This is a genomic window from Candidatus Epulonipiscium viviparus (assembly GCF_000171335.1).
Taxonomy (GTDB): Bacteria; Bacillota; Clostridia; order Lachnospirales; family Cellulosilyticaceae; genus Epulonipiscioides; species Epulonipiscioides viviparus.
The window spans coordinates 1-42762 of sequence record NZ_ABEQ01000013.3 but is presented as its reverse complement, the minus strand read 5'-3'; the positions used below and the strand labels follow the sequence as shown (position 1 = coordinate 42762).

Sequence of the window (42762 nt, the reverse complement as noted above, 5' to 3'; positions counted from 1 at the left end):
GTGGGTTCTTTCATTAGATCAATAATTTTTCCTTCGTTTGAAATAATGATAGGTCGAGATGGAAAACCAATATTTTGCCTGCAAACAAGTCCTTTTTCAGAATTTGTCAATTCAACCATAAGACCATTCGGATAACAATATAACACCTCCATAGCTTGTTTAAAAAGATTTAGATCATATCTAGAGCTTGCCTCCATATTCATCATTTCGATGCGTTGATTAATATCTGTAACTTTATCTATTAAATTGCTATAATTATTAGCTATGTGTAATATTTGAGAATGAGGATGGAGGTTAGTTCCTGTTACTTTATAAGAACCTGTTCCATCAATTTTTTCGTGTATGTGTAAAATGGGAACATATACCATTGGTGAAAAGGTAGCATTATTTTTAATTAAGTCTAGAGCTATTTCTAGGTGAGGTTTTTGAGCATCTTTCAGTTTGCCTATATCATGTAAAAGGGCACTTGATGTAATATTTTCAATATCTTGAAAACGTATGCGTCTATTTTTTGATATAGATATGCAATATATAGCCACTTCTAATGAATGAAGTGATAATTGCTCAATTTCATCTTTACTGGGTTCTTTATATAAAATGGCATTCTCATTTAAGTTAATATTTTCAATAATCATACGTATAGTTTGTGTCAGTAAACGTTCATTGATAATACCATTTTTTTTAATGCTAGAGTAAAAACTACTCAAATTATTTAATATTTCTAATTTAATTGGATCTTCAAAAATTAATTCTATAACAACTTCATCAGAGAATTTTTCTTCAATATAAATATAAGTGATACCTAAATTTCTAATTCGGGTAATAATTGATGCTGTTAATTCTCTACCTTGAGGCATAAATATAAGACCTTTGTTGGTTCGAATTGGATATGCAAGTTTTTTGCCAATATGCTTCTGTGAAGCTATAACTAATCTCATCTTATTTTCTTTCTCCCTTCTCAAAAACATTTTACAATAAATTTTATACTAGAATTATTAATTTTATGCAAAAACAACCTTATAATCAAATAGGTTAGTGTTAGGTTATATAGTAATACTTGTACTCAAAATTGTCAATCCTTATATAAAATTTTTGTATTGGATGAATATACATTAAAGAAATATTTCTAAATAAAGATTTTGTGAATTTTTTTATGTCTATATTATATATTGAAACGAAATTAATTATTTTGTAAAATGTTGTTGTGCATTTTTTTACAAAAATATAAAATTATATTTATTGAACATAATTTTTATACAACTTATAATATTCAAAAACATAATTGTAACACTTGTAATGTTTTTTGAATAGGTTTATAATGCTTGATATAAAATAAATTAATRGGAGATGGCAAAAAAATGCTCGATTATGGATTCTTTTTGGATTTAGCAATTATTTTATTGGCAGCTAAGATTTTTGGGATCTTATCTAGAAAGTTACAATTACCACAAGTAGCTGGCATATTAGTTGCTGGTTTAATTATTGGACCAAATATGCTCGGCTGGGTGAAAGAAACAGAATTTTTATTACAAATGGGTGAGCTTGGCGTTATCATGCTAATGTTTGTTGCAGGTCTTGAGACAGATTTAAAAGAACTGAAGAATACTGGTCTTGCGGCACTTTGTATAGCGGCATTCGGAGTTGTAGTGCCTCTAACTGGTGGCTACTTACTTTATTCTGTATATGATGGTTTTGCCGCAATCGGTAGTCACGAATTTTTAAAAGCAATATTTATTGGAGTCATTCTTACCGCAACTTCTGTAAGTATTACTGTTGAAACTTTACGAGAGATGGGCAAGCTTAAAGGAAAAGTTGGAACAGCGATTTTGAGTGCTGCAATTATTGATGATGTTATCGGTATTATTTTACTTACTTTTGTAATAGGATTTACAAATCCAGAAAGCAGCGGAGTGGCTGTAATCGGAAATACAGTGGCATTTTTCGTGGTGGCGATTGTTCTTGGTGCTATCATTCATTATATATTTAAAGTTATTGATCATCACGATCCACATAGAAGACGTCTTCCAATCTATGGATTTGCAGTATGTTTGCTCTTTGCTTATATAGCTGAACACTATTTTGGAATTGCCGATATCACTGGCGCGTACGTCGCAGGTATCGTGTTATATAACTTGTCATCTTCAGAATATATTATCGAAAAAATAGATACAAACTCTTATATGTTATTTAGTCCGATTTTCTTTACAAGCATTGGGCTTAAAACAGAACTTACAGGTTTTACTGTACCAGTACTTTTATTTACAATTGCATTTGTTATTATTGCATTAGCAAGCAAGGTGGTAGGCTGTGGCTATGGTGCAAAACTAATGGGCTTCAAAAAACATGATGCAATAAAAATTGGTGTCGGCATGATGGCGCGTGGCGAAGTCGCACTGATCGTCGCCCAAAAAGGTTTAAGCGCTGGGCTAATGGATCCAGTACTATTTTCCGCAGTTATTATGCTAGTTATTCTTTCTTCTATTGCAACACCAATTATTTTGAAAGTCTTATATGCTAAAGATGAAAAAAATGAATCATTGGCAAATGAGACAGAGATTAATGAAATTCCAACAGATGTTGCAACAGTATAGAATCAATATGTACTCTCCTTCGGGGGAGTTTTTTTATTGCACGAAATTTTATAATGTATTAAAAACTCATCTCCAGGACACACTAGCAAAAAAAGAAAGGATTTTAGTACTTATGACTGATTATATAAACGGACTTTTAGAATTTATAACTGCAGGATCATCGATGTTTTTGGCGGCAAATGAGGTTAAAAAAATTTTGCAGGACCAGGGTTTTGAAGATCTAGATGCTGCTGCTAATATTAGMAAGGGTGGGYTATACTACAAGTTAGTAAACGACTCTGCAATTTTTGCGTTTAAAATTGGCTCTAGTGATTTAAAATACAAAATAATAGGAACGCATTTAGATGCGCCAGGGTTTAGAATTAAGTCTAATCCAATAACTTCGTCGCAAGGTTATGTAGAATTGAACACAGAAGTATACGGAGGACCGATTATCAATACCTGGTTTGATAGGCCTCTTTCTATTTCGGGAAGGGTATGTGTAAAAAGTGATAATGTTTTAARACCGTCGACAATATTATTGGATGCAAAAGAACCGCTTATGGTGATTCCTAATTTGGCCATACATCAAAATCGTGAAGTAAATGATGGAGTGAAGTTGAATCCGCAAAAGGAAACTTTGCCAATCATCACATATACCAACGAAGAAGTGAACCAAAATTTGTTATTCGACTATATTGCAGCCAAATTGTCTATTGCATCCGAAGATATATTGGATCTAGATTTATTTTTGTATCCAGTGGAAACAGGTTGCTTGGTAGGGCTAGATAAAAAATTTATTTCGAGTCCACGTTTAGATGATTTATCTATGACATATAGTGGATTGATGGCGTTTATAGAAAGCGATCCAGCRGCAGGAGTTAATGTGCTTGCTTGCTATGATAATGAAGAAGTGGGTAGCAGAAGTATAGCAGGAGCAAACTCTCCAAATTTATTATTTATGCTAGAGAAAATAGCATTAGGCTTGGGTAAGAATCGTGCCGAATTTATAGCCGCGTTGGATGATTCGTTTATAATTTCTGCAGATGTTGCGCATTTGTCGCATCCAAACTATCCAGAAAAGCTAGAGCCTACAAATAAAGTAACGCCAGGCGGAGGTGTTGCAATAAAAATTAGTTCCAATTGTAGTTATACAACGAACGCAAATACGTCTGCCGTATTTAAAGCAATATGCCAAAACGAAGATGTTCCGTATCAAACTTTTATGAATAGGTCAGATACAAAAGGTGGGTCAACAATCGGGCCAATTACTTCTTCGCAAACTGGAATACGCAGTGTAGATCTAGGAACTCCAATGCTAAGCATGCATTCTGCTAGAGAACTTATGGCAGCAGAAGATTTGACCCACACTATTAAAATTTTTAGAGCTTTTTACCGATTATAAAAAAAATAATGTTTTTTTGGAAATATATGTTATAATGGTTTTGGTAAAAAAATCTAAGCAGGAGCTGATATGGATACAATTATTTTAAGCAAAACTGACAATCTTGAACTAGCAATCAATATCTTAAAAAATGGAGGGCTTGTTGTATCTCCTACCGAAACTGTATATGGACTGTGTGCCAATGCGTTAGATGAAAATGCAGTAGAAAATATTTTTAAAGCAAAAGGAAGACCCGCAGATAATCCGCTAATTGTCCATATTGCTTCGTTGGCAATGCTAGATCAATTAGTAGCAGAAATTTCGGCAAATGCTCAAAAACTTATAGACGCTTTTTGGCCCGGACCTCTCACACTTATATTTAAATCGCAAAATATTATACCAAACAAAACTCGTGCAAACTTACAAACAGTAGCAATTCGCTTTCCGGAAAATAAAATAATTATAGAATTAATTAAAAAATCTAAATTGCCTCTTGCCGCACCAAGTGCAAATACCTCTGGTAAGCCCAGTCCAACCAATATTGATAGAGTTATAGAAGACTTGTTTGGAAAAGTAGATTGCATTATTGATGGCGGTAACTGTAAAATAGGATTAGAATCGACTGTTGTGGATGTTTCGGGAGACAATGCGAGAATATTGAGACCTGGATTTATAACTGCGGCAATGCTCGAGAAAATTGTACCTAGTGTTAGTGCTCCTGCTAGTGCGTTTCCGATTGCTCCAGGGATGAAATATAAACATTATGCTCCTTCTGCAAATGTTGCAATTGTAGATGGCAACGATTTACAAGAGATAGCTAAGAAAATATGTTGTTTGATAAAAAAAGATAGACATAAGCGAGCAGGTGTTTTAATTGTAGATGAAATGATTTCATTTTTTGAAGATATTCCTGTAGTAAGTCTGGGAAGTATTACCAATTTAGAAAGTATTGCTAGTAATTTATTCGAAAAACTTAGACAATTAGATGACTTAAAATTGGAGCAAGTCTATACAATTTATTTACATGACAAAAACCTTGGTCTAAGTATAATGAATAGACTTCTCAAGGCGTCTAACAACCAGATTATTTATTAAATGGAGGAATAATATATGATAGCCATTGGTTCAGACCATGGAGGATTTGCATTAAAGCAAGAGATAATAGCTCATCTTAAGGAAAGAGGTATAGACTTTGCAGATGTTGGTTGCTATGACGAACAGTCGACAGATTATCCCGACTATGCAAAAAAGGTTGCCGATATGGTTCTTAGCAAGGAGGCTGAAACAGGAATACTAATTTGCGGTACTGGTATAGGTATTTCGATAACGGCAAATAAGATAAAAGGAATTCGCTGCGCTTTATGCCACGATATATTTAGTGCAAAAGCAACCCGAGAACATAACGATGCAAATGTTTTGGCGTTTGGTGGGCGTATAATAGGCCCTGGATTGGCATTAGCAATAGTAGATGAATTTTTGAATACACCATTTTCGAATGACCCACGCCACATAAGACGAATATCCAAAATTGAAAATTAGATCAATCAAATATTAGAATGGAGGAAAATATGAGTAATCTTGTTATTATAGACCACCCACTTGTGATGCACAAGCTTTCTATATTGAGAGATGTGAACACAGGAAAGAAAGAATTTAGAGAAATTGTTCGCGAGCTTGCGCAGTTTATGTGTTTTGAAGCTACTAAAAATTTGCCGTTAGAAGACTATGAAATTACAACACCAATTACAAAAATGATAGCTAAGCGTATATCTGGAAAAAATCTTAGCGTAATACCAATTCTTCGCGCAGGATTGGGGATGGTAGATGGTGTATTAGATCTAATTCCAACTGCAAAGGTGGGCCATATCGGACTATATCGTGATCCAGAAACGCTAACGCCGGTTGAGTATTATTGCAAGCTGCCAACTCAAATCGAAGAAAGGCATATATTTGTATTAGACCCTATGCTAGCAACAGGCGGTTCGGCTATTTCTGCTATTTCATTTCTAAAGGATAAAGGATGTAACAATATCAATTTTATGTGTATCTTAGCCGCGCCAGAAGGAGTGGAAAAATTACAGTTGGCTCATCCTGATATCAATATATATGTATGTGCTGTTGATGAAAAGCTCAATGACCACGGATATATAGTACCAGGATTAGGTGACGCTGGAGATCGCTTGTTTGGAACCAARTAAATAAAAAACGGAGCAGGCATCCCCTGCTTCTGCTTTGTAAGGAGAAATTTTTATGAGACCGTCTTGGGATCAATATTTTATGGACATTGCTCATTTGGTAAAAACTCGATCTACATGTACACGACGCCAGGTAGGCGCTGTTGTTGTAAAGGATAAGCAAATATTATCGACMGGATATAATGGTGCTCCCACAAGCTGTACGCATTGTATTGAGTTAGGCTGCATGAGAACTAAGTTAAATATTCCATCTGGAGAACGTCATGAATTGTGTCGAGCATTACATGCCGAACAAAATGCAATAACGCAAGCTGCAAAGAATGGCACCGCTGTTGCGGGCGCTGTAATTTATGTAACGGCTCAGCCGTGCAGTATGTGTGCAAAAGTACTTATAAACTCAGGGATAGCCAAAATTATATACCAAGGAAATTATCCAGATCCATTGGCAATAGAGCTATTAAATGAAGCTAAAATCCACATGGAGCAATTTGGGACTATTGAAAATGAAAGCAACAGGGGATTGGAAAAATAAGGAGATGGAAATAATGGATAAGATTGGCTTATATATAACAGCGTTTGTTATGGCTTTCAGTATTTCATTAATATGTACACCTATTGCAAAGAAAATAGCAATCAAATTAGGGGCAGTGGCATATCCGCGAAAGAGAGATATGCATGAAATTCCAATTCCTCGTATGGGTGGGATAGCGATAGTAGTTGGGTTTATATTAACTTTGGTTTTGATATTGCCCGATCCAGAAATGGATGTATTAGAATCGAGACATACAGCCGGAATTTTAATAGGCGGATTAATTATTTTTGCCTTAGGAATTTTAGACGATATCTTTGAATTAAAATCGAAAATTAAATTATTAGTTCAGGTACTAGCCGCGATGGTTGCGGTATACTTTGGAATTAGAATACAATTTGTTTCTGTGCCATTTAACGATCTGATTAACTTGGAGTGGTTATCAATCCCGGTTACAATATTTTGGATTGTAGGAATCACAAACGCAGTAAATCTGATAGATGGGCTTGATGGATTGGCGGCAGGAGTATCGTCTATTGCGTCTATTTGCCTAATGATCTTGTCGATTCATAGTGGGCATCCAACCGCAGTAATACTTACAGTGATTTTGTCAGCGTCATGCTTGGGATTTTTGCCTTATAATTTTAATCCCGCTTCTGTATTTATGGGAGATACAGGTTCAACATTTTTGGGATATATGCTATCACTGATTTCGATACTGGGATTATTAAAAAGTTATACACTAGGAACAGTTTTTGTTGCAGTATTGATAYTAGGGTTGCCGATATTTGATACGTCGTTTGCAATCATTAGACGTTTTTTGAGTGGCCGCCCAATTATGTCACCAGATAGAGGACATCTACATCATCGACTAGTGGATAAAGGATATACACAAAAACAAGCCGTCGTAACATTGTATGGAGTTAGCGGAATATTTGGTCTTTCTGCAATGGGGGTCATGCTAAATGATATTCGTTTTGTATTGGCTGTGTTTATAATTATGGGCATATTATTTTATTATAATGTGAAAATGCACACACTACCGAGCTCTAAAAACGAAAAAGAAGAGCAAAAATAAATGGATATAAGAGGGAACGCTCTCCCTCCTTTTCCTAAATATATTTGATCAGGCTCTTTGGTAAGTTCATATTTAAAGTTTCTAATTCATGCATAAATCGCAAAATATCAGTTGCTGATATATCTGCGTTCAACAAATCTAATATTCTATAGTATAAAAGTTTTAATAAAATTGGTTTGTGTTGGTTCCAATGATTTTGTGATTTGAGCTTCAAAAGTTGAATTTCGGAGGTTACCTTCCATAAAATATTTTTAACCTTTTCGATTATATCGTCATATACAAAGCTTACCGAGTTTAGTTCCGTGAAAGTATTTGCAAAAGTGAGGAGCAACTCATCTAATATATACGCATCGTCAGTTTGGAAATGCTCAACTATATCGTGGGATAGTCTATATTTATAGTATTTTATGAAATTTTCAAAATCTCCAGCATTATCCTCTGGTTCAATATAAAATAAAATTCTAAAAAATAGGTTCCATTGAAATTCTTCGTTTAAAACTCGCTGAATATGAGAACCAATTATTATACTAAAATCATCATTGTTAAAATCTATTTCGCGTTCAAATAAAATTATGCTATTGAAATTGATATCGTCATTATCGATTTCGTTTAAACGGTTTAGAGCCTTCATTAGTAAATTCCTATATGTTTCTTCTGTTTGCATATCAATTTCTCTAAATACATATTTAACAAGCGTATCACAAGATTTTCTAAAATCAACAATAAGCCCTATATTATTTTTCATTCGATCAGCAAAGAGGTCGTAAATAGATTTTGATAGCATCTGCTCTAGCTGCATTTGCCGAATATCTTGATTAATAGGCTTATCTCGTTTGAAATGATTGGAGATCAATAAAAGCTGCCCATCTATAGTGGTAAGACTGTTTTTGATAGAATACATTATATCTTTATAAAATTTGTCGGCAATTATATAGTTATAATTTTTATATATTACGTTGTGCTCAATTTCGCTCCAAAAAATATTGACAAGAGCTTTGATCTGCACTTCAAAATTAATAATCTGATCATTATACAAATATTTTCCATCTATTCTATACATCTTAAGACCGTTTTTCTGGTTTTTAGGTTGAACACTTTTTAGCTCCAAAATAACTCCAGTATGTTCTTGCTTATAATAATATCCTGCAGTATGCACATGTTCTTGTGTAAAATGTCGTTTAAGAAGCTTATAAATATCTCGTTCGTCTTCTATAAAGCGACATTCTAGCCTTATACCAATTAGGTCAACAAGATTTTCGTATAGATTAGATATAGTTTTATATTTATTATAAAAATCATGTCGTAGAATTTTTTCTTTTAGACTGTCTCTAGATTTTACACGAGAACTGATGTTGATATAGCCAATACATTCATTACGAACCAGGTTGGCGAAGTAGTTTTCCAGCTCCTTACTAGCAATTTCTAAATCTATTGTCATTTCGTCTAACTTTTCTAAGGCTTTAGTTGTATACTCAAATATTTTCAGTTCCATAATAAAGATCCTCCCTAGCTTGCCTAGTTGATAGTAATAGTATACTTCCAATTGAGAAGTTGCATACAAGGTAGTTGGTTCCATTTTATTACGTCGCAGTACGTGGTTTGATTAGAGCAAAATGGCGCAGAAAATATCTAAGTGGTTAACTGTACTATTTAGCCAGTCGGTTGTGTGGCTAGCAACTAGTATTCCAGATACAATATTTCCTAATTCTTCTTTGGTAGATTCAAATTTGATCTCACCAGATGCTTTTGCTTCTTCACATAGTCCTTCAAAAATTTTCTGAAAAGTTAGGTTGTTATAAATTTCGTATTCTGTTTCAGAAATTTCAGGAAAAAAGAACACAAATTCCGCATCAGTAAGCTTCATCTCGTTGGACTCTTCTCCTACACTCAACAAAAATGAAGCATAGCTATCTAAAAATTTTGGATAATCTTTTTCTTCTTGAAACCAATTATAAATTTGAGCTAGCTTATTTTTAAATGTTTGGTTGTTGTCCCACTTCTGAATTTGCAGAGTGATTTTGATAGTAAAAATTCTTAAAAAATAGTTAAAAATATGTTCTTTGGTAGAAAAATAATTAAAAAACGTACCGCGTGAAATTTGAGCTTTTTGACAAATCTCATCTACAGTAATATCTCCAAAGTCTTTGTGTTCTAACAAATATTTAACAGAATTTAAAATAGTGGTGCGCGTTTTGACAAAATTAATCTTTCTAAGTGTAAAATGTGATAATACTTCGTACATAATTTTGATTCCTCACTTTTTAAAATAAAATATATTTTAGAGTATGGACAAAACTTTTATCCGATATACATTTTCAAAAAAAAAACTAACAGAGTGAACTGCTAGTTTTGCAAAAATTAAGCCCAATAATTTTTACCAAGATTGTGGTTTAATTCGTTGGATTGCTGGCTTTCTGCTTGTAATGCTTTTTGCAGAGCCACCAATTTTTCTTGATAGTTAGGGTTTAATACAAGATTAGACATTTCAAATGGATCAGAATTTAAGTCAAATAATTGTTTGGTTATTATTCCGTTGTATCTATGCTCAATATATTTAAAGCCATCCTTTGTAATGGCGCGTATTTTATCTGTATATGCAAGATATATCTGGTCGCGAGCGGCATCTTTGGTTCCTTTTATACATTCAGCAAAGCTCTGCCCTGTTACACTTGCTGGAATTTCTTGTTCCAAAAGATCGCACAAGGTTGGAAATATATCGAATAAATACACAAGCGCATCGGTTTTCATTCCGGCTTTGATTCCTGCTCCAGATATTAATAAAGGAACTCTCATCGAGTGATCATAAAGGCTCTGCTTTCCAAATAGCCCATGTTGCCCTAATGCAAGCCCATTGTCTCCGGCGTAAACGATAATTGTATTATCCTTTTCTCCGATTTCTTCTAATTTATCTAGGATGCGCCCGATTTGATAGTCGAGATGAGTGATCATTGCATAGTATTCTGCAATATGTTTTTGCGTATTAGCGAGCGTTCTCGGATACGGCGCTAATGTCTCGTCTCGACATTCCCAGTTTGCGTATTCGATAAAATGATAGCTCATAAAGTTTGGTGGTAATTTTATGTCTTCTGGATTATACATATTTAAAAATTCTTCTGGCATTGTACGCGGATCGTGTGGGGCCAAAAATGAAGTATACGCAAAGAATGGTTTATCGTGCTTTTGATCCAAAAACTTAATTACACTTTCTGCTATAACATCGGTTGAATGTTCGCCCGCTCTCATATATTCGCCCGCAGTTTTCTTTACCTCGTTCGAATGGTTTTGGTCAACGCATTTTCTAATGACTTTGTTATATTCTGCAGAAGAATCGTAATGATAAAATGGTACGGCCCAGTGGTCGCTCATTCCACCAAAAAATATACTATCGCCTTGATCRAAACTTCGGTTAAATGATTTTTTGCCGTTATGCCATTTGCCCGTTCCAAATGTATCGTAGCCTCTCGCTTTAAAAAATTCGCCCATTAGAGTGTGGTCGTCGGGGATTTGTTGCCCTAGGTCATCTAACTTAAATAACGATCTGCCTGTATTCAGCATAGCTCTAGATGCCATACATATGGCTCCGCAAGTGCCTCCTTGGATATGCGCGTGAGTAAAAGCTGTCCCCGATGCTACTAGTCTATCTAAATTGGGTGTTATGATTTCGTCGTTGTTAAGTGCATTGATCGTGTTAAATCTCTGGTCATCTGCAAATAAAATTAAAACGTTTGGTGCTTTCATAAAATCCTCCTTAAAAAATAGTATTGTATTTATATCATACAAGAAGTGCGATAATATTGCAACGCTAAATGAAGATAAATTATAAAACGCTGTCTAATATTATGCTAATTGTGATTCCTACACAATTTGATATTTTACACGAAAGAAAACGTTTGCGTCACTGTTCAATACAATTAAGAGTTCATCGACAGAATATCACGCTTAAATATTTTTTGCGGCAACAAGAGAATATTTTCATGAAAYTTCTCTTTGTGAACARAATTTTAAAAAATATAGGCATACACAAAAAATATTACAAGCGGAAGACAAATTATGTCAAGGAAGAAATAATTGTTGCTTTTATTGCCAAAATATGATATTCTTTTTGAAGTTATTACAAAATAAATTATTTAGAAATATAACAAATATAGAGAGGAAGAATAGCATGAGTAAAATAATGAAAAGACGAATGGCAGAATGCTTGGCACTATCTGTTGGACTATCTGTTATGGGGATGACTCCATCAAGCATCTATGCAGTAGAAACAAAAGAAAAAGTGGCGCTGATCGATATCAATCAACATTGGGCATATGATAGTATCGAAACTCTCATTGAGGCAGGAGTTTTAACTGGATATTCAGACGGAACCTTTCGCCCTAATGCCAACATAACAAGAGCTGAAATGGCGGTGTGTTTACAAAATATATTTGGTTTTAAGCAAACTAATAGCGAAGTATTTAATGATCTAGATTATAGTAAAAATGTAAATGGCTCGTATAATGACTGGGCCACTGATTCTATATTGGCYGTAAGCGATATAATGAATCACGATGGTTTAGCKTTTAGATCAGACGAGTATGCTACCAGGGAGGAAGTTGCCTATGCTATCGCAAATGCATTTAGCTTGGCAGAAAATGGTAATGTACAAAACTTAGAAAAATTGTTTTCTGATAGCAACGAAATTGCGCCCTGGGCAAAGCAAGCTATTAATCAGCTGGTATCAAAACAATATTTGAGCGGTAGACCAGACGGAACATTTGATCCCAAAGGGCATATTTCTCGTGGAGAACTCGCAAGCATCTTAGATAGGATTGCCGTTGAAGTAGTTGCCAATAATGGGGTACATAAGTTAGGTAGAGTTGCGGGCAATGTTGTAATATCCGCAATGGGCAACACGGGCCTACAAGATACTGTAATCATTGGAAATCTATATATTCCTGCTGGCGTTGGGAATGGCCAAATCTTTCTAGATAATGTGGAAGTTCGCGGTACAGTATTTTTTGAAGGAGGTARTTTRATATTAGAAAATACTAAAATAGAAACGCTAATTGTTAATAATGAAGATACCACTATAAAAGGAAATTTTAAATCTGAAGTTGAAGTTGCAGATATTAGAACTGCCGCAAATATCGATGGGCAAATGAGTATTCACACTGTTGTTGCAAAGTCTGATCATATAGATATAGAAGATGTGCCGTTTAAAGTTACTCTCGAAGATGCGTACAAAATTGTTGTTGCAGATCAGCAATTATACGAAGATGATATCGATAGCGATGGCAGAATTATTTTCGACGAATATTATCCRGAGGTCGAAACAGTTGTGGAAACTGTAACTGTTGAGCCCGAATATTCTAATCTTGATACCAAGGTGGAGGAAAATGGCGATATAACTATTTCTAACATGGCCAGAAATGCGTCATCAAATTTTAAATATGCATTGGCTCAGCCCGACCAAGATGTTGAGGATCTATATTTTTTACCCCTCATTCAAGGAAAAATTTCATACCAAGATATGATAATGAATTATGCTGCAGGTGAATATGTACTGGTAATTCAAGAAAATTTAATTGCAGACGGAGATCAAGCGATAAACTATAACGCATACACCAAAGTTCCGATTGCGCTAATTGAAGCACCAATTCTAACAACCACTGCAAACGACGGGGTCAATGCTGTTAATATTAAATTAAATCGAGGTATAATCGTAAGCTTTGACGACATAGCCTGTACAATAAATAATGCGACAGTGCCCTTCACTCAAACTGCCATAGATGAGGGCGGAAATCTAACTCTAACTGCAAGTTTAAATTCTGTTTCTGACGCAGATTTATTTTCTGCTACCATAAATTATCCTTCACAATATTATAATGGTCGCGAGAATGTAACGGTGGTGGCCCCARATACATTTCAAGCAAATGCATCGTTTGAACAAGCTCCAACTCCATCTCTTGCTGTTGTGAATACAAATGATATCACTACAGTTACAGTTGCGATACCACGATCAAAATGGCAAGAAAATTATAAAATGAGCCTCGATGCTGTTAGGCTTCTTAATATCAATCCTGAAGTGGAAACTGTTCCAGGATACCTAGATTTAACTGCAGAATTTAGAAAGGCGTACCATGAAAATCCTGATGCAAACACAATTTCTGTTGTAGTAAGTCAAGCTAGGTTGGACATGCTTCCTACCACTCAAATCAACAACGATATATATGAAGATGGACTTTGCGCCACTGTTTCTGGTCAATCTAGCTTTGTATTACATGGCACTGCTCAGGCGATGGCCAAGCTCAATCCAACTACTGCAAATCCAAATGTCATTCACAACGTAAATTTGGGTACGGCAAAGTCTGGCAAGATGCTAGTTACTGCCAATATCGATACGATCGCAATCGGAAATCCATATTACGTTGAAGTTTCGTTGCTAAATGAATTAGACGGCAAATTTACCAGAGAAATTCCAATTTATGCCGCAGAAATGGAAAATGGCGCTATCGCAAAAGAAATTGATRTTAACGATTTGGGATGGAAGCTGGTTGCCGGAGATGAAGTATGCGTCGCAGTTATTAGTAGCATAGACCCAGAAATAAGAGTAGATTCGAAGACGGTTACCATCGACGAGCTGGATGCGTTCGATCTTAACTATGACATCGCAACAAAATCGCTAACCGTTACAGCTCAGTCGCTAGAAGAGCTGCTTGTAACAGCAAAGTTAATTGATTTAGAAGGAATCAATATGCTCTTTCCCGCAAATCTAACCAAAATAGATGACAATAAGGCCACAATAACAATACCGGTAGATGTTAGACCAGGAGATTGCTTCGAAGTTTCGCTTGCCCTTGCGCGKCCAGTTTGGCATACCCTTGGTGTGTCGGCTCAAAAAATGGTAACCGTTCCTCCTATTGCAGATATGGTCGATATTGATGCGTCTGGAAATATGGTCATAGAAGTAACCAACGCCACCGTTTCAGAAATTCGCAGCGGTGAAGTAAAAGTGCAATTTGATATCACATATAAAAATGGAACCGTCGTGAATCTACCGATAGATCCCCAAGATAATTATGTAAGCTTAAGCGAGACCGAAGATGGTGACTCAATAATGCGAGTTTCTCTTGAGGCAATTGGCGAATATTTAGACGATACCAATGTTTCTATGATTGATGTCTCTATTACTGGTGTCGCAAATTCTTTGGCGGCTAAATCGGGCTTTCCGTTTGCATTGCATCGGGCAGAGGTTTTAGATGTGATAGTAGAAGCAGAYGGTACTATTACGATCGATGCCGCAAACAATATAAACACAAACGACGTTTTTGCAGAAATAATTTTTACTGATACTGCGGGCAACGAGCTTGAGACTTTTGCGGTATCTGAGATTAATGAAAAAACAAAACTTGGCAACAACTTTGCCGAGATAAGTAATCAAGCTACAACCGTAACTGCAACTTTATATGGAAAAGACTGGAAAATACTGCCATCRGCTAAATATGAGGTATATGTAGAGCCTATAACAATGGTCGCAAAAGCAGATGAGGCAAAAACGGTGGTATCCCTCAGAAATGCTGACAAATATTTGGACTCTGAAACAGCTCTGCTAAAAGATGACTATAAGCTGACTATAAATGATATGGAAATTGACACAGCTGCCTGGACTATTAACGGATCAGAAGCGACGCAAGTCATACCTTTTGGCGAAATCGTCGATGCCGGAATTATGGATACAGATATAATAGTGGCAATGGAGAGCTTAGAAAATACTTGGATCGAGCAAAAAGCGGTTCAGGCCATAGAGCTGACAATGGATGATACAAATATCAAATTTGACTATCCGGAGACAGACGATGTTATACAAATAAGATTGATTGATGGAAAAGAAAATCGAAATACTATTAGCTTATCAAGAAGAAAGATAGTAGAGTCGGCAGTAGTTGAAGGTGGGGCTACGAAATATATTCTAAGGGGAGTAGTGTCAACTATACTGCAGAAACAAGGTTTAAAGATGGAAGAAGATGGCAAGGATATGGTAATAACGGTTCCGTCTGCTTTATTCCCAAAAGGAAACGATGACTATACGTTACAAATGTATTTGGAGGTAGACGAAAAAAATTATTATAAAGAACAAGGATCTGGGGATCTTCCGTCAATAAGAATTGATCCTGATCAGAACCAAATAATAGCGGATAAGGCCAATCGCTTTGCTAGGATATGGGACGACGAGAACCAAAAACTATGCGACGACGTTAAAATAATTGATATGAACACGCAAGAGGAAATTACTGGATGGAAAAACTTAAGTAACATTAGAATTTATACAGATCGTCCGCATAATTTGACTGCKGTAGAACTAATAGATAAGCGTAATATTTTGGCTTCGAGGAGCGACGAAGAATTGGCGAAAGCATCATACAACCTCTCATGGGCACAAGGAATTAACGAGCAGATTATCGCAGTTCGGGTGGCYGATGCCTACGAAAATGCCGGATCGCTCGAAGCAAATCTCAACGTGACAGCAACAGTGGATGGATCAAACGCTATTGCTATAATAAAAGATGGCGCACCGGTGGCTGGTGTAACAATCAAAAAGGATGCGGCCGACGATGCGATCMTCACTTTCGATCGTGCAGAGCTCGGAATTACGGATGTTACTCGACCRATYAATATCGCAGCAAACCRAGCTGTAACAGTATCGCTTACTACAGCCGATGGTGATGCAATCTCTACTATCGCTCAAGAAATTTCTCAACTACCTGCACCAGAARTCGCGGCCGTTGGAGATGATGTAACAGTAACATTGCCATCAACTTTGGCCACAGCATTGGCRGAWAGCAAAATGGTTGCATACTAYAGCGTCGATGCYCAGCCAGGAAAAGCTACCAGATGGGAATCAATCGATGCGAACGAATGGAATACAACGGSCGGAAATGTAGTTGCGACAATAGCCGATGTTGCAGCTGATGTTACTGTTGATGTAGCCATATTTGATCTTAAAAATTGGTATAATTTGTCTAGTAGRGCTAGTTTTGTGATGCCAGAAAAAGAGGCATACAACCTCTCATGGGCACAAGGAATTAACGAGCAGATTATCGCAGTTCGGGTRGCTGAYGCCTAYGAAAATGCCGGATCRCTCGAAGCAARTCTCAACGTGACAGCAACAGTGGATGGAWCAAAYGCTATTGCTATAATAAAAGATGGCRCACCGGTGGCTGGTGTAACAATCAAAAAGGATGCGGCCGACGATGCGATCCTCACTTTCGATCGTGCAGAGCTCGGGATTACGGATGTTACYCGACCAATYAATATCGCAGCAAACCAAGCTGTAACAGTATCGCTTACTACAGCCGATGGTGAYGAAATCTCTACTATCGCTCAAGAAATTTCTCAACTACCTRMRCCAGAAGTCGCGGCCGTTGGAGATGATGTAACAGTAACATTGCCATCAACTTTGGCCACAGCRTTGGCGGATAGCAAAATGGTTGCATACTACAGCGTCGATGCYCAGCCAGGAAAAGCTACCAGATGGGAATCARTCGATGCGAACGAATGGAATACAACGGGCGGAAATGTAGTTGCGACAATAGCCGATGTTGCAGCTRATRYTACTGTTGATGTAGCCATATTTGATCTTAAAAATTGGTATAATTTGTCTAGTAGGGCTAGTTTTGTGATGCCAGAAAAAGAGGCATACAACCTCTCATGGGCACAAGGAATTAACGAGCAGATTATCGCAGTTCGGGTRGCYGATGCCTATGAAAATGCCGGATCGCTCGAAGCAAATCTCAACGTGACAGCAACAGTGGATGGATCAAACGCTATTGCTATAATAAAAGATGGTGCACCGGTGGCTGGCGTAACAATCAAAAAGGATGCGGCCGACGATGCGATCCTCACTTTCGATCGTGCAGAGCTCGGGATYACGGATGTTACTCGACCRATYAATATYGCAGCAAACCGAGYTGTAACAGTATCGCTTACTACAGCCGATGGTGATGAAATCTCTACTATCGCTCAAGAAATTTCTCAACTACCTRMRCCAGAAATTGCCGCCGTTGGAGATGATGTAACAGTAACATTGCCATCAACTTTGGCCACAGCGTTGGCGGATAGCAAAATGGTTGCATACTACAGCGTCRATGCYCAGCCAGGAAAAGCTACCAGATGGGAATCAATCGATGCGAACGAATGGAATACAACGGSCGGAAATGTAGTTGCGACAATAGCCGRTRTTGCAGCTAATGAAGCTGATGCTACTGTTGATGTAGCCATATTTGATCTTAAAAATTGGTATAATTTGTCTAGTAGRGCTAGTTTTGTGATGCCAGAAAAAGAGGCATACAACCTCTCATGGGCACAAGGAATTAACGAGCAGATTATCGCAGTTCGGGTRGCCGATGCCTACGAAAATGCCGGATCACTCGAAGCAAATCTCAACGTGACAGCAACAGTGGATGGATCAAACGCTATTGCTATAATAAAAGATGGCGCACCGGTGGCTGGTGTAACAATCARAAAGGATGCCGCCGACGATGCGATCCTCACTTTCGATCGTGCAGAGCTCGGGATTACGGATGTTACTCGACCAATCAATATCGCAGCAAACCGAGCTGTAACAGTATCGCTTACTACAGCCGATGGTGATGMAATCTCTACTATCGCTCAAGAAATTTCTCAACTACCTGCACCAGAAATYGCSGCCGTTGGAGATGATGTAACAGTAACATTGCCATCAACTTTGGCCACAGCATTGGCGGATAGCAAAATGGTTGCATACTACAGCGTCGATGCTCAGCCAGGAAAAGCTACCAGATGGGAATCAATCGATGCGAACGAATGGAATACAACGGGCGGAAATGTAGTTGCGACAATAGCCGATGTTGCAGCTGANGCTGNTACTGTTGATGTAGCCATATTTGATCTTAAAAATTGGTATAATTTGTCTAGTAGRGCTAGTTTTGTGATGCCAGAAAAAGAGGCRTACAACCTCTCATGGGCACAAGGAATTAACGAGCAGATTATCGCAGTTCGGGTAGCCGATGCCTACGAAAATGCCGGATCRCTCGAAGCAARTCTCAACGTGACAGCAACAGTGGATGGAWCMAATGCTATTGCTATAATAAAAGATGGCGCACCGGTGGCTGGTGTAACAATCAAAAAGGATGCSGYCGACGATGCGATCCTCACTTTCGATCGTGCAGAGCTCGGGATCACGGATGTKACKCGACCAATYAATATCGCAGCAAACCRAGCTGTAACAGTATCGCTTACTACAGCCGMTGGTGAYGAAATCTCTACTATCGCTCAAGAAATTTCTCAACTACCTGCACCAGAAGTCGCTGCCGTTGGAGATGATGTAACAGTAACATTGCCATCAACTTTGGCCACAGCRTTGGCAGAAAGCAAAATGGTTGCATACTACAGCGTCRATGCYCAGCCAGGAAAAGCTACCAGATGGGAATCAATCGATGCGAACGAATGGAATACAACGRGCGGAAATGTAGTTGCGACAATAGCCGRYRTTGCAGCTGATGYTACTGTTGATGTAGCCATATTTGATCTTAAAAATTGGTATAATTTGTCTAGTAGGGCTAGTTTTGTGATGCCAGAAAAAGARGCATACAACCTCTCATGGGCACAAGGAATTAACGAGCAGATTATCGCAGTTCGGGTGGCTGACGCCTATGAAAATGCCGGATCACTCGAAGCAAATCTCAACGTGACAGCAACAGTGGATGGAACMAATGCTATTGCTATAATAAAAGATGGCGCACCGGTGGCTGGTGTAACAATCAAAAAGGATGCGGCCGACGATGCGATCCTCACTTTCGATCGTGCAGAGCTCGGGATCACGGATGTTACTCGACCAATTAATATCGCAGCAAACCAAGTTGTAACAGTATCGCTTGCTACAGCCGATGGTGACGAAATCTCTACTATCGCTCAAGAAATTTCTCAACTACCTAAGCCAGAAGTCGCTGCCGTTGGAGATGATGTAACTGTAACATTGCCATCAACTTTGGCCACAGCATTGGCGGATAGCAAAATGGTTGCATACTACAGCGTCAATGCCCAGCCAGGAAAAGCTACCAGATGGGAATCAATCGATGCGAACGAATGGAATACAACGGCCGGAAATGTAGTTGCGACAATAGCCGGCATTACAGCTGATGCTACTGTTGATGTAGCCATATTTGATCTTAAAAATTGGTATAATTTGTCTAGTAGGGCTAGTTTTGTGATGCCAGAAAAAGAGGCATACAACCTCTCATGGGCACAAGGAATTAACGAGCAGATTATCGCAGTTCGGGTGGCTGATGCCTATGAAAATGCCGGATCACTAGAAGCAAATCTTAACGTGACAGCAACAGTGGATGGATCAAATGCTATTGCTATAATAAAAGATGGTGCACCGGTGGCTGGTGTAACAATCAAAAAGGATGCGGCCGACGATGCGATCCTCACTTTCGATCGTGCAGAGCTCGGGATTACGGATGTGACGCGACCAATCAATATCGCAGCAAACCGAGCTGTAACAGTATCGCTTGCTACAGCCGATGGTGATGAAATCTCTACTATCGCTCAAGAAATTTCTCAACTACCTGCACCAGAAATCGCGGCCGTTGGAGATGATGTAACAGTAACAYTGCCATCAACTTTGGCCACAGCATTGGCRGAAARCAAAATGGTTGCATACTACAGCGTCRATGCYCAGCCAGGAAAAGCTACCAGATGGGAATCAATCGATGCGAACGAATGGAATACAACGGGCGGAAAYGYRGTTGCGACAATAGCCGRTRTTGCAGCTGATRYTACTGTTGATGTAGCCATATTTGATCTWAAAAATTGGTATAATTTGTCTAGTAGRGCTAGTTTTGTGATGCCAGAAAAAGARGCGTACAACCTCTCATGGGCACAAGGAATTAACGAGCAGATTATCGCAGTTCGGGTGGCCGATGCCTATGAAAATGCCGGATCACTCGAAGCAAATCTCAACGTGACAGCAACAGTGGATGGATCAAACGCTATTGCTATAATAAAAGATGGTGCACCGGTGGCTGGTGTAACAATCAAAAAGGATGCGGCCGACGATGCGATCCTCACTTTCGATCGTGCAGAGCTCGGAATTACGGATGTTACTCGACCAATTAATATCGCAGCAAACCGAGCTGTAACAGTATCGCTTACTACAGCCGATGGTGACGAAATCTCTACTATCGCTCAAGAAATTTCTCAACTACCTGCACCAGAAGTCGCGGCCGTTGGAGATGATGTAACAGTAACATTGCCATCAACTTTGGCCACAGCGTTGGCGGATAGCAAAATGGTTGCATACTACAGCGTCGATGCCCAGCCAGGAAAAGCTACCAGATGGGAATCAATCGATGCGAACGAATGGAATACAACGGGCGGAAACGCGGTTGCGACAATAGCCGATGTTGCAGCTGATACTACCGTTGATGTAGCCATATTTGATCTTAAAAATTGGTATAATTTGTCTAGTAGGGCTAGTTTTGTGATGCCAGAAAAAGAGGCATACAACCTCTCATGGGCACAAGGAATTAACGAGCAGATTATCGCAGTTCGGGTGGCTGATGCCTACGAAAATGCCGGATCGCTCGAAGCAAATCTCAATGTGACAGCAACAGTGGATGGATCAAACGCTATTGCTATAATAAAAGATGGCGCACCGGTGGCTGGTGTAACAATCAAAAAGGATGCGGCCGACGATGCGATCCTCACTTTCGATCGTGCAAAGCTAGGGATCACGGATGCCATGCGACCAGTCAATACTACAGCAAATCGAATGATAGCGATAGCGCTTACTACAGCCGATGGGGACGAACTCGCGACTATTACTCAGGAAGTTGCCCARTTGCCTGAACCGATAATCGCAACTTCGGGGGACGATGTGACTATTACTTTGTTGCCGTCTCCGGGCGAAAACGCAAATGACACGCTTGCAGATTTGGCGGAGGGCACTCTTGTTACTTATTATAGCGTGAACTCACGGCCGTTTAGAAATGTCAAGTGGGCGGCGATTGACGCTAGCGCTTGGAGTATTGTGGACGGAAAGCTTTGGACTACGATAGCTGATGCGGCGAYGAACAATGGGAATATAGTTGATGTCATTATGTTTGATCTTAARAATTGGTATAAATTGTCAATTACGACTAGTTTTGAGATCCCAGAACAAAATGAATTTGCTCTCAGATGGGGGCAAGGCGAGGACGAGAATACGGTCGCAGTGCGGGCGACAGGCGCRTATGCAGATGATGGGGCTCTCAAATCTAAACTCGGATTGTTTGCGACTGGGGCAACGAAGAAAATTTCATTAGTATCGGAGGGAATTGCTGAGGAGGGGGTTACCATAAAAAAAGAAGCGGACGATGCTATTATCACGTTTGATAGAGAAATACTGAACATAGCGGATTTCGAAAGACCAGAGACGATTTCAAACCAAACTGTAACGCTGGTTTTAACAGACTCTAATCACAACGAATTATCTACAATTACTAAGGTGGTTGCGCCGTTGCCGGTTCCAGAAATTACAGCATCGGGGGCTGATGTAGTTGTAACTTCCAAAATTAATATTGATGACTTGCAGAGTGGGAATGTTGTGGCGTACTACAAATTTAATAACGCTGTATGGAAGGCAATGAAGGCCAGCTCCTGGAAGATTCTTGATGGAAAGGCTCGGGCAACAATTGAGAATGCGCCGGCCAACGCAACGGTTGATGTAGCTATGTTTGATACACAAAATTGGCACAACTTGTCTAGCAGAGCTAGCTTTGTGACTCCAGATATGAGCGCGTTCGCATTGGAATGGGCTGATGTGGCAGCGGAGGAGAATCACTTATATATTAGAGTKGCCAATGGATTTAAAGAACAGAACACTCTGAAAAAYAATCTTACATTGCTAGTGGATGATACGAAAGTTGTGGATGGTGGAGTTGCAGCGGAGGGTATCGAGATTACCGATGATACATATGATGCGATAGTGAARATTCCGTTTGGCGCAGTGGGGCTTTCGCAAGAGGGCGTGGCATATGACGCGACGGGTGTCGTTGTTGATGTTAGGTTACAAGGAGCTGCAGATGAAATAAAAATTAGTAAACAAATTGTGAGGCCAACGTTAATTTTAGAGGGCAATGAACTCGTGTTGGAAGTGGATGGCGCGGTCGATACAAATCAGTTGGATGTGAACAAAATGAGGTTTGGCAACGCAGAAGCAGTTATGTCTCGCGCTATTGCAATGGCAACGATGAAGACGGAGGTTGAGGTGGATGACTTGACTTGGGTTGTTGCRGGCGACAAGAAGAGGGCAACGATCGTGGATGAGCAAAGCTATAGAGATCATTTTGCCGGTGGCTTAAACAATGTTGAAGTTTTGGTATCTGACAGAAGTTGGTTTAACGTGATTAGCGTATCGAACGCTGTGGACATGCCAGCATTGGAAGAGCCGGAGGAAGGRCTGTTTGCCAAGTTTGTGGACAGCGAAGATGCAAAAACAGAAGTTGCGATAGAAATCCCTGCGTTCTGCGTGGATGGAGCAGCCTTTGTGCCAGGATACAGTTTGAGGATTGGTAAAGTGAARGGGTTGGATGTCGAAACGGAAACTGTTGTTACCACTACCGCGAAATCGGGAGCAATCGTGGTGACTATATTGCCAAAACCTGGRAATCCCGACAAAGCGATTGTGACATTTGCCGCCAGCGATTTGGGAGATTTGGCCGAGGTCACTGCAATTACGGCGAGTATGCATTATGGTAACGAAGATTCTTCAGTCGCGCGACAGGCTATTACGGCGGCACCGGCAGTGGCTATAGATTTGGATCATGCTGATAGGGCAACGATGAAGTTGGTAGCAGACTCTATAACTGACGGAACTGTTGCGGTGAGATTGGCTGGAGATGATCAGGTGCTTGCAGAACTTGTGGATGGAGTGGCAYTCATCGAAATTCCAGAGGAATGGGTCGGCGAAGCGGGAGATTCTATCAGCGCCACAACGATGGGGAACAAGTGGCATATCACCGATACAATATCAGAAAATTTGGGAGAGGTAAATCAGTTGGCGGCTCCCGAGATGACATTGATCGATTATGATAAACGACAAGTTTTGATCATGCTAGATAGAAATGATGTAATAGAAAATAACAAGATTCGCGACGGCATAAAAGTAAGTTACACAACTGCAACTAGAAATTCTAGATCGGCAACCGACATTACGGAAATGTTTGGGAATGGGGTTAATGCGGTAGTAACAGCGCCTGATGAAGCATTACTATATACGGTAACTGTGGAAGATACGCACAACTGGCTCAATAAAGCTGGCTCGAGCACACTTGCCATCGTGGATGAATCAGCTGCAGATGATAAATATGAGTTGAAGTGGAAAGAGGATGGGGGCAACATAGCGGTTACAATTTCCAATGTACTAAAAGACAACACCAGTACAGAGCTAAAAGATGGGCTATCCGTGAAAATTTTACGAGGGGTATCAACAGTTTTGGAAGTGGAGCCAACCATTAAAAATGATGGCGCGGGCAATGCGGTTATGTCTTTTGCGGCAGAGGATTTATATGGCAGCTTGGCAGTGGGCAATGTGATCTCTGTTGCGCTATATCAAGAAGATACAAAGGATCCGATTGCATTGATTTTGCAAGAAGTTTTTGAATCGCCGAGCATCGTAATTGATAACGCAAAAACGACCAACGATACGATACATTTCAAAATTCCTGGAGCGCATCGAGCGGTGCTTGCAAATATGGAAGAAATAAATTACGCCGACTTTGCGGTTGAGCTACATTTATTGACGCAGCAAGGGAAAACGGTGGATGTAATAAAAACAGACTTAGAGGACATATTGGAGAACGGCGCGAGCTTTGGAGAAGATTCAGAATGGGAAGCGGCAATAGATAATACGATCAAAGCCGTCGTATCGTATGACGCATGGAATGTATTACCAGCGGAAACCAATATCGGAGAGATCTCGCAATTTGTAGCACCAGAGCTGATATTAGCCGGCAAGGAGGTGCGCATTAGCATAGACAGTAATGATTACAAAAAGGATGGAGTAAAACTCGCTGTAACTTATACTCCATATAGCGCATCAGCTGCAGAAACATTAGTAGTTCCGGTAGATGAAATAGATTGGATAGAATCTACAAGAGGGGGCAAGGAAGATGCCATTCTCAGCGAAGTTGTCGAACTTGCCAATGCAACAAACATTAGCGTCACGATTGATGATAACAATTGGTTGAACAAAGCAAATACATCGAAAACTTTGGCAAAAGGCCCAATAAAAGAGCTATTAACATTTGGATGGGGAGCAGTCGCAAATACTATYGCAGTGGAGGCGACAAACGCATACGAAACAAGTGGGCAATTAAAAGAGGGGATCGAGATAGTTGCCACGACATTTGATGAGTCGGGCGAGACGATAGCAGTGTTGAGTACAGCAAACGGCGACTTTGCGACAGAAGCCACTCCAAAAGAAGGGGAGCCAACTACAGCGATAATTACTTTTGACGCAAAAGACTTGGGCGATCTAAAAGTTGGAAACAAAGTTAGAGTGGTGGTCTGTCATGAGGATTCGTACGTAACAGACAACGAGGATGATGCGGACAATTGGATAGAGCAAGAGATTTACGCGGCACCTATAATGAGCCAACTAAACGATGCTGTTAGCAAAATYACATTTGACCTARCCAAAGTTGCAAATGTAGATTATGGCAATTTGCGAGCAGAGCTAACGCTGGATGGTGTGAATAAAGTGGTAGCAACAGAGGAAGAGCTGCTGAATGGAATAGCACCGTCGGAGTGGTCGGATACAGGAACTATTTTAGCGAAAGTGGTTAGTGATAAGTGGTATATTGCAGAACAAACGACAGCGGAAGATGTAGGATATACAATTAAGTTTCCGACTCCAAAGATATTTGTGGATGGGGACGAAATTACGGTTACGCTAAATAAGATCGTAGCTTTTGATCAAGATAACATCTTAACGTTGTGGAATGAAAAAACGCAGCAGTTGAAAGATACTGTGGTCGTTGAATATGTCACATCTCAAGGAATTTTGAAGACCCCTTCGAGGTTAGAAGATTTTGAAGACGGCGGAACTATCAAAGCTACATTTAAACTGGACGATAGCTCGGCAACAGCAATTACGGTTCGAGTATATGATAGCGGTTACTGGACGCATCGACCTAGCTCGGCAACAGCGCAACTTAAAGATGCTCCACCGGCAGCGGGTCCGGTAGTGACAACTGCGAAAGAAACCGAGAAGGCAATTGAATTGGTGATAGAAAATTTAACTGCAAATCATAGGCTATATTATAGAAAGCAAGGCTCTAGCGAGAGATTCGAAGTAGCAGCCGGAAATGTAACATTGACGGTAGATGATTTGGAAAAATTAGGATTAATCGCAGGAGATCGCATAGAAGTGGTTGTAGATGATGGAAATACGACAGAGGTTCTGTATACTTCTAAAGCGGAAGTGAGAGAATTGGCAGCAAAACCGACTCTTGCAAACAAAAATGGGGCTGTTATAATTTACCTACCGGTTGATGCTGGCATATGGAATGCGGATGGCACAGTAAGAGGAGGCGAGGTAGAGGCTAAAATAGAGGCGACTATATCAACGGCTCTTGCGGCATACCTGAGCACCTATTTTTCATTGCCTTCAAATGTAATCACGACGGATTTGCCGTTAGAMGGTARATGGGCAATGGAGAATGGCAAGATGGCATGGACAATACCGGAAACATATCTAAGAGACCGCGAAAAAGTGGCAGTAATTTTTGACGATGTAGATAACTGGATGACGGCTTCTGTAAAGTCAAATCAACTGGAAACAGGGGCAAGCGGTTTGGACGATGTGTCAATAGATAATGTAATAGCAGATGAAGAGGGGATTAGCTTTGACATTGTAAATGCCGATGATATGAACATCTATATGCGAAAAAATTCTGGAGATTTAGTGAAAGTTGCAAAGATCTATAACGCGGTGAACGTAACTGCAAAAGAGTTAGAAGCTCTGGAGTTGGAAGCGGGTGACAGGGTTGAATTTTTGGTTGCAGACGAAGATGACGCGCGAGTGATATATACATCTCCTGAAGTTGAGGCATTTCCGATACCTAAATTGGAAACGAGAGGCGACACGATGGTAGTATCACTTCCGGTAACAGCAGATTTGTGGAATGCAAGCGGCGAGATATCTGATGATGTGAAAGCAACTATTTCGTCTACACTGAATTGGTATATTGTGGCAAATTCGGGAACATCCACACCATTGCCGTTAGACGGAGAGTGGACCAGAGAAGGAAGCGACATGATATGGACTATTCCGGCCGCATATGTTCGAGAAGGATATAAGATAGTAGTAACTTTTGATGATCTGAGCTGGATGGTCGCATCGACAAGATCGAATGAGGAGACAGCTCCGAGCGGAACAGTGGAACCAGAGGAGACTCAACTGGCCGTGAAATGGGTTAAGGAAGTGGTAGATGACGAAGTATCGGTGAAAGTGAGTGGCGCATATGAAAACGATGCGATAAAGCCGAATTTAAAATTGGTGCTGAAAAAAATCTTTGCCGATGGGACTAACAAATACATTCCGATAACAGATGATCTGGCGCAAGAAGCAAACTTAAAAATAACGAGAGAAGGAAACACAGCAGTAGTAACGATGGATGCGTATGACCGCTTGGAAATAGTGGGTGGCGAGACTGCATTTGTAATACAGCTATTGAACGCGTTTAATGAGATGGTTAGCGAAGATACCTTTACGATGGTAGATATTATAGCATCGATGAGCAGGTCTCGAGCAGCAGCAGTGGCGACGGATGTAAAGGTTGAAGCAAAAGACGGTGGACTGCAATTTACATTGCCAGAAGACAAGATAGAGAAAAACACAAAGATATCGTATGGAAAGAGAGAAGACAGTGACATTTCCACAACGATAAAAGCTGGAGATCTAAACTTGGAAGAAAATGTAGTTTATATTAATGCGGCACAAATCGAGGCGCTCCAGTTGAAAGCAAACGAAGTAATTGTGGTAAGTATAGATTATGACGGAGCTTGGTATACTGCAAGTGAAGTGGTAGAAACCAAAGGAGTACAGCAGTTATCGGCACCGGAGCTATATAAAACTACATCCGGAGACCTGGTAATTATTTTGGATAAGATTCAGGACGGAATAGATATATGGAACGGTGTGGACGGCATAAATGACAAAATAGTAGTAACATATGAATTTGACCCAGGCTATACGGTAACTGCAGCGACGGGAAAAGAACTGGAGTGGGCAATAACTGCAGATGGCGAGCATATTAGGGCAGAAATCGAGCTAGCCGATCTTAAGGGACACAAAGAAATAGAAGTTACAATAGCGGCTGTGGATAATGCGTTAATTGAGAGTGCATCGGTGAGGAAAAATTTTGCAAATATCAGTATAGAAACCGATCCGGATATTAAGATAGAGGGAGAGATTGAATTCGAATGGGCTACCGATCCAAACTTCGCATCTTCGGAGTATGTTACAGTAAAAATACCAGACGGGTTTAACGCGTATACGAAAAAGCTAAATAATATGAAGATAGAGCTATCAAAAGGAGCGGTAGATCATTATACGACAGAAATAGTTTCTAACTTTAGAGAACTTAATACCAAAGACAAGAGGGTCGAAATAGTGGTATCGGAAGATCCCAAAACTGCGGGGACAGCGCTGGTAACATTTAGAGCTGCGGAGCTAGGAATAACAGCAGAAGACGATGGAAAGTATGTAAACGCATTTTTGTATAATGGGCTGTATTCGGAAGAGTATGTAGATAAAATCAGTCGACAATTGAAAATGGACGCGAATACGACTGTGGAAATTGAACACGATAAGGACACCGCAAAAAACACTAGCCTGATGAAAATTATAGCAACATCGACCGACCCCGATGCGCAACATACGATACAATACAAAGTGAACAGACGCAGCGGAGAATCAACAGATTTGATAGACTATCCTGCAGCAGGCGTACCGATTCATTCGTTAAACTTAGAAGAAGGAGATACCGTCACCGCATATGCGATAAACAAATTTGTGGAAAACTGGTGGGAAGTAGCATCAGAAAAAACAACGGTAGCAGTAAAAAAAGTTGAGATTTATGCACGTGAAAATTATGATAAAGTGGAGTTAACGGTAACAGGAAAAGGGTTAACGCAAGAGTTGATAAATGGTCTGATTATTAAGTATACAGGACGAATAAACGGAGAAGAGAAAACGTATTTGTTTGATGAGGTCGAGTTTGATGCGGTAAATAGCATGACAGCATACGGAACAATCGAGAAGGAAGTGTTTGAAAGCACGGGAATTGAGGGAAAAGATATTCCGTCGACATTTGAAGCAAGTAACGCCAGCTGGTTATTGGTATCGAACCCATCGAATAAAGTACTGCTAGACATAGAAAAGGAAAAGATCAACGGATTTAAAATGACTATCAGCGAAGATCTCAAAGACATAATAATTAGCATTCCAGCAGGTGGAAATATCCGAGTAGATGCAGAGGGCAAGCTTAGCGAAACGTTTAAGATTTGGACCGAAGAAGACATGGTAGAAATAACGGATGATATATATATAAATTGGATAAATAATGGTAACGTAATAGAAGGGCGCATTGGGATAGAGGAGCTGGATAAGACGCTAAAGCTAAACGAGCAAACTGCTAAAGTGGTTGATAGAAGCATAGTATTACAGTTAGGTGAGGACGATGATAAAAAAGTAAACGAAATGAGGAAACCGATTGTAGTACCGCCAGCACCAGGAGCGATATTTAGATCTGGAAGCATGAATATAACGAAGCCAAAAGAAGGAGACTTTGATACTGTAAGTACTGCAGCAGGAATTACGTATACGATAGAATATGGAATAAAGGGAATTAATCTAGAAACAATCGATGGTAACATGGATGCATCTTTTAAATTATCGGGATGGCGCGACTTACCGTATGGCTTAAAGGTTGGAGACAGAGTAAATATAATTTTAAGCTCTAACTTGGGAGATAGTATAAACGAATTAGCAGTGCCGATGGTTTTTGAATCTGCACCAGCCGTGGAATTAGTTACACCAACATTAAAGTATAATGAGAACACAAAAAAAATTACAGTAGTTGCGGATACAGAAACAAAAGTAGAAGTAATAAAGGGAAATCCGCAAAACGTAACATTGGATGAAAACAAAGCATTTGAAGTAAATGAGAAAAAGGCAAAAGATGGCGATAAATATGCTGTAAGTGCAACATTGGGCGAAAAAGGACAAGATGTACCATATATTAGCAAACCAGCGGAGCTTGCAATAAAAGAAGTGACCATAGAAAATATGGAATTTATACCACGAGAGCTAGCCACGATCGCAACATACGAAGAGTACGTTATTAAGGTAACACTAAGCGAGCCAGTAAATGCGGAAGAAGTGAAATTGACATGGCAATCAACAGCTTCAACAAGAGATAAAATTGATTTGCGTCGCGACCCGGGAGAAGCGATCACAAAAGTATTCTACGCAGAGGTGCCGCATCTGACACTAGATGATAAGGACAGTAACATTGTAGTAAGCTTGGAGACAGCAACAAATAATAACCTCTCGACATATTATAAGACAGCCGTCGCGAGTTTAACTGATATCAATAAAACAAAAGCACAGCTTCCAGCGCCGTGGGTAGAAGTATCGGACTTGGGAATTGTGACAGTGGATACGCGAGAAATAGATGAAACAGGAGCAACATATGACGTATTTTATTACACAACGAATTCGCCATACGAGACAAAAATAAACGGTCCGATCGATGCGATGAAGTTGTATTTAAACGCTGGGGATAAAATGTTTATCGTGGCACGACCGAACGGAAATTCAATTAGCGATTATATAGCATCGGAATTAGTGGAATTGGAGAAATTGACAGCCCCTACTATTGCAGCAACACTGACAGGAGATAAAGAAGATAATGGAAAAATCGAAATAATTAAAGCCGACAAAATAATTGAAGACGATGAGGGTGATATAATCAAGTTTTATTTTACAGAAGATGTAGGTGGAGCAAAAATAAGGATAGATGGTGTATTTCATACAACGGCAACAGATAAAGAAATCTATAGATATACCGGACCGATCAAGATCAACGATATGTTACCAATAGACTATGTGTATACGCAAAAGCTAGTAGCAATAGCGACAGGCAAAGAGGACAAAAATGGAGATGAGTCAAAAGATCTGTATATTCCGGCCGTATCAGAAAAGACATTTGTGGCACCAGACCTGATGTTAGCAAAGCCGATAATAGAGCTCAATGCTAAAGGGATTACGGTTGTTAACGATGAAATGTATAGCAAAGTGTATATCGCATATCAAGACGAACCGATTAGATTAGCGGATATAAACGATCCGAGTAAGTTATCAGGTGCTACAAAAAATAAACAACTAGATCGAGATCAGATATATGTATATTCAGTGAAAGGAGAAGAAGGGCTACAATTGCCAAATGACGCAGATATAATAGTAGAAATACAAGTGCTCGCCGTAAACGAGAACTATCAAAAACCTGCAATATCATCGAAGATATTGTATAAAGGCGACGTAAGAAATGCGAAACCTGTGGCAGTTGCAGCGCCGATGGCATATGTTGAAAAGGGTCAAATATTTTTTGAATGCTATACATTTAACGAAATAGCAGAAGATGAAGCCGAGATGAGTATAGAATATTCATTAGAAGAAGAGATATGGAACGAGATGGAAGAAAGCGGTGATGGATATAAGATACCGGAATATGATAAGGATAAAATACTAAATGAGGAAATAAAAGTGAGAGCAATACTAAAAAGAAACGGAGAGGAATATATCTCGAGGGAAATGGGTGCGAATGAATTTGCAACAGAAGTGTTAATAGCAATAGAAGAGATAGCGAAAGAGCCGGTTGTAGCAGAGACAGAAACCTGGGATATAGCTCAAGAGATAGATAAATTAGCAGATAGTATATTTGTAGCAGAAGAAGAGATAAAAATTGAAGAAGACGAGGTAGAAGAATATGCAGAAATAGAGGAAGAAATAGAGATAGGAGAATATATGGAAAATTATGATTCTTTAGAGGAAGAACTGGTGGCACTACATGAGGCATTAATAGCATTTAAAGAAGAAGCTGAAGATCTCGAAGATGATGTAATTGACCCAGAAATAGAAGAAGAAATAGAAGAAGAAATAGAAGAAGAAATAGAAGTTGAAATAGAAATACCGGATTTGGACTTTAGCTTGCTATAAGAAAAAGATGCAAAAAAAAAATAAGAGGGGCAAAAAGCCTCTCTATTTTTTGAATTTAAAAAAATTTGTCGCAACGGAGAGTTGCAACTCATTGATTGAAAAGGGGATGAATTAATGGCTAAGAAATATCAAAAGCAAATTGCTATTTTAGCAACAGGAGTTATTTCTATCGCATCTAATAATGTTATTGCTTCTAATATAGGTGATAGCCTAACATATGGCTACGCAAATACGTTACCCAATAACACTGCTGTTTGGGGAAAATATGGTACTGATACCTCGACCTCATTGGTAGAAGCAATGAAGCTGGCCGCCATTAACGCATCGGTTACTGGTGATTCGAAGTTTACAAATGCTAAAAAACATCTCGATGCGACCTATGCAGAATACATCGCTGCGGCTAGACCTGATAATCATACCGAGAAGACGTCGACTTTGGAGCTGCAAATAGCAAAAGCAATGCTGGGCTTAGATCCTAATATGACTTTACCAGCCATAATTAGAGCGGATGTTGAACCTAAAATTTATATCTATAAAAATGCGTCTAAAGCTACCACAAAAGCAAAGGCTACTCAAATCGAAGTGGCCACGGCTACAACTATAGAAAATCCTCGAGAAGGCTTCAGTGATGATGCAACATATTTTATTGCCCCAGCTATTCTTAATACCGCGCCGTCGCCAGCAAAAACTTGGACTGTATTTCCAACTGGCACCGGGTTACCTACTTCTATTCCTAAAAAATACATACTGCAAACTGTTGCGAATGAAAAGCTGAATGAGTTAAATGCCGCATACAAACAATATGATGGAATGGATTTCCAAAATGGTTCGGCGACAGCAGCAGCAGCCAATATAGCTGCAGCTAAAATTACTGCAGCTAAAATTACTGCAGCTATAGAAGATGCTGCTCAATGCGAAACCAAGGAATCTTACGCCAAGGTTGTTGCAACAATCAGGACATACGTTGATAAAATCATTCCATCAGTTGCGGAAATTATTACGAGTTCGAAAGATGGAGCGGACGTTCCAGCTACATTACTATGGACATCCGATGCTCATAAGCGCAAGATTGTTGCGGTTGCCGATGATGCCGCCAGTTTCTTGGACGAGCACGTTGCCGATCCGAATGTGAGCAACTCGCTCAGTGAAGCGCTTGAGATATTGGCATACACCCAGGTTGAGTATCAAAAATTTTATGGGCACAACATCAAAGGTGAGAAGCTCGAGATCACTCCTTATGTTCAAGCGGGTACTGAAGGTATCGAATTGGCGAATTTGCGCGCTGCCATTCAAGTTGCGATCGAATCTATTAACAACCTTTCGTATCTACCGGGTGCAACCCCGCCTGCGACGACATACACTGATCAGCATGGATTGAGCGGAGTAGCGTATCAAGTAGGTGCCGGAGATATTCATGTTTCAAATAAATCTGACGGCGTCGATGTACCGCTTAACACTCGCTGGATATATATCGATGCTGTGGAAAACTTTGCTAATGAGATTGCAGTTGCGCAAAAAAGTTTACAATCTAGCGATCAAAGCGATGCTKTACAAGCAGAAGCCGCATTAACTAAGGCAGTAGCGAATTTCGTTGCATCTGAACATGCAGAAAAAAATGTTCTCACTCCAGCGGCGCTTGCATATAACGAGGCACTTAGCAATCTCAATGCTGCAATCACTCAGGCGTATACTACTATCGGGCTCGCAACCGGTGAGTCTGGCCCGTTAGCTTTGCCGCAGCTGGTTAAACTTAGTATTTTGGGCGACGGTAGTGATATCGACTCAGGTACCAAGTGGCTCAATACAAATCAGTTCAATTCTTTCAAAGCTGCCATTGACAATGCGCAGAAGATTCTCACGACTGCAACAACCGCTCAGCTAAATAGATCATTCAAAACTCTCAAGCGTGCAGCGGCCAATTTGGTTTCCAATACGAAACGAAATGGAGATGGCAAGTCGGCGAAGATGTTAGCTCAGGTTGAAATTTTAGAGGAGACCATTAGTGTGGCACACAAAATATTATTTGGTGCTGATGGTCGAACTCCGGTTTTTGCGTCGGCAACGGGCAGAGATGTTCCAAACGATTCACTCTGGATGGCACCATCTCGAATTGCAGAGCTAAACCATCAGATCGATCTTGCAAAGGCGACACTTGCTAACATTAGTACGACCACACTAAAAACTATCTATAGCAACATTCGGTCGCTCCGGACTTCTATTGCGTCTGCAAACAAATTATTAAAACTAGGAACATTGGATGCAAATTCTGGAGCTGCATACGCGGCAAAATCTAGGGTGCGTCTAATTCAGCTTATCGATCAAGCTGCACAATACACAAGATATGCAACTAGCGATGATCAGGGAGTTGACGTTGATGATGGCATTATTTGGATTACTGAAGAGGATATAGATCATTTCGTCACTCACGAGGGAGACGAAAAATCAATGTCGCCAAAGGATTTCATCGAGGCAGAACATAAGGTGGCAGCAGCCGCGCTAAAAGCCAACGTATATATAAATGCCAGAGCGGCAACAAACCTAGCGACCGCGGTGGCGCATATAGAGTCGGCGATCAAGCAGTTCGAACTCGTTCTTTCTAACAGGTCGCCAAATGATAGCGCGGACGCACCTGCGGGAGTATTATATAGTGGCGTAGGTGTAGCAGATTCACTCGCCAAAGTAGTTACGGGGCCAGAAAATAGTATAGCATACATCGAGGAAGATACCGGCGCGGTTGCCGAAGTAGACGACGATGCTATAGCCAAATATGATGATGGTGAATTTACGATTTAGCTATCGGGGCTTTATATGCCAAAGTTGCTAAAGATAGGATTACTAAAAGAGAAAAAATTTATATTGGATGTTTAGGATTGGATTTTATGGGCAATACTTAAAATAGAAAGCACGAATGAGTGCTTTCTAGAATGTTTTAATTGGACCATGAAAGTATTTTAAGACAAAGAGAGTTTTTGTTAAATTAAATTTTGTTACTCTCATTTGTCATGCATTTATAATAGGCGTACTTCATCTATATGAGATGAAAGTTACCTGTTTATATTTACTTACTCAGAATGATCATTAATATCTTCATGAAGAATATCTTCAGAAGGCTGATCATTCATGGGCTTAGTGTTAAGCTCTAGAGATACTTTTTTATTTTTAAAATCCATATAAAATTTAAATGGAGTTTTTGAAAGTATCAAAATAGCAGCAATAATAGCAAAAGGCTTACTCATAATTAATTAATTGTGTGTGGGCTTTTTTCAGTTGCGAAAGATAGGATTGTAAAGATAGGATTAGTAAAAGAGAAAAAAATTATATTGGATGTTTAGGATTGGATTTTATGGGCAATACTTAAAATAGAAAGCACGAATGAGTGCTTTCTAGAATGTTTTAATTGGACCATGAAAGTATTTTAAGACAAAGAGAGTTTTTGTTAAATTAAATTTTGTTACTCTCATTTGTCATGCATTTATAATAGGCGTACTTCATCTATATGAGATGAAAGTTACCTGTTTATATTTACTTACTCAGAATGATCATTAATATCTTCATGAAGAATATCTTCAGAAGGCTGATCATTCATGGGCTTAGTGTTAAGCTCTAGAGATACTTTTTTATTTTTAAAATCCATATAAAATTTAAATGGAGTTTTTGAAAGTATCAAAATAGCAGCAATAATAGCAAAAGGCTTACTCATAATTAATTAATTGTGTGTGGGCTTTTTTCAGTTGCGAAAGATAGGGCTAAAGATAGGATTAGTAAAAGAGAAAAAAATTATATTGGATGTTTAGGATTGGATTTTATAGGCAATACTTAAAATAGAAAGCACGAATGAGTGCTTTCTAGAATGTTTTAATTGGACCATGAAAGTATTTTAAGACAAAGAGAGTTTTTGTTTCAAATTAAAGATTTTTACTCTCATTTGTCATGCATTTATAATAGGTGACATCATCTATATGAGATGAAAGTTACCTGTTTATATTTACTTACTCAGAATGATCTTCAAAATCTTCACGAATAATATCGTTAGAAGGTTGATCATTCATGGGCTTAGTGTTAAGCTCTAGAGATACTTTTTTATTTTTAAAATCCATATAAAATTTAAATGGAGTTTTTGAAAGTATCAAAATAACAATAATAATTGCTAAAGCTATAGCTTGTACGTCGCTCATCATGGCCCCCCCTTTCTGTGGTAATCTTTCCACAGTCCGAAGTGGGGAACATACAACCACCGCACCCTTCTGTATGCGGTATATTTGAAAAGCATTGTTTATTGAGCGGCCCGCTTTTCTATGAATATACTCTATATCCGCCTCAATATTAGAGTAATTATATTATACAATTATTACACAAATAATACTACTGTGAAATTTAGGAAATATATGTGATATGATTGTGAATTACAAATGCGATGGGGAATGAGAATAATTGTAAAAAAGATTTCGACTGGATGTTTAGGATCGGATTTTATGGGCAATACTTAAAATTGATATTACTCAGAATGATTTTTAAGAAAAATATCTTGAGAAGGTTGATCATTCATGGGTTTAGTATTAAACTCTAGTGATACTTTTTTATTTTTAAAATCTATATAAAATTTAAATGGAGTTTTAGAAAGTATCAAAATAACAAAAGGCTTACGCATAATTAANTTGTGTGTGGGCTTTTTTCAGTTGCGAAAGATAGGGCTAAAGATAGGATTAGTAAAAGAGAAAAAAATTATATTGGATGTTTAGGATTGGATTTTATAGGCAATACTTAAAATAGAAAGCACGAATGAGTGCTTTCTAKAATGTTTTATTTGGACCATGAAAGTATTTTAAGACAAAGAGAGTATTTTGGTCAAATTAAAAATTTGTACTCTCATTTGTCTTTCGTTTATAATAGGCGTACTTCATCTATATGAGATGAAAGTTACCTGTTTATATTTACTTACTCAGAATGATCATTAATATCTTCATGAAGAATATCTTCAGAAGGCTGATCATTCATGGGCTTAGTGTTAAGCTCTAGAGATACTTTTTTATTTTTAAAATCCATATAAAATTTAAATGGAGTTTTWGAAAGTATCAAAATAGCAGCAATAATAGCAAAAGGCTTACKCATAATTAATTAATTGTGTGTGGGCTTTTTTCAGTTGCGAAAGATAGGATTGTAAAGATAGGATTAGTAAAAGAGAAAAAAATTATATTGGATGTTTAGGATTGGATTTTATGGGCAATACTTAAAATAGAAAGCACGAATGAGTGCTTTCTAGAATGTTTTATTTGGACCATGAAAGTATTTTAAGACAAAGAGAGTTTTTGTYAAATTAAAKWTTGTTACTCTCATTTGTCATGCATTTATAATAGGTGACATCATCTATATGAGATGAAAGTTACCTGTTTATATTTACTTACTCAGAATGATCTTCAAAATCTTCACGAATAATATCGTTAGAAGGTTGATCATTCATGGGCTTAGTGTTAAGCTCTAGAGATACTTTTTTATTTTTAAAATCCATATAAAATTTAAATGGAGTTTTWGAAAGTATCAAAATAACAAAAKRMTTRCTAAAGCTATAGCTTGTACGTCGCTCATCATGGCCCCCCCTTTCTGTGGTAATCTTTCCACAGTCCGAAGTGGGGAACATACAACCACCGCACCCTTCTGTATGCGGTATATTTGAAAAGCATTGTTTATTTAGCGGCCCGCTTTTCTATGAATATACTCTATATCCGCCTCAATATTAGAGTAATTATATTATACAATTATTACGCAAATAATACTACTGTGAAATTTAGGAAATATATGTGATATGATTGTGAATTACAAATGCGATGGGGAATGAGAATAATTGTAAAAAAGATTTCGACTGGATGTTTAGGATCGGATTTTATGGGCAATACTTAAAATTGATATTACTCAGAATGATTTTTAAGAAAAATATCTTCAGAAGGTTGATCATTCATGGGTTTAGTATTAAGCTCTAGTGATACTTTTTTATTTTTAAAATCTATATAAAATTTAAATGGAGTTTTAGAAAGTATCAAAATAACAAAAGGCTTACGCATAATTAATTGTGTGTGGGCTTTTTTCAGTTGCGAAAGATAGGGCTAAAGATAGGATTAGTAAAAGAGAAAAAAATTATATTGGATGTTTAGGATTGGATTTTATAGGCAATACTTAAAATTGATATTACTCAGAATGATTTTTAAGAAAAATATCTTCAGAAGGTTGATCATTCATGGGTTTAGTATTAAGCTCTAGTGATACTTTTTTATTTTTAAAATCCATATAAAATTTAAATGGAGTTTTAGAAAGTATCAAAATAACAAAAGGCTTACGCATAATTAATTGTGTGTGGGCTTTTTTCAGTTGCGAAAGATAGGGCTAAAGATAGGATTAGTAAAAGAGAAAAAAATTATATTGGATGTTTAGGATTGGATTTTATAGGCAATACTTAAAATAGAAAGCACGAATGAGTGCTTTCTAGAATGTTTTATTTGGACCATGAAAGTATTTTAAGATAAAGAGAGTATTTTGTTCAAATTAAATATTTTTACTCTCATTTGTCATGCATTTATAATAGGTGACATCATCTATATGAGATGAAAGTTACCTGTTTATATTTACTTACTCAGAATGATCATTAATATCTTCATGAAGAATATCTTCAGAAGGCTGATCATTCATGGGCTTAGTGTTAAGCTCTAGAGATACTTTTTTATTTTTAAAATCCATATAAAATTTAAATGGAGTTTTTGAAAGTATCAAAATAACAAAAGGCTTACGTATAATTAATTGTGTGTGGGCTTTTTTCAGTTGCGAAAGATAGGGCTAAAGATAGGATTAGTAAAAGAGAAAAAAATTATATTGGATGTTTAGGATTGGATTTTATAGGCAATACTTAAAATAGAAAGCACGAATGAGTGCTTTCTAGAATGTTTTAATTGGACCATGAAAGTATTGTAAGACAAAGAGAGTTTTTGTTAAATTAAATATTGTTACTCTCATTTGTCTTGAATTTATAATAGGTGACATCATCTATATGAGATGAAAGTTACCTGTTTATAGAGACTTACTCAGAATGATCATTAATATCTTCATGAAGAATATCTTCAGAAGGCTGATCATTCATGGGCTTAGTGTTAAGCTCTAGAGATACTTTTTTATTTTTAAAATCCATATAAAATTTAAATGGAGTTTTTGAAAGTATCAAAATAACAAAAGGCTTACGTATAATTAATTGTGTGTGGGCTTTTTTCAGTTTCGAAAGATAGGGCTAAAGATAGGATTAGTAAAAGAGAAAAAAATTATATTGGATGTTTAGGATTGGATTTTATAGGCAATACTTAAAATAGAAAGCACAGATGAGTGCTTTCTAGAATGTTTTAATTGGACCATGAAAGTATTTTAAGACAAAGAGAGTGTTTTGTTAAATTAAAAATTTGTACTCTCATTTGTCTTGAATTTATAATAGGCGTAGATCATCTATATGAGATGAAAGTTACCTGTTTATAGAGACTTACTCAGAATGATCATTAATATCTTCATGAAGAATATCTTCAGAAGGCTGATCATTCATGGGCTTAGTGTTAAGCTCTAGAGATACTTTTTTATTTTTAAAATCCATATAAAATTTAAATGGAGTTTTTGAAAGTATCAAAATAACAATAATAATTGCTAAAGCTATAGCTTGTACGTCGCTCATCATGGCCCCCCCTTTCTGTGGTAATCTTTCCACAGTCCGAAGTGGGGAACATACAACCACCGCACCCTTCTGTATGCGGTATATTTGAAAAGCATTGTTTATTGAGCGGCCCGCTTTTCTATGAATATACTCTATATCCGCCTCAATATTAGAGTAATTATATTATACAATTATTACACAAATAATACTATTGTGAAATTTAGGAAATATATGTGATGTGATTGTGAATTACAAATGCGATGGGGAATGAGAATAATTGTAAAAAAGATTTCGACTGGATGTTTAGGATTGGATTTTATGGGCAATACTTAAAATTGATATTACTCAGAATGATTTTTAAGAAAAATATCTTCAGAAGGCTGATCATTCATGGGTTTAGTATTAAGCTCTAGTGATACTTTTTTATTTTTAAAATCTATATAAAATTTAAATGGAGTTTTAGAAAGTATCAAAATAACAAAAGGCTTACGCATAATTAATTGTGTGTGGGCTTTTTTCAGTTGCGAAAGATAGGGCTAAAGATAGGATTAGTAAAAGAGAAAAAAATTATATTGGATGTTTAGGATTGGATTTTATAGGCAATACTTAAAATAGAAAGCACGAATGAGTGCTTTCTAGAATGTTTTATTTGGACCATGAAAGTATTTTAAGATAAAGAGAGTATTTTGTTCAAATTAAATATTTTTACTCTCATTTGTCATGCATTTATAATAGGTGACATCATCTATATGAGATGAAAGTTACCTGTTTATATTTACTTACTCAGAATGATCATTAATATCTTCATGAAGAATATCTTCAGAAGGCTGATCATTCATGGGCTTAGTGTTAAGCTCTAGAGATACTTTTTTATTTTTAAAATCTATATAAAATTTAAATGGAGTTTTAGAAAGTATCAAAATAACAAAAGGCTTACGCATAATTAATTGTGTGTGGGCTTTTTTCAGTTKCGAAAGATAGGGCTAAAGATAGGATTGTAGTAAAAGAGAAAAAAATTATATTGGATGTTTAGGATYGGATTTTATRGGCAATACTTAAAATTGATATTACTCAGAATGATTTTTAAGAAAAATATCTTCAGAAGGTTGATCATTCATGGGTTTAGTATTAAGCTCTAGTGATACTTTTTTATTTTTAAAATCCATATAAAATTTAAATGGAGTTTTAGAAAGCATCAAAACAACAAAAGGCTTACGCATAATTAATTGTGTGTGGGCTTTTTTCAGTTTCGAAAGATAGGGCTAAAGATAGGATTGTAGTAAAAGAGAAAAAAATTATATTGGATGTTTAGGATTGGATTTTATGGGCAATACTTAAAATTGATATTACTCAGAATGATTTTTAAGAAAAATATCTTCAGAAGGCTGATCATTCATGGGTTTAGTATTAAGCTCTAGTGATACTTTTTTATTTTTAAAATTCATATAAAATTTAAATGGAGTTTTAGAAAGTATCAAAATAACAAAAGGCTTACGCATAATTAATTGTGTGTGGGCTTTTTTCAGTTGCGAAAGATAGGGCTAAAGATAGGATTGTAGTAAAAGAGAAAAAAATTATATTGGATGTTTAGGATCGGATTTTATGGGCAATACTTAAAATTGATATTACTCAGAATGATTTTTAAGAAAAATATCTTCAGAAGGTTGATCATTCATGGGTTTAGTATTAAGCTCTAGTGATACTTTTTTATTTTTAAAATCCATATAAAATTTAAATGGAGTTTTAGAAAGCATCAAAACAACAAAAGGCTTACGCATAATTAATTGTGTGTGGGCTTTTTTCAGTTTCGAAAGATAGGGCTAAAGATAGGATTGTAGTAAAAGAGAAAAAAATTATATTGGATGTTTAGGATTGGATTTTATGGGCAATACTTAAAATTGATATTACTCAGAATGATTTTTAAGAAAAATATCTTCAGAAGGCTGATCATTCATGGGTTTAGTGTTAAGCTCTAGAGATACCTTTTTATTTTTAAAATCCATATAAAATTTAAATGGAGTTTTAGAAAGTATCAAAATAGCAGCAATAATAGCAAAAGGCTTACTCATAATTAACTAATTGTGTGTGGGCTTTTTTCAGTTACTAAAGATAGGATTGTAAAGATAGGATTAGTAAAAGAGAAAAAAATTATATTGGATGTTTAGGATTGGATTTTATAGGCAATACTTAAAATAGAAAGCACAGATGAGTGCTTTCTAGAATGTTTTAGTTGGACCATGAAAGTATATTAAGATAAAGAGAGTAGTTGTATCAAATTAAAAATTTGTACTCTCATTTGTCTTTCGTTTATAATAGGCGTACTTCATCTATATGAGATGAAAGTTACCTGTTTATAGTGAAGTTACTCAGAATGATCATTAGTATCTTCAAGAAGAATATCTTCAGAAGGCTGATCATTCATGGGCTTAGTGTTAAGCTCTAGAGATACCTTTTTATTTTTAAAATCCATATAAAATTTAAATGGAGTTTTAGAAAGTATCAAAATAACAATAATAATTGCTAAAGCTATAGCTTGTACGTCGCTCATCATGGCCCCCCCTTTCTGTGGTAATCTTTCCACAGTCCGAAGTGGGGAACATACAACCACCGCACCCTTCTGTATGCGGTATATTTGAAAAGCATTGTTTATTTAGCGGCCCGCTTTTCTATGAATATACTCTATATCCGCCTCAATATTAGAGTAATTATATTATACAATTATTACACAAATAATACTATTGTGAAATTTAGGAAATATATGTGATGTGATTGTGAATTACAAATGCGATGGGGAATGAGAATAATTGTAAAAAAGATTTCGACTGGATGTTTAGGATTGGATTTTATGGGCAATACTTAAAATTGATATTACTCAGAATGATTTTTAAGAAAAATATCTTCAGAAGGCTGATCATTCATGGGTTTAGTATTAAGCTCTAGTGATACTTTTTTATTTTTAAAATCTATATAAAATTTAAATGGAGTTTTAGAAAGTATCAAAATAACAAAAGGCTTACGCATAATTAATTGTGTGTGGGCTTTTTC

Annotated in this window: 16 protein-coding genes; 9 read left to right on the top strand and 7 right to left on the bottom strand. The window is 37.7% G+C overall.

All coding sequences use genetic code 11. The features are described 5' to 3' along the window. Positions 1-938, bottom strand: a 938-nt coding sequence (locus EPU_RS03160) for an HD-GYP domain-containing protein (RefSeq protein WP_010166698.1), incomplete at its 3' end; no start/stop codon positions are given. Positions 939-1358: 420 nt separating this feature from the next. On the opposite strand from EPU_RS03160, the gene EPU_RS03155 reads away from it, so the two are divergent. The 7 genes from EPU_RS03155 to EPU_RS03125 all read left to right on the top strand — a co-directional run bounded on the left by EPU_RS03155 (position 1359) and on the right by EPU_RS03125 (position 7756). Then, positions 1359-2591, top strand: coding sequence for a cation:proton antiporter (locus EPU_RS03155; RefSeq protein ID WP_010166696.1), 1233 nt, complete (start codon positions 1359-1361; stop codon positions 2589-2591). A gap of 112 nt (positions 2592-2703) precedes the next feature. Next, the gene (locus EPU_RS03150; protein ID WP_044149381.1) at positions 2704-3975 is read left to right on the top strand and encodes a M18 family aminopeptidase; all 1272 of its coding nucleotides are present in this window, start codon (positions 2704-2706) and stop codon (positions 3973-3975) included. Positions 3976-4044: 69 nt separating this feature from the next. Then, entirely contained in the window at positions 4045-5049 is a 1005-nt protein-coding gene (locus tag EPU_RS03145; RefSeq protein ID WP_010166692.1) for an L-threonylcarbamoyladenylate synthase, read from the top strand. A 15-nt stretch (positions 5050-5064) separates the two neighbouring features. Next, positions 5065-5493, top strand: a complete 429-nt coding sequence (rpiB, locus tag EPU_RS03140; protein ID WP_010166690.1) for a ribose 5-phosphate isomerase B — start codon at positions 5065-5067, stop codon at positions 5491-5493. Between the two features lie 29 nt (positions 5494-5522). Continuing rightward, a complete protein-coding gene (upp, locus tag EPU_RS03135; RefSeq protein ID WP_029487902.1) occupies positions 5523-6152 on the top strand; it encodes a uracil phosphoribosyltransferase in 630 nt (209 codons plus the stop codon). 52 nt (positions 6153-6204) lie between these two features. Beyond that, the gene (locus EPU_RS03130; protein ID WP_010166686.1) at positions 6205-6681 is read left to right on the top strand and encodes a deoxycytidylate deaminase; all 477 of its coding nucleotides are present in this window, start codon (positions 6205-6207) and stop codon (positions 6679-6681) included. Between the two features lie 13 nt (positions 6682-6694). Beyond that, on the top strand, positions 6695-7756 hold the full coding sequence (locus EPU_RS03125; RefSeq protein WP_052296449.1) for a glycosyltransferase family 4 protein: 1062 nt from the start codon (positions 6695-6697) through the stop codon (positions 7754-7756). A gap of 34 nt (positions 7757-7790) precedes the next feature. Here EPU_RS03125 and EPU_RS11365 read toward each other — a convergent pair whose 3' ends face one another. The 3 genes from EPU_RS11365 to EPU_RS11360 all read right to left on the bottom strand — a co-directional run bounded on the left by EPU_RS11365 (position 7791) and on the right by EPU_RS11360 (position 11494). Next, positions 7791-9248, bottom strand: a complete 1458-nt coding sequence (locus tag EPU_RS11365; RefSeq protein ID WP_010166681.1) for a GTP pyrophosphokinase — start codon at positions 9246-9248, stop codon at positions 7791-7793. Positions 9249-9359: 111 nt separating this feature from the next. Beyond that, positions 9360-9998 (bottom strand): TetR/AcrR family transcriptional regulator, encoded by a 639-nt coding sequence (locus EPU_RS03115; RefSeq protein ID WP_010166679.1) that lies wholly within the window; start codon positions 9996-9998, stop codon positions 9360-9362. Between the two features lie 116 nt (positions 9999-10114). Continuing rightward, the gene (locus EPU_RS11360) at positions 10115-11494 is read right to left on the bottom strand and encodes a sulfatase-like hydrolase/transferase (protein ID WP_052296448.1); all 1380 of its coding nucleotides are present in this window, start codon (positions 11492-11494) and stop codon (positions 10115-10117) included. A gap of 352 nt (positions 11495-11846) precedes the next feature. Here EPU_RS11360 and EPU_RS03100 point away from each other — a divergent pair, with 352 nt between their 5' ends. Beyond that, a complete protein-coding gene (locus EPU_RS03100; protein ID WP_083792544.1) occupies positions 11847-32042 on the top strand; it encodes an S-layer homology domain-containing protein in 20196 nt (6731 codons plus the stop codon). 114 nt (positions 32043-32156) lie between these two features. Then, positions 32157-34835 carry a hypothetical protein gene (locus EPU_RS03095; RefSeq protein ID WP_010166672.1) on the top strand — a complete coding sequence of 893 codons (2679 nt, stop codon included), beginning with the start codon at positions 32157-32159 and terminating at the stop codon, positions 34833-34835. A gap of 1196 nt (positions 34836-36031) precedes the next feature. Here EPU_RS03095 and EPU_RS03080 read toward each other — a convergent pair. From EPU_RS03080 to EPU_RS03060, 3 genes are all read right to left on the bottom strand, one after another. Then, positions 36032-36217, bottom strand: a complete 186-nt coding sequence (locus EPU_RS03080) for a hypothetical protein (RefSeq protein ID WP_010166667.1) — start codon at positions 36215-36217, stop codon at positions 36032-36034. A gap of 3335 nt (positions 36218-39552) precedes the next feature. Next, complete coding sequence (locus EPU_RS03065) at positions 39553-39738, bottom strand: hypothetical protein (protein WP_010166661.1); 186 nt, start codon at positions 39736-39738, stop codon at positions 39553-39555. 2341 nt (positions 39739-42079) lie between these two features. Continuing rightward, positions 42080-42265, bottom strand: a complete 186-nt coding sequence (locus EPU_RS03060) for a hypothetical protein (RefSeq protein WP_010166656.1) — start codon at positions 42263-42265, stop codon at positions 42080-42082. Between the last annotated feature and the right edge of the window lie 497 nt (positions 42266-42762).

Bases quoted from the DNA above. Each gene is read 5' to 3' on its own strand.
- EPU_RS03155 (WP_010166696.1), top strand. From the start codon at position 1,359: ATGCTCGATTATGGATTCTTTTTGGATTTAGCAATTATTTTATTGGCA.
- EPU_RS03145 (WP_010166692.1), top strand. From the start codon at position 4,045: ATGGATACAATTATTTTAAGCAAAACTGACAATCTTGAACTAGCAATC.
- rpiB (WP_010166690.1), top strand. From the start codon at position 5,065: ATGATAGCCATTGGTTCAGACCATGGAGGATTTGCATTAAAGCAAGAG.
- EPU_RS11365 (WP_010166681.1), bottom strand. From the start codon at position 9,248: ATGGAACTGAAAATATTTGAGTATACAACTAAAGCCTTAGAAAAGTTA.
- EPU_RS03115 (WP_010166679.1), bottom strand. From the start codon at position 9,998: ATGTACGAAGTATTATCACATTTTACACTTAGAAAGATTAATTTTGTC.
- EPU_RS03080 (WP_010166667.1), bottom strand. From the start codon at position 36,217: ATGAGCGACGTACAAGCTATAGCTTTAGCAATTATTATTGTTATTTTG.
- EPU_RS03065 (WP_010166661.1), bottom strand. From the start codon at position 39,738: ATGAGCGACGTACAAGCTATAGCTTTAGCAATTATTATTGTTATTTTG.
- EPU_RS03060 (WP_010166656.1), bottom strand. From the start codon at position 42,265: ATGAGCGACGTACAAGCTATAGCTTTAGCAATTATTATTGTTATTTTG.